Genomic DNA, 56,231 nt, shown 5'->3' on the forward strand with positions numbered 1-56,231 from the left:
TTGACGCTTGAGTGTGGCGGCAATCTGGGCGGGCGACCAGCCTTGCTCCAGCAGCATGCGTACCTGGGCCCACAGGGCGGTGCAGGGATGGAGCTTGCGCTGCGGCCGTGCCAGCCKGCGCTGCCTGCGGCTGCGCACGCCCGCACGGTGCGCGTCGTAGCCTCCAGCGATCCGGGGACGRCCCATCACTGCCATGGTGCAGGGCGGCTGGTAGCCGTTGCGCTTCAACTCTCGCGTGATGGTGCTGGGCGCTCGATTCAATTGCTGGGCGATCGATCTTGCGCTGGCGTGCTCCAGCTTCATCGCCATGATCGTCTCTCGATCCTGCTCGCTCAGCTGTCGGTAGGTCTTGCTCATGAAGTGTCTTCAGTCCGGTTGGATTCAGGTGTTGCACTTCACTATAGAAACCGCCGTGACTTTCTTTCGGCGAGACGAAAGAAAGTKACTCGCCMGCCGGGGCGAAATCCCGGCCCCGGGAAGCAACCACCCAGTCCCCGCCAGCACCGCCCCGGCAGCGCAAGGAAGCCTCGACAAGCCCAGCCCGAACGGCCGGAGATACACAAGAAGTCCTGCGCAACGCGCAAGAAAAGTATCCACCCGCCTGGAACAAATCCCCCCCCCCCCGATAAACCACCTCACCGCAGCCAAAACCCCGCCCGGCCTTGCCACGTCACCACCAAATCACCCCTTCCTCCCCCTCCCAAAACAACCCCCTCCACCCCTCCACATACCGCGAATCCCCCGTCCCGAACGGATCCCCACCCCCCGCCTTCCGCAACACCACCAGATCCCCCCCCGCCGTTCCCACCACCACCTGGCGCCCGTCCGGGGACAAGGCCACCCCCCTCACCGGGCAGGTCCCCACCGGGTGCCGCCACAGCACCCGCCCCGCCGCGTCCCGCCCCCAGAGCACCCCCGACGCATCCCCTTCCACCACCAGCCCGTCGATCCACGCCGCCGTGCCCGGCGCTTCGGCAGAGCCTGAAGGCCGAGCCACGCCCCCCTCCAGGTCTGGGTCCAGGTCCAGGTTCAGGCCCTCGCCCCCTTCAACGCCGAGCGGCTCGCAGAGCAATGCCCCGCGCTCCAGGCGAAACCACGGCGCGGCGCGTCCGCCCACCCGCGCGACCACGCTGCCGTCCGGCAGCCACCCTACAGGCCCCACCGCGAGCCCGTCCGCCCGCGAGCGATCGGCATGGCAGGCGAGCGCAAAGGCGAATCGCCGGTGGAAGCGCACGGCCGTGGGCGCGTCATGCCTGCGGCTGATTTCACGGGCAAGCTGCAGCACGCGGGGCGCGTGAAGCGCCCGCGGGTCGGGCGCTGGAGGGAAAAGGGCGGTGGGAGCGCCGGGCGCTTGCGCCTCGGTACTGCGGCGTTGCGCTGCGGCGCGTGCTCGGCCGGCGGTCTGCCAGGCGTGTGACAACGCCATCCAGACCGGAGGCAGCACCGCTTCATCGGCGGCGTGGGCGGGATGGGCGGCCGCAGCATCGAGCCACTGGAAGGCGTCTGCTGTGTGCTCGCTCGGCGGGCAAGCCGACACGAGGGCATGCTCCGCCGCGTCGAGCCAACGCATCAGGCGTTCGATGTGGTCGACCGCCTCGGGGGGCAGGGGCTCGCGGGTGTCGCTCAGGCGTTGCGCGTAGCTGATCTCCACACCGGCCTCGCCGTGGCCGAGCGGGTCGCGCTGTACCTCGATCTGATAGCAGGCCAGGGCGGCGCCGTCGCCGTCGCCGTCGCCGTCGTCTTCATCGCCGGAGGGATGGGCGCCCCTCGCAGCCACCGGCCGGCATGCCGGGTCGGCATCCTCGGATAGCCCGTCAGCCGGCACCCGTGGCCCCGTCAGCCGCAGGGCCGCACCCGTGGCGCCGGAGGTCTTCCGGCCGCCGCCTGCATCGCCCGGGGGCCGCGTACTGATGGACCGCCACACCTGCCAGCCGCCGATTCGCGGAGCCCATGGCGAGCCCGGCGCGGCCGGCATGAAGGCGGGCAGCAAGGTCAGCGCTTCGATGCGCTCGGGCGTGCAGCAGGCCAGCAATTGCCGGCGCAAGGGGTAGCGTGCGCGGCGCTCGGCAGCGCCCTTGCGCCAATACTCGACCACGCCCTGCCAGGCGCCAAGGCACGCCGCGATGGCTTCTGGCGGGCCCTCGTCAGCGGCTGCGTCGAACGCTTGCCAGGCTCCGTCGGCGGGGTCGGCACCAGGCTGGTGGCGCCGGTAGAGCTGGGTGAAGCCGACGGGCGGCGGCGTCCGCCGGCGCAGCCAGCAGCCGACCCGTGCGGCGGCGGCTTGCAGCAGGCTGGTGTGCACGGGCGGCAGTGCGTCGGCGATCCAGAAGTCCCATTGCTGCCAGACGGTCAGAAACAGCCCGTCGTGATAGGTGTCGCCGTCCTCGTCCACATGCGCGCGGGTCAGCAGGAAGTCGGTGTCGCCGAACCAGCCGGGGGCGGTCTGGCGGCTTTTGTCCGGCAGCGCGGCGCGCAGCAGCTGGCGAAGGCCCTGTGCAGTCGGCAGCGCGCCGACGTCATGGGGCGCAGCCTCTGCGGGGGGCGGCTGATCAGCGGCAGTGGTGGGTATCGGTGACATCGGTGGCCGACTGTGCCACGGGCCCGGTGCCGCCGCCAGACGCGAGAACGGGGCCCTGAGGCCCCGCATGGTTGGTCGTTGGGCGCGGCGGATCGCCGGTCAGCTGTTCTGGCGGGTGTTCAGGTCTTCCGTGTAGTCGTGTTCCACGGCATGCCCGTCCTGGGAGACTTCCGGGTCGGGTACCGGCTGCTCGCCCGAACCCTGGCCCTGCATCTGGATTCCCCCGGGATTCTGGCTCTGGCTCTGGCTCTGCCCTTGGCTTTGGCTTTGGCCTGCGTGGTGCTGCGCGTCCTGCGGCGCGTCGCCGGCCTGATCACCGTGTGCGCCCTGCAGTTGCTGCCGCTGTGCGTCTTCCGCCGTGTCGGCGTCGCCGTCCGCCGCCTCCGGGGCGACGGCGGGCCGGCCGTCCACGAGGATCTTGCCTTCCCGCGCATAGCGCTCGAACTGGTCGCGCGGCATGGCGGCCAAGCCGGCGGCGTCGTTGTCAGCCTTCCAGCTGAGGGTGACGCTGTCGGGTGCGTGCGTCAGCTCCACCGGGCCCTCCGGAATGGGCACGGGCATGCCGTCGCCTTCGCGGTAGGTGACTTCACCCTGGATGGTGGCGTGCTGCGTTCCATGTTCTTGGGTCATCTGCGTCCTCCTCGTGAGATGGGCGCCAGCGGCGCGGATTGGAGGCTCGATTACACAGGTGCCGTGTGAACGGAGGGTGTCGGACAATGCCCGCTTTTGCAGTGCAACACCCACGCGAAAACCCCAGTAGCGCCCGCCGGTCCAATGCTCTGCGCTATCAAAGAGATAGCTTTGCGTTGGCCTTGCCGGCCGCGTTGGCCAGCCGGCTGTCGTGCCAGCAGGCGGCAGCGTTGGCCAGCCCGATGGCCAGGCCAACGCCGCAGGTCGCCGTCCAGCCGCCAGCCTGCCAGGCCAGCGAGCCGGCGGCCGAGCCCGCCGCCGCGCCGGTGAAGTAGCCCGTCATGTACACCGCGTTCAGACGGGAGCGGGCCTGCGGTGCCAGCGCGTAGATCACGTTCTGGTTGCTGATGTGCACCCCCTGCAGCGCCAGGTCGATGAGCAGCATGCCGGCCAGGAACCAGGCGATGCTGGCGCTTCCCCACCAGAGCGGCAGCCAGCTGGCAAGCACCAGCAGCACCGAGGCGCGGGTGGTCCACTGCTCGTAGCCCTGGTCGGCCATGCGGCCCGCCACGTTGGCCATCAGTGCCCCGGCCACCCCCGCCAGGCCCACCAGCCCGATCTGCGCGTCGCTCAGGCGGTGGGCCGGCCCGCCCAGCATAAGCGCCATGGTGGAGAACAGCACGCTTACGGACGCGAACGAGAGCCCGCCCAGCAGCGCGCGGCTGCGCAGCCGCGGGTGGCGGGCCGCCAGCGTGCCGAGCGACCGCAGCACCTGCCAGTAGCCCGGGGCATCGGCGGGCCGCGGCAGCGGCGGCAGCGCGCGCCAGAGCGCCAGCGCCACCAGCAGCATGGCCACCCCCGCCGCGCGATACACGAGGTTCCAGCCGCCCAGCCCCGACAGCAGCCCGGCCACGCTGCGCGCCGCGAGGATGCCGATCAGCAGCCCGCTCATCACCATGCCCACTGCGCGGCCGCTGCGGCCCGGCGCGGCCAACGCCGCCGCCAGCGGCACCAGCACCTGCGCCGCGACCGAAAACAGGCCGGTCATCACCGTTCCCACGGCCAGCATGGCGAAGCTGCTGGCGAAACCGCTCAGAAAGAGCCCGGTCGCTGCCAGGACCATCAGCACGGTGATGAGCTGGCGGCGTTCCAGCTTGTCGCCCAGCGGCACGAGCAGCAGCAGCCCGCAGGCATACGACACCTGGGCCAGCGTGACGCTGAGCGCGGCGGTGGCCTCGGTCACGCCCAGATGGCTGGCAATGGAGTGCAGCAGGGGCTGGTTGTAGTAGTTGGCACCGGCGCACAGGCCGCAGGCCAGCGCCATCAACAGCAGCACCGGCGTGGTGAGCGGCGACGTGGCGGCGGACGGGTGCTGGCTACGGTCGGCCGCAGGAGCGGGCGTGACCTGGCTCATGCCGTGGCCTGCGAGGCGATGCCAGGGCTGGGCAGCCGGGCGGAGCCGGAGGGCAATGCGTCGTCCGCGCGAAGGTAGGCGGTGGCGTCGATCTCGAACAGCATCCCGTCGATGGCCAGGCGCGGCACCGGGATCAGCGTGCAGGCGGGTGTGGGTGCGTCGCCCCACATCGCCATCAGCGCGCGGCTGAAGACGGCGAGCCGCGCTTCGCTGTGCTCCACCACCAGCACGGTGAGGCGGGCCACGTCGGCCGGGCTGGCGCCGGCCGCTGCCAGCGCCAGGCGCAGGTTGCCCAGCGCCTGCCGCATCTGTGCATCGAAGCCTGCTGGCAGCCGGCCATCGGCGTCTTCGCCGCCCTGGCCGGCGATGTGCACCACACGGGCCGGTTGCGGCACGACGGCGAGGTGCGAATAGCCGAAGCGCTGCGGGTCATAAAGCCCGGCGGGGTTGTGGAAGCGGGGCAGGGGAGCGGAAGAAGTCGAAGACCGAGCGGAGGAAGAAGGCATGGATCGCGGCAGTGGTGGATGGATGCGTTTAGTATCGAACCTCAATTCAACTTGAGGTCAAGAGCGAGGCCAGGCTTTGCCATTCGCCATTCGCCATTCGCCATTCGCCACTCGACCACCGCGCCATGCCACGCTCCTTGCATTCCGACGACGGCTCCGATCCGGGGGGCGACACGTCCGCCGCCGAATGGACGGTGGGTGAAGTGGCCCGGCGCAGCGGCGTGGCGGTGTCCGCACTGCATTTCTATGAATCCAAGGGCTTGCTCGACAGCGTGCGGACGGCGGGCAACCAGCGGCGCTATCCGCGTTCGGTGCTGCGACGGGTGGCGGTGATCAAGGTCGCCCAGCGCATGGGCGTGCCGCTGGCCGAGATCGCTGCCGCGCTGCAGGCGCTGCCGGCGGGGCGCACGCCCACGGCGGCCGACTGGCGCCGCCTGTCCGCGCGCTGGAAGGACCAGCTGGACGAACGCATCCGCGTGCTGACGCAGCTGCGCGACCAGCTGGGCGGCTGCATCGGCTGCGGCTGCCTGTCGCTCAAGGAATGCCCGCTGCGCAATGCGCGCGACGTGCTGGGCCAGGCCGGTCCCGGGCCGCATTTCGCGCCGGGCGAATCCGCCCCAGGGTCCGGACGGCGGGTGCAGCCCGTCCAGCCCGGCCAGAGCGCCGCGCCCGAACCGCTGGAGCGACCGGAGTGGATCTGGCCGGCGCCGCGGCGGGGCGGCGGCGGGCGGAAGGGTTGATGGTTTCGAGTGATTAAGGCCTGCAGCGCCCGTCGAATAAGCGTTTGTTGCTATTGAAATAATAGTATCCGGCCCGCTGGTAGCTCAGTCCTTGGCGCTGGGCGGCGCGTCGTCGCCCTTGCCCTGAATGACCGTTTGCAGCAGCGGAATGGCCCAGAAGATCAGCAGCGCCAGGCCGGTGGCCAGCAGCGCCGTGAACTCCAGGCCCAGCCCGGCCGCCACGCCGATGGCCGCCGTGAGCCAGATGCCGGCCGCCGTCGTCAGGCCCTTGACCTGGCTTTCCGCGTCGCCCTTGAGGATGGTGCCGGCGCCCAGGAAACCCACGCCCGCGATGATGCCCTGCAGCACCCGGCTGTTGTCCGCCGGGTCGATGCCTGCCTGCTGCGCGGCCAGCACGAACATCGCCGCACCCATCGACACCAGCATGTGCGTCCGCACGCCCGCCGCCTTGCCCTTGTGTTCGCGCTCCAGGCCGAGCAGGCCGCCCAGCAGCGCGGCAATCGACAGGCGCAGCACGATGCGGATGAACTGCTCGGCGTCCGGCACGTCGGAAAACTCCGCCGCCACGGTGTCGCGGAAGGTGTCCCAGGTGCCGCTCATGCCAGGCCTTCGCATTGCGGCACGAACCAGAGCGCCTGGGGCGGGGCAGGGGCGCGGGCGGCGGCAGTGGGCTGAAAGAGCGTGTTGTAGGTCATCGGGGGCAGGGTAAGGCGTGGAATCGGCGTGGCGCACGGACCGGTCAGGCGCGTGCCGCAGCCCGCACGCTAGCTGCTTTTCGTCTCGCGCGGCGTAGGTGCCGTCTCACAGGGCTGGGGCTCACCCTCGGCAAGCCGCCAGCCGCCGCACTGCCACAGCGACCGCCAGCCCGCGAGGTCCTGCAGGCCCTCTGCCGGGGGCGCTGCAGCGGCGACGGCAGCCTGCGAATCGCCCAGCGCCGGCAAGCCGCTGTGCAGCGCCAGCACCTCGCCGCTGACGGGGTGGGGCACCTGCAGGCGCCACGCATGCAGCCAGAGCCGCTGCCCTCCCAGCCGGTCTGCCCACCAGCGGTTGAGCGGGCCCTTGCCGTGCGTGGCGTCGCCGATGATGGGATGGGCGATGTGTTTGAGATGGCGGCGTATCTGATGCCTGCGGCCGGTCTGCGGCATGGCGTGCACCAGCGAGGCCCGGGTGGTGGCGAAACGCGGGTCGGCGGCCTCCGGCCATTCGAGCCGCGCCAGGCACCGCAGCGCGGTGCGGGCGTCCTGCACCGGCGCATCGGGCGGGGCATCGTCCGGGCGCAGGGCGTGATCCACCAGCGCTGCCGGGGGCGCCCAGCCTCGCACCAGCGCCAGGTAGTCCTTGCGCACGGCATGGTGCTCGAACGCCTGCGACAGCGACCGCGCCGCTGCCGGGTGCAGCGCCATGACCAGCACGCCGCAGGTGCCCTTGTCGAGCCGATGGACCGGGTAGACGTGCTGGCCGAGCTGGTTTCGCAGGGTCTGCATCACGAAGCGGGTCTCGCCCGCGTCCAGCCCGGTGCGGTGCACCAGCCAGCCGGCGGGCTTGTACACGGCCACGAGGTGTTCGTCGCGCCAGAGGATGTGCAGGGCAGACATGCGAAACGAAGCGAAGCTAAGCAGGGGCAGGGGCAGGGGCAGGGGCAGGGGCAGGGACAGGGGCAGGGACAGGGGCAGGGCGAGCTGGCGGGGGTGGAGGAAGGAAACCGGGGCGCCGATTGTCTGTCATGCCGTGTTCATGCACCGGACACGGCCGCGTCACACCCGCGCGGCACATTGCAGGCACTGGCGGTGCACGCCGACCTGACGCGAGGAACGCGGCAGCCGGCGCACCCCAGCCGCCGCCCGCCAGACCGCCGGGCGGGCCGGGAAATCAACGGGTGACCGAGCGGTCGATTTGGACTGAATGCCTGCATTCCTAATTCAGGAGAGCCCGATGAACGAACTGCCGACGCCCACCATGGCCCTGAATCCCGCCACCCTGCCCAGGGGGTCACTTCACCGCCCAGGCAGCACGGCGGGCGTGGGCGGGGCTGCGCCAGCGCGCGGTGCTGTGGCGGTCGAATGGGCGCGGCATGCCGACGAAGTGCGGGAAGCACAGCGCCTGAGATTCGCCGTCTTCGCCGGGGAGATGGGGGCGCGTTTGAACACCCCGCTGGCCGGGCACGACGTGGACCTGTTCGATGACTATTGTGAGCATCTGCTGGTTCGCGATGCAGACACACGGCAGGTGATTGGCACCTACCGCGTGCTGACGCCGGCCCAGGCCAAGCGCGTGGGCGGCACCTACAGCGACACCGAGTTCGACCTGACCCGCCTGCGCAGCCTGCGCTCGCGCATGGTGGAGCTGGGCCGCAGCTGCGTCCACCCGGACCACCGCCATGGCGGCGTGATCCTCGCCCTCTGGGGCGCCCTGGCGGACTTCATGGTGCGCAACCAGCTCGACACCATGATCGGCTGCGCCAGCATTCCCATGCTGCACGGCGGCGTGGTCAGTGGCGACGCGGCCGCCAGCATCTGGCAGCAGCTGCGCCAGACCCATATGGCGCCCATCGACTACCACGTGCTGCCGCGTCTCGCGCTGCCGGTGGAGCAGCTCGACGGGACGCTGGCCATCGAGCCGCCTGCACTGATCAAGGGCTACCTGCGGCTGGGCGCCCGCGTGCTCGGCGCGCCCGCCTGGGACCCGGACTTCAACACCGCAGACCTGCCGATGCTGATGCGCCTGGCCGACCTGCCGGTGAAGTATCGCAAGCACTTTCTGGGGGCTTGAGCGACCAGCGCGCGCAGCGCCTGCACCGCACCCATGGCCCATCGCCCATCGCTTGCAGATCGCGTGGCACCGCGTGCACGCCTCGGGCGGTCTGCGTCGACCGGCGCTGGCGGCTCCTGGCCCCTGGCTCCTGCCGGCGCCGGCCGGGCAGGGGCCCATCCGCCGCGCCGGAACCCCGGCCGGCGCCACCGCAGCGCGTGCTCCGATTCAGGCGCCTGGCCGGGTCTCCCCCCAGCCGGATTGCCTGCATGACGGTTGCATGTCGATGTCATGAATTTGTAACCTGGCCGTCTCATACTGGCGTTCGTCCGTGTTTCCCTCATCGCTGCCCATGCCGCCTTTCTCTCCAGCCAGCTTGCCCCCGCCTTCCCGTGCGGCCGCGCAGAGCGAGCCAGGCGGATGCCCGGCCACGCCGGCTGCTGCCGCGCCTGCCATGCCAGAGGCGCTGCCTCCGCCGCCCGTCGAGCAAGCCTCGCCCGCAGCCGCGCCCCTGCCGCCCCTGCCGCCCCTGCCGCCTCTGACCCTGCTGGACCGCGACCACTCCATCCTGGCCTTCAACGAACGCGTCTTCGACTGGGCCGCCCGCACCGACGTGCCCCTGCTCGAACGCCTGCGCTACCTCTGCATCGTGTCGTCCAACCTGGACGAGTTCTTCGAGGTGCGCGCCGCTGCGCATCTGACGGCTGCGCAGGCCGGCGAAACCAAAGGTCCGTACAGCACGGAATCGTTCGAGACCCTGGCCGCCCACGCGCATGCGCTGGTCGAGCGGCAGTACGCGCTTTACAACGATTCGCTGGTGCCGGCTTTCTCCAAGGCAGGCATCTGCCTCGTCTCGCATGGCGAGCGCAGCAGCGCGCAGCGGCGCTGGGTGCGCGACTACTTCATGCGCGATGTGCGTCCCTTGCTGATCCCCGTGGGGCTGGACCCGGCGCACCCCTTCCCGCAGGTGGCCAACAAGTCGCTCAACTTCATCGTGCGCCTGCGCGGCGACGATGCCTTCGGCCGCGAGAACGAGATCGCCATCGTCAAGGTGCCGCGCATCCTGCCGCGCGTGCTCCGTCTGCCGGCGGAGGTCGCGCCCAGGGGCATGCAGTTCGTCAGCCTGTCGAGCATCGTGCGCACGCACCTGGCGGACCTGTTTCCCGGGCGCGAGGTGTCCGAGTTCTCCCAGTTCCGCGTGACCCGCCATTCCGACCTTGCCGTGGACGAGGACGACGTGCGCAACCTGCGCACCGCGCTGCGCCAGGGCCTGCAGCATCGGCACTACGGCCAGGCGGTGCGGCTCGAGGTTTCGGCGGGCTGCTCCCGCTTCCTGGCCGACTTCCTGCAGTCGCAGTTCGGCCTGCCGGCTGCAGCGCTCTACCGCGTGCATGGGCCGGTGAACCTGGTGCGACTCTCGCAACTGGTCGATCTGGTCAATGTGCCGGCGCTCATGTTCCCGCCGTGGCGCGCGGCCTGGCCGGCGCAGCTGCCGCCCGGAACGCCGATCCTGGCGCAGATGAAGAAGCGCGACGTGCTGATCCACCAGCCCTTCGAGAGCTTCGACGGCGTGCTCGCGTTCCTGCGGGAGGCGGTGCACGACCCGGACGTGCTGGTCATCAAGCAGACCATCTACCGCACGGGCGCCGATTCGGAAATGATGGACCTGCTGCGCGAGGCCGTGCGGCGCGGCAAGGAAGTGATGGTGGTGGTGGAGCTGAAGGCGCGTTTCGACGAGGAGGCCAACATCAACTGGGCCGAGGCGCTGGAATCCATCGGCGCACAGGTGGTGTATGGCGTGGTGGGCCTGAAGACCCATGCCAAGATGCTGCTGGTGACGCGCCGCGAGGGCCGCCACCTGCGGCGCTATGGACACCTGTCCACCGGCAACTACAACCGCCGCACCGCCCGGCTCTACACCGACCTCAGCTATCTCACGGCGGACGAGCACGTCACCGCCGACATGGATGCGGTGTTCGACCACCTGGCCAGCCAGAACCCGCTGCCGCGCCTGAAGCGCCTGGTGATGGCGCCGTTCCATCTGCAGCGGGCCATGCTCGACTGCATCGAAGCGGTGGCCGCGGCTGCGGAGCGCGGCGAGGACGCCCGCATCGTCGCGAAGATGAATGCGCTGACCGACGAGGCCCTGATCCACGCGCTGGTGCGGGCCGGCCAGTGCGGGGCGCGCATCGACCTGATCGTGCGCGGCGCCTGCATGCTGCCGGCGCAGGTGCCGGGCGTGACGGACAACATCCGCGTGCGCTCGGTGATCGGCCGGTTTCTGGAGCACACGCGGGTGTTCTACTTCCGCAGCGGCGCCAAGGAATCGCTCTACCTCTCCAGCGCCGATTGGATGAACCGCAACATGCTGCGCCGCGTGGAGCTGGCCTGGCCGGTGACCGATGGGCGCCTGCGCCAGCGCATCATCGACGAATGCCTGGTGGCCTACCTGCATGACGACCGCGATGCCTGGACGCTGCAATCCAACGGCCAGTACCAGCGCGCGCCGCGGCCCCTGGAGGGGCTGGGCGCCCAGCTGGCTCTGAGCCAGCGCTATGGCAGCGCACACCATCCCCATGCCCATGCGGCCGGTGCCAGCGGCGCGAAGCGGCCGGCTGGCAGGAAGGGAGGCTGATGGACCTGATCCTGTGGCGCCATGCCGAGGCCGAAGAGGCCGGGGAGGGCGCGGACGACCTGGAGCGTGCGCTGACCGGCCGAGGCGAGAAGCAGGCCACCCGCATGGCGGCCTGGCTGGACAGGCAGCTGCCCGAAGGGCTGCGCGTGCTGGCCAGTCCCGCCAAGCGAACCGATCAGACGGCGCGGGCGCTGGGCCGCAAGTTCAAGCTGCGGGCCGAGTTGCTGCCTGGTGGATCGCCTGCCGATCTGCTGGAACTGGTGCAGTGGCCGCGCCAGCGGGGCGCCGTGCTGGTCGTCGGCCATCAGCCCATGCTGGGCCAGACGGTGGCGCAACTGCTGGGCCTGCAGGCCGGCGACTGCGCCATTCGCAAAGGAGCGGTGTGGTGGCTGCGGCACCGCCAGCGCCCGGAAGGCGAAGAGACGGTGCTCATGGCCGTGCAGTCGCCCGAGTTCCTCTAGTACCGCCCGCGTCCGGCGGGCCTGCGGATAACTACTTGCGCGCCGGCTTGGCGCGCTTGGCCGCGGCCGCCGGGGCCGTCGCCACCGCTGCGGGTGCTGCAGACGCCTCTGCCTTCGGGCGGCCCGTCTTGATGGACGGCACGGCCTGCAGCGCCCTGAGCAGCGCATCGTCGGACAGCGTGGCGAGCAGCTTCAGGCCAGCACGCAGCAACTCGCTCTTCTTGGTAGTCTGGGCGAGCTGGCCCGAGCGCTGCTTGAGCGATTCAATGACGGCGTACTCTTCCTTCGGGATGGTGAAGCTGTCGCGCACCAGCTTGGGCTTCTTGGCTTTCGCGGCCTTCTCTTCGGCTGCCGATGGCTTGGCGGCAGCGGGCGCCGCTGCGGGGGGCGTGGCTGCAGCCTGGCGCTTGGCGCGCTTGCCGGCAGCTGCCTTCTTGCCGGGCGCGGGTTGCGGGGTGTGCGGGGCCGGCGCGGCTTGGGGCTCCTTCACCGTCTTATCGGCCTTGGCTGCCTTGGCTGCCTTCGCGGGCGCGGAAGCGGTCCTGGCGGCGGCGCCGGCAGCGGGGGCCGGGTGGGCCGTTGCGGTGGCGGCCGCAGGCTCGGCTGCGGCAGGCTGTGCAGCGACGGAATCGGCGGCGGAAGGGGTGGCCGAGGCGCGGGTGGCAGACATTCAGAACTCCAGTTGAAACGATATAAACAGTTTATATCGTTTTATTGAAGATTCCAAGGTGCGGGACGGGCCATGAATGATGGGCTCCCCGGCGTCCGGGCGTTCCCGTCAGGGCAGCTCCGCCACGAACTCCCACGGTGTCTTCTGCCAGGCGATGGTTTCGTCGCGCAGCAGGTGCGCGGACTGGGGGTAGCTGCCGGCCCAGCCGGGCCGCGCGCGCACGATGCAGCGGTGGCCCTGCAATTGCAGCGCAATGCCTTCCACGTCGGGGTCGCGCCGGGCGTGGCACAGCGCCACTGCCACGCGAAAGCACATCAGCTGGAGCGCGAGCACCGGGTCGTTGATGTCTGCCTCGAGCTTGCGCACCTTGCCGCGGTGGCCCATCACCAGCAGGCCCAGGCGGTGCAGCTCGGGCAGCGAGAAGCCGGCCGCATCGGTGTGTTCGAGGATGTATGCGCCATGGCGGTGGTAATCGTTGTGCGAGATGCGGCTGCCCACTTCATGCAGCCGTGCCGCCCAGTCCAGCTTCAGGGCAGCCCGCTCGGAGCCGGAGGGCGCCGCGGCGGCGAACAGGGCGCAGGCGACCCGCGCGACGCGTTCGGCGTGCGGCACGTCCACCGCGAAGCGCTGCATCAGCCCACGCACCGTGGAAGAGCGCAGGTCGGTGGCCGGTTGCTCGCGGTCGAGCAGGTCGTAGAGCGCTCCCTGCCGCAGGGCCCCTTGCGCGACATGCATCTGGTCGATGCCCAGCAAGTCGAACACGGCGCGCAGCACGCTGATGCCACCGCCGATGACGGCGCGGCGGTCTTCCTTGAGACCCTCCAGCCGCACCCGGTCTGCGCTGCGGGCCTGCAGCAACTGCGCCAGCAGCCAGTCTAGGCCCTCGCGCGTGATGAGCCCCGGTGTGCCACCGGCAGCGGAGGTCAGGATCTCGCCGACCGCGCCGGCCGTGCCCGACGAGCCGTAGGCCACGTCCCAGGTATCGCGGCGGTAGGTGCCCAGCGCTTCGTCGAGCACCGCCTTGGCGGCGATCTCGGCCAGCATGAAGGCCTGCGGCGTGAACTGGCCTTCCGGAAAGTAGCGTGTGGACCAGGCGACGCTGCCCACGCGGAAGGAGGCCACGGCCGAGGGCGTGAACTGCTGGCCCAGGATCATCTCGGTCGAGCGCCCGCCGATGTCCACCACCAGCCTCCGTTCGTCCGACTGGGGCAGCAGGTGCGCGACGCCCTGGTAGATCAGCCGTGCCTCTTCGGGGCCGGACACCACGTCGATCGGGTGGCCGAGGATCTCGTTGCCGCGCTGGATGAACACGTCGCGGTTCTTCGCCTCGCGCAGCGTCTGCGTGGCCACCACGCGCACCTGGCTGGGGGCGAAGCCGGCCAGGCGCTCGGCAAAACGCGCCAGGCAGTCCCAGCCGCGCTGCATGGCCGCCGGCGTCAGGTTGCGGTCTTCGTCCAGGCCGCTGCCCTGGCGCACGGTTTCCTTGAGGTATTCGATCCGGTGGATATGGCCGTGCTCGAAGCGGCCGATTTCGAGGCGAAAGCTGTTGGATCCCAAATCCACAGCGGCGAGCAGTGTTCCGTCTTGCATGGGTGTGCGCGGGGCGCGGGTTCTTCTGTCGGTCCAGCATAGCACCAGCGGCGCGGCCCGCCTGCCCGCTGCGCTGGGCAGGCGCAGGGGTGGGCGGCCCGACGGCCGGGCGGGGCGCAGCTTGCTCATGCGAATGGGCGTGGCCGCCGTTTTCTTCGCCGGATTTACCGGGAGCGCTGCGGCATCAGGAGTGCGGCCCCTTCGTAGGGGGCGGGGGGTGCGGGCAGAGCGAGGGCGGAGCGGTGGGTGCGGCGGCGGAACATGGTGTTTCCCCAAGGTGGATGGATGACGCCGGTTCATTCCGGCCCCCGCAGATTACGCAGCGCGTGCGACAGCTGCGTGACGATTTCATGTCAGAGGCCCGGCGGCGCTCCCCGTGACAGGGGCTTTTGCTTGTCATGTCGGTGTCACAAAGCCCACCTAGAGTCACGGCATCGATTGTTCCAACCCCAAGAGGTCTCTCCATGAAACTGTCTGCAATCCGTGTCCTGGTGTCTGCCGTGGTGGCTGCCGGTGCTTTCTCCAGCGCCTGGGCCCAGCAGGAAGCCACCGGTGCCGGTGCCAGCTTCCCGGCGCCGCTCTATTCCAAGTGGGCTGCCGACTACAACAAGGCGACGGGCGTGAAGATCAACTACCAGTCCGTCGGCTCCGGCGCCGGCCTGCGCCAGATCGAAGCGAAGACGGTGGACTTCGGTGCTTCCGACGCGCCCCTCAAGGACGAAGACCTGGCCAAGAAGGGCTTGGTACAGTTCCCCACCGTGATCGGTGGCGTCGTGCCGGTGGTCAACATCAAGGGCATCGAGCCCGGCCAGCTCAAGCTGAGCGGCCAGGTGCTGGGCGACATCTACCTGGGCAAGATCACCAAGTGGAACGACCCCGCCATCGCCGCGCTGAACGCCGGCGTGAACCTGCCTGACGCCGCGATCGCCCCGGTGCGCCGCGCCGACGGCTCGGGTACCAGCTTCATCTTCACCAACTACCTCAGCAAGGTGAACGCCGAGTGGAAGTCGAAGGTCGGCGAAGGCACGGCCGTGAACTGGCCCACGGGCGCGGGCGGCAAGGGCAACGAAGGCGTGGCCGCTTTCGTGGGCCGCCTGCCCAACTCCATCGGTTACGTCGAGTACGCCTACGTCAAGCAGAACAAGATGACCTATGTGCAGCTGCAGAACGCCGACGGCGCGTACGTCTCGCCCGACGACGACGCCTTCAAGGCGGCCGCAGCCGGCGCCGAGTGGGCCAAGAGCTTCTATCAGATCCTGACGAACCAGCCCGGCAAGGCCGCGTGGCCGATCACCGGTGCCACCTTCATCCTGATGCAAAAGAGCCAGGAGAAGCCGGTCCAGGCCACCACGTCGCTGAAGTTCTTCGAATGGGCTTACCAGTCCGGCGACAAGACCGCCGCCGATCTGGACTACGTGCCCATGCCCGACAGCGTGAAGACCGTGATCATGAAGTCCTGGGGCGAGATCAAGGACACTTCCGGCAAGGCGATTTCCCTGAAGTAATGCTGCAAAGGCCCGCTGCTCGCGGGCCTCTGTTCGCCCACCACAACACAAGGCCAAAGACGTGTCCACTACGTTGCCGGTTCCCAGCACGAGCGCCCGCGAGGGCGCGTCGAGCATTCCACGAACCAATCCTCCTTCCCGCTCGCCTCTCATCTCGGGAGTGCTCGCCGACCGCATCTTCGGCGTGCTGGCGCGCGGCGCGGCGCTGCTGACGCTGGCCTTGCTGCTGGGCATCCTGGCCTCCCTGCTCGTGGGTGCCTGGCCTTCTATCGAGAAATACGGCCTCAGCTTCCTGGCCAGCAGCGTCTGGGACCCGGTTCAGGACGAGTACGGCGGCCTGGTGATGATCTACGGCACCATCGCCACGTCGATCATCGCGCTGGTGATCGCCGTGCCGGTGAGCTTCGGCATCGCGCTCTTCCTCACCGAGCTGTCGCCTGCCTGGCTGAAGCGCCCGCTGGGCACGGCCATCGAGCTGCTGGCGGCGGTGCCGTCCATCGTCTATGGCATGTGGGGCCTGATGGTGTTCGGCCCCATCCTCGCCACCTATGTGCAGCAACCGCTGCAATCGCTTTTCTCCGGCGTGCCCTTCCTGGGCGCGTTCGTCTCCGGCCCACCCGTCGGCATCGGCATCCTGGCGGCCGGCATCATCCTGGCCATCATGATCATCCCGTTCATCGCGGCGGTGATGCGTGACGTGTTCGAAGTGACGCCCGCGCTGCTCAAGGAATCGGCCTACGGGCTCGGCTCCACCACCTGGGAAGTCGTCTGGAAGGTCGTGCTGCCCTACACCAAGACCGGCGTGCTGGGCGGCGTGATGCTCGGCCTGGGCCGCGCCCTGGGTGAAACCATGGCCGTCACCTTCGTGATCGGCAACATGAACCAGCTCAATTCGCTGTCCATCTTCGAGGCGGCCAACAGCATCACCTCGGCGCTGGCCAACGAGTTCGCCGAAGCGGGCGAAGGCCTGCACCAGGCGTCGCTGATCTATCTCGGCCTGGTGCTGTTCTTCATCACCTTCGTGGTGCTGGCCCTGTCCAAGGTGCTGCTGTCGCGGCTGAAGAAGAGCGAAGGAGCCCGTTCATGAACACCACCACTTCCACCTCGCAGCAACTCATCTCCGCAGCCGAACTGGCGCAGGTGCGCCAGGCGCGCTACAACGGGCGCAAGCGCGTGAACCAGATCGCGCTGACGCTCTCGCTGCTGGCGATGGCCTTCGGCGTCTTCTGGCTGGTCTGGATCCTGTGGGAAACCGTGCGCCTGGGCATCGGCGGCCTCAGCATCGCGCTGTTCACCGACATGACGCCGCCGCCCAACGAGGCCGGCGGTATTTCCAACGCCATCTTCGGCTCGGCGGTCATGGTGCTGCTGGCGACCTTCGTCGGCACGCCCATCGGCATCATGGCCGGCGTGTACCTGGCGGAATACGACGCGCGCGGCTGGCTCGCATCGACTACGCGGTTCGTCAACGACATCCTGTTGTCGGCCCCCAGCATCGTGATCGGCCTGTTCGTCTACACCGTGGTGGTGGCCCGCTTCAAGAGCTTCTCCGGCTACGCCGGGGTGATCGCCCTGGCGCTGATCGTGATTCCGGTGGTCATCCGCACCACCGAGAACATGCTGGTGCTGGTGCCGGCCAGCCTGCGCGAGGCGGCCTACGCCCTGGGCACGCCCAAGTGGAAGGTGATCGTGATGGTCACGCTGCGCGCGGCCCGTGCCGGCGTCATCACCGGCGTGCTGCTGGCCGTGGCCCGCATCGCCGGCGAAACCGCGCCGCTGCTGTTCACGGCGCTCAACAATCAGTTCTGGAACGCAGACCTCTCCAAGCCCATGGCCAGCCTGCCGGTCACGATCTTCAAGTTCGCCATGAGCCCCTACGAAAACTGGCAGCAGCTGGCCTGGGCCGGCGTGTTCCTCATCACCGTGGCGGTGCTCGGTCTGAACATCCTGGCGCGCGTGCTGACGCGCCAGAAATGACCGTCGCCACCCCATCGACCTCTTTCAGGTAATACGACATGCCTCTCATCAAGAACGCCGCGCCTGCCGCCCCCAAGATCACGGTGCGCGACCTGAACTTCTACTACGGCAAGTTCCACGCCCTCAAGGGCATCAACCTCGACATTCCCGAGAACAAGGTCACGGCCTTCATCGGCCCGTCGGGCTGCGGCAAGTCGACGCTGCTGCGCACCTTCAACCGCATGTTCGAGCTGTACCCCGAGCAGCGCGCCGAAGGCCAGATCGTGCTGGACGGCGAGAACCTGCTGACCAGCAAGCAGGACGTGGCGCTGATCCGCGCCAAGGTCGGCATGGTGTTCCAGAAGCCCACGCCGTTTCCCATGTCCATCTACGACAACATCGCGTTCGGCGTGAAGCTGTTCGAGAGCCTGAACGCCACCGACATGGACGACCGCGTGGAATGGGCGCTGCGCAAGGCGGCGCTCTGGAACGAGGTCAAGGACAAGCTGAACCAGAGCGGCTCGGGCCTCTCCGGCGGCCAGCAGCAGCGGCTGTGCATCGCCCGCGGCATCGCCATCAAGCCCGAAGTGCTGCTGCTAGACGAGCCCTGCTCGGCGCTGGACCCGATCTCCACCGCCAAGGTGGAAGAGCTGATCGCCGAGCTGAAGAACGACTACACGGTGGTCATCGTGACCCACAACATGCAGCAGGCCGCGCGCTGCAGCGACTACACCGCCTACATGTACCTGGGCGATCTGGTCGAATTCGGCGAGACCGAGCAGATGTTCTTCAAGCCGCAGCGCAAGGAAACCGAGGACTACATCACCGGCCGATTCGGTTGATTCGGCGGGTGTGCGCGGCCCAGCCGCCGCGCCGCGCTTTCGCTCCCATCCACACCCCGGCCCCACAGCGCCGGCAGGAGGCAATGCCATGACAGAAAAACATCTCTCGTCCCAGTTCGACAGCGAACTCAACAACATCTCCGCCCGGGTGATGGAACTCGGCGGCCTGGTCGAGTCGCAGATCCGCCAGGCCGTCTACGCGCTTTCGCAGTTCAGCGTGGAAGCGGCCTCGCAGGTCGAATCGATCGAGCTGCGCGTGAACATGATGGAAGTCGAAATCGACCATGAGCTCTCGTCCATCATCGCCCGCCGCCAGCCCACCGCGCGCGACCTGCGCCTCTTGATCGCGTTCTCCAAGGCCACGGCCAACCTGGAGCGCATGGGCGACGAGGCGACCAAGATGGCGCGCATGGTCAAGTCCATCATCGAGAGCGGGGCCGCGCGCTCGCTGCCCTCGTCGGACCTGCGTGTCGCGGCCGACCTGGCCTCGGGCCTGCTGCGCAAGGCGCTGGATGCGTTCGCGCGCCTGGACACCAAGGCGGCGGTCGCCATCCTGAAGGAAGACGACCTGATCGACCAGGAGTTCGACGGCTTCGTGCGCAAGCTCATCACCTACATGATGGAAGACCCGCGCACCATCTCCGCCAGCCTGGACCTGCTGTTCCTGGCCAAGGCGATCGAGCGGATCGGCGATCATTCGAAGAATGTGGCCGAGCTGATCATTTATCTCGTCAAGGGCAAGGATGTGCGGCACACCACCATGGACGAGATCGAATCGGCCTTGCTGTGAAAGGCAGGTGCATCGCATGAAGAAACTTCCCCGCGTGCTGATCGTCGAGGACGAGTCGGCCATTGCCGAACTGATCGCCGTCAACCTGCGCCACAACGGCTTCGCGCCGATCTGGGCGGAAGACGGCGAGTCGGCGCAACGCGAGCTGGACGCCGTGCTGCCCGATGTCATCTTGCTTGACTGGATGCTGCCCGGCCAGAGCGGCTTGCAGCTGGCGCGCAAGTGGCGTGCCGACAGCCGCACCAAGCCCATCCCGATCCTGATGCTCACCGCCCGAGGCGACGAGCCCGACAAGGTGGCGGGCCTCGATGCCGGTGCCGACGACTACATCACCAAGCCCTTTTCCACGCAGGAGCTGCTGGCGCGCATCCGCGCCGTGCTGCGCCGCCGCGCGCCCGAACAGGCCGGCGAGAGCGTCACCATCGCCGAGCTGGTGCTGGACGCCGCCACCTACCGCGTGAGCTACCAGGGCCAGCAGATCAAGGTCGGCCCGACCGAGTTCAAGCTGCTGCACTACCTCATGACCCACTCCGAACGTGTGCACAGCCGTGCGCAGCTGCTCGACAAGGTGTGGGGCGACCATGTGTTCATCGAGGAGCGCACGGTGGACGTGCATGTCAAGCGCCTGCGCGAAGCCTTGGGGGCGGCCGGCGTGATGGTGGAAACCGTGCGCGGCGCCGGCTACCGGCTGACGGCGCAGCCCCAGCGGCTGATGCAGGCGTGAATTCCGGCGCATCGCATCCGGCGTACGGCGTGGCTGCGGCCACGCGGCCGGGCGCTGCAAGCATCCCTGTGGGCTCCTGAGGAGTGATACCGCACCTCACGGCCCTGTCCTGGCCCGTCCGTCTGTGCCTGCACATCCATGCTTTCGCGAATCTTCTATTTCCTGATGTTCCAGGCGGCCGGCGCCGCGCTGGGCTGGTGGCGGGGCGGCCCGTGGGCCGCCGTTTTCGGGGCTGGCGTCGCGTCCTGGGCCTGGTTCGTGTGGGACTGGTGGCGCAGCGCGCGCGTGCTGGCCTGGCTGCGGGAGGGCGACATCGCCCGCGCGCCGCGGCTGCGCGGCAGCTGGGGCGAGGTGGCCGACCGCGCCCGCCGCCTGCTGCGCCAGCGCGACCAGCAGATCGAAAGCGCCGAGCGCCGCATCGCCGAGATTCTGGAAGCGCTGCAGGCATCGCCCAACGGCGTGGTGCTGCTGGACGCACAGGGCCACATCGAATGGTGCAACCAGACGGCCGCCAACCACCTGGGCTTCGACGCCGAGCGCGACCTCATGCAGACCATCGGCAACCTGGTGCGCGACCCCGACTTCACGGCCTACTTCGGCGGGCAGGACTTTGCCCAGAGCGTGGTGCTGCAGGGCCGCGACAGCACGGCGTCGCGGCCGGTACGCATCTCGGTGCAGGTGCACCCCTATGGCGACGGGCGCCGGCTGCTGCTGTCGCGCGACGTGACCGCGCTGGAACAGGCCGAGGCCATGCGGCGCGACTTCGTCGCCAACGTGTCGCACGAGATCCGCACGCCGCTCACGGTGTTGATGGGCTTCGTCGAGACCCTGCAGACCCTGCGGCTGGCGGAAGAAGAGCGCGAGCGCTATCTGGGCATGATGGCTCAGCAGGCCGCCCGCATGCAGAGCGTGGTGCAGGACCTGCTCACCCTCTCGCGGCTGGAAGGCAGCCCGCTGCCCAGCCTGCACGACTGGACACCGGTCGAAACCCTGCTGCGCCGCTGCGAGGACGAAGGCCGGGCGCTTTCGGCCATGCTGGGCCATGCGCAGCAGCGCGAGCACGTGTTCGTGTTCCCGGATGCGCAGGAACTGCGCGCGGCGGGGCAGGTCGCCGGCTCGGCGGTCGAATTGCAGAGCGCGTTGTCGAATCTGGTGAACAACGCGGTGCGCTACACGCCGCTGGGTGGCCGCATCGAGGTGAGGTGGGAGCGGCTGGAAGATGGCCGGGCGCGCTTTTCGGTGCGCGACACGGGTCCGGGCATCGAGGCGGTGCACATACCTCGCCTGACCGAGCGCTTCTACCGGGTGGACCGCAGCCGCTCGCGCGAGACCGGCGGCACCGGCCTGGGCCTAGCCATCGTCAAGCACGTGGTGCAGCGGCACGGCGCCACGCTGCACATCACCAGCACGCTGGGGCAGGGCTCGGTGTTCTCCGTCACCTTCCCGGCCCAGCGGCTGCTGCCCCAGCAGCCGCTGTCGGTACGGGCCGACGCCACGCCCCGGCTGGCTGCCTGATCAGGCGGGGCGTTCGGACGCCGCGCGCCGGAGCACCCGTGCCAGCATGGCGGTGAAGACCATCGCCGTGATGGCCAGCGCCGCCGCGCTGGCGGCCCAGAACGGTGCGGGCGATGCTTGAGGCGGCCAGCGGCCCACGCCGTGGTAGGCCAACACATAGCCGCCCGCGAGCCCGGCGCCCCAGAGCAGCACGCAGTACACCACCAGCGGAGCAATGGTCACGCGGTAGCTGCGCAGGACGAAGATGCAGACGGTCTGCAGGGCGTCTGCCGCGTGGTAGCCCGCCACCCAGGGCAGCAGGCTTGCCGCGGCCAGCACCACCTGGGCGTCGCGAGAGTACCAGGCGGCGATAGGCTCTTTTGCTATTAATAATATAGCTGAAAGCCCAATGCCTATGAGCGCTGCGAGCCGAAAACCCATCCAGACCAGCGCGCGGGCGCGGTCCTCGTCGCCTGCGCCGCGCCAGAAGCTGACCCGGGCGCTGGTGGCGATGGCGAGCGACAGCGGCACCATGTAGAGCACGGCCGCCAGGTTGGAGGCGATCTGGTGCGATGCCGAAGCCAGCGTGCCCTGGCGCGCGACGAACAGCGCCACCAGCGTGAACGAGGTCACTTCCACCAGGATGGAGAGGCCCGCCGGCACGCCCAGTCGCACGAAGCGCGCAAGCTGGCCCCAGTCGGGCCGTTCCAGCCGGCGCCAGAGCGCCAGCGGCGCGTACATGGTGCGGGAGCGCAGCATCCAAGCCGCCACCGCCAGCAGGCTGTAGTTGACCAGCAAGGTCGCCCAGGCGCAGCCCGTCGCGCCCTGTGCCGGGATGCCGAAGCTGCCGAACGCCAGCCCGATCGACAGCGGAATCTTCAGCGCCAGTGAACCCAGCTGGAGCCAGGTGACGAACTGGGGATGGCCGAGCGACTGGTTCAGCGTGCTGTAGATGCGAAACAGCAGCGAGGCCGGCAGCGCGAACGCGAGGATGCGCAGGTACTGCTCCACCACGCCGCGCAAGGCTTCGGGCACCTGCGTCCAGCGCAGCAGCGCACCGGGGAACAGCAGCACCGCCATGCCCACGGCCGTCAGCGCCAGGCAGAGGTACAGAGATTGCCGCACGCTGGCGCCCATGGCCGCTTGCGCCTGGGCGCCGCGCTGCTCGGCCCACACCGGCAGCAGGGCCTGCAGCACGCCCATCAGCGATACATAGACGCTGATGAATACCGCCGAGCCGATGGACAGCGCCGCCAGCGCGGCTTCGGAATGCCGGCCGGCGACGATGGTGTCGGTGACGCCGAAAGCCATGACGGCCAGCTGGCCCGCCAGCACGGTGCCGGCGTGGCGCAGCACCGTGGCGCGCTCGCTCATCAGCGCTGCGGCGGCGTGCGGCGAAGCACGACCACCCGGTCGTTCCTGTCGGTCGGCCGCATGATGTTGGCGACCGGTGTCCACTCGCGCCGTGGCAGCACCGAGGCGTAGGGCGGGCTGGCGGCGGCGTCCGCCACCAGCCAGTTGCAGCCGGCGCTTTGCTGGCTGCTGGCCAGGTCCAGCTCGCCGTGATAGATCAGCGCCGCGATTTGCGAGCGTCCCAGACCGTAGGTCGCCACGCAGCCGGGCGCATCCCCCATCACCGCCCGCACGGCCTGCATCTGCAACCGGTAGCTGCGGCCATGGTCCAGCAGCGGCAGCCACAGGGTCATCAGCAGCAGCCAGCCCAGCGTGGCACCGCTGGCCGGTAGCACCAGGCTTTTCCAGAGCGGCGCGCGGTTGCGTGCCGCGCGCCACCACACCAGGGCGCACCAGGCCAGCGTGGCCGCAAGGGCGGCCGCGAACTGCACGGCCGAGAACGATGCGACGAAGTCGGGCGCCAGGCGGGCGATGTTGCGGGCCGGCTTGGCCGGCACGCCGGTTTGCACCGCCAGCCAGATCACCCAGATCGCGATGGCCGAAGCGCTGAAGAACAGCAGCGTGAACCAGTCGATGAGCGCGGAGATGCTGCGCCGCAGGGTCGGCAAGGCGAAGGCGGCCAGCGCCGCCATGGCGGGCAGGGCCAGCATCAGCGCGCGGTCGGCGGGGCGGGTGGTGAGCGTGGCGCCCACCGACACCGCGACGAACCAGAGCGGCAGCAGCAGATGGCGGTGGCGCTCCTGGCTCACGATCTGCCGGCGCCAGCGCCAGACGGTCCAGATCGCCAGGGGCCAGGCCGGCCAGGAAAACCACAGCAGCAGACGGGCCAGGCTGTCCCACTCCTTGGCGCCCTCAGAGTCGACGATGCGCCAGCGCCAGAGGTCGAGCCGCCAGGCCAGCCAGGCCGACAGCAGCGTCAGCGCCAGCAGGGCGGCCGCCCAGGGCCAGCGGCGGCGCGGCGTGGCCGCGGCCGTGGTGCCGACCAGCAGGGCGCCGCCGGCCCCCAGCAGGGCGGCCATGGCGGGTGCGCCGCTCAGCACCAGTCCGCCCAGCCCTGCCGTGGCGGCGATGAGCGGGCCGGTGGTGCGCACGGGGAGCGCGGCGGCGGCATGGAAGAGCAGCGCGGTGCAGGTCAGCTGCGTGACGTAGCTGGTGGTTTCGTGCGACAGCTGGGCCAGGCCCAGGCAGGCGATCAACGCCAGCAGGCCGGCGTCTGCCAGGGTGCGGGCATAGTCGGCCGGGTTGGCTTCGCCGCCGAAGGCGAACGCGACCGGCTGCGCGCCCGGGCTGCGCGCCAGGTGGTAGACGCTGTACCAGGTGGCGGCCAGCGTGACGGCCAGCAGGGCCATGAACGGCAGGCGGGCGGCCATCTCGGGCGCCAGCCAGCCGGACGTCCACTGGATCGCCCAGGCGCCCAGCCAGTAGGGCAGCAGGCCATCGGTATCGGGCGGCAGGCCTGCCATCAGCGGAGCGCCCCACGGGGTGTGGCCCAGAGCCAGTTCGCGCATGTAGCCGAAGGCCGTGATGTCCGCGCTCTTCCACGGGTCGCGGCCGACGAATCCAGGCACCACATAGGCGAGGCACAGCAGCAGCAAGGCCCAGCGCGGCAGGGCGCGCACGGCGCTCTGGGGCACGATGGCGGGGGTCGGTTGGATCACGCGGCGGTCAGGTCAAAGCGAAGGGGAAAGGCGTCGGCCCGGGGAGCCTGGCGCACCGGAAGACATCGGCCGGGCGCCATGAAAAAAGGCAGCACGGCGAACCGGGCTGCCTTCTCTGGGCCGTGGGGTGGCGCGGTGCCGGGCATGGTGCCACAGCACAGGCCGCCCGTGGCGGCCAGGGCTTTACTTCGCTGCCGTGGTGGTCTTGCCGAAACGGTTGCGGAAGCGCTCGACGCGGCCACCCATGTTGTCCACCGACTTTTGCGTGCCGGTGTAGAAGGGGTGCGACTCGGAGGACGTATCCAGCTTGAACAGCGGGTATTCCTTGCCTTCGAAGGTTTCGGTTTCCTTCGTGTTGACGCACGAACGGGTCACGAACTTGAAGCCGTTGGACAGGTCCGAGAACAACACTTCGCGGTAGTTGGGGTGAATGCCTTCTTTCATGATCTTCCTTCTGATGCAAGTGCGGGAGCCGCGCCGGCCAGTCCGGCGTACTTTCCGCAAGAAAAAGCCCGCCATTATGGCATGGCGGGCTGCGGTGTGGTTTTTTTCGAGAGAGCCCGGGCCGGCGCTCAGCCGCCCCGACGCATCATGTCGAAGAAGTCCACGTTGGTCTTGGTGGCCTTCATGTTCTTGATCATCAGCTCCATCGACTCGATCTCGTCCATGTTGTACATGAACTGGCGCAGGATGCGGGTCTTCTGCAGGATCTCGGGCGGCAGCAGCAGCTCTTCGCGGCGGGTGCCGCTCTTGTTGAGCTCGATGGCGGGGAACACGCGCTTTTCGTAGAGGCGGCGGCTCAGGTGCACTTCGCAGTTGCCGGTGCCCTTGAACTCTTCGAAGATCACTTCGTCCATGCGGCTGCCGGTGTCGACCAGCGCGGTGGCGATGATGGTCAGCGAGCCGCCTTCCTCGACCTTGCGGGCTGCGCCGAAGAAGCGCTTGGGGCGCTGCAGCGCAGCAGCGTCCACGCCGCCCGACAGCACCTTGCCGGAAGAGGGCACGACGTTGTTGTAGGCGCGGGCCAGGCGGGTGATGGAGTCCAGCAGGATCACCACGTCCTTCTTCAGTTCGACCAGGCGCTTGGCGCGCTCGATCACCATCTCGGCCACATGCACGTGGCGGGCGGCGGGCTCGTCGAAGGTGGAGGCGATGATTTCGCCCTTCACCGAGCGCTGCATCTCGGTCACTTCTTCAGGGCGCTCGTCCACCAGCAGCACCATCAGGTGCACGTCGGGGTTGTTGGCCGTGATGGCGTGCGCGATGTGCTGCATCATCACCGTCTTGCCGCTCTTGGGCGGGGCCACCACCAGGGCGCGCTGGCCGCGGCCGATGGGCGAGACGATGTCGATGATGCGGCCGGTGATGTTCTCTTCGCCCTTGATGTCGCGTTCCAGCTTCATCTGTTCCTTGGGGAACAGCGGCGTCAGGTTCTCGAACATCACCTTGTGCTTGTTCTGCTCCGGCGGGCCGTCGTTGACCTTGTCGAGCTTGGTGAGCGCGAAATAACGCTCGCCGTCCTTAGGCGTGCGCACTTCGCCTTCGATCATGTCGCCGGTGTGCAGGTTGAAGCGGCGCACCTGGCTGGGCGAGATGTAGATGTCGTCCGTACTGGCCGTGTAGCTGGTGTCGGGGCTGCGCAGAAAGCCGAACCCGTCGGGCAGGATCTCCAGCACGCCATCGGCGAACACCTGCTCGCCCGCCTTCGCCCGCTTCTTGATGATGGCGAACATCAATTCCTGCTTGCGCATGCGGCCGGTGTTTTCGATCTCAAGCTCTTCGGCCTGCTTGAGGACTTCAGACACGTGCAGTGCCTTGAGTTCGTTTAAGTGCATGGGGAGACTCCTTGGCGGAGTGGATGTGAATCAGAGCAGAGGGGGAGGGGGCTTTGAGCGCCGTGGGGGCCGTCGTGCGAGCCTGGCGAGCCTGGGATCTGGAACCGGCAGCCTATGCGTGCAGGCCGGTGATCGCTGGAGATTATGACAGGAAAAAAATCAGAGGGACCCGCATGGATCGTTGTCTGGCGGCCTCGGTCATCAGAGGGGCGGGCGGCGAGCGCGGCCGGCTGGCGGATGGGACGGAGGCTGGAGGGTGAGGTGATCTGGCAGGCCGGCCGCGCGGATCGCGGGTCGGCCCCCTGCCAGCGGGCCGATCAGCCCAGGTTCTGGTCGATGAAGGCGGCCAGCTGGGCCTTGCTCAGCGCGCCGACCTTCTGGGCGGCCAGCTCGCCGTTCTTGAACAGCATGAGCGTGGGGATGCCGCGGATGCCGAACTTGGCGGGGATCTCGCGGTTCTCGTCCACGTTCATCTTGGCGATGGTCAGCTTGCCCTGGTAGGTGCCGGCCAGCTCGTCCAGGATGGGAGCGATCATCTTGCAGGGGCCGCACCACTCGGCCCAGTAGTCCACCAGCACCGCGTTGCCCGACTTGAGCACGTCGGCTTCAAAACTGGCGTCGGAGATGTGTTTGATGAGTTCGCTTGCCATGGCGGATTTCCTTGATTTGTGCAGGTGGGTGGGCAGGGACGTATAAAGTCTGGTCATTGTGACAGAAACCGATTCCCTGCATCGCGTGACGGCAAGCGGCTCCCCCGCTATGACTGTCATAGCGAAAAACCATGCGTCGGACCGCGCCTGGCGGGCCGTGCTGGAGCGTGTGCATGCGCATGCGGCAGACCGCGGCGCGCACTTGGCGGCCTGCGTGGTGCTGGTGCCCTATGCCCAGCTGATGGCCGAAGGCCGCCGCCAATGGGCGAGCCACTTTCCCGACGGTTTTGCGCCCCGCTTCGAAACCACCCGCAACTGGTCGCGCCAGCTGGGCGCGCCCCAGCCGCAGGGCGCCGACTTCACGGGCGAGGTGGCCCGGGATTCGGTGAACGCGCGTGACCTGCTGGAGCGCGCCGGCCTGGCCGACTACCGCGACGTGCTGGCCGGCCCGCTGCTGGAGATGGCCGCGCAGCTGTGCGGCGTGGTGGCCGCCGTGCCGCCCACCGCGCGGGAAGACTGGGCAACGGCCGCCCGGGCCTTGCTGCCGGCCGGCGGCGACGGCAGTGCGGCGCTGCGGCTGGAGTCCGCTGCCGCCCGGGTCGCGCTGGAATGGGTGCTGGCCTCGCCGCATTCCGGCGACGTGCTGTTCGAGCCGGCCGTGCGCGAAAGCACCGAAGCGCTGGTGGTGCTGGAGGGCTACCAGCCCGACGCGCTGGCGCAGTCGCTGCTGACGCATTGGAGCGATCGGGCGCTGTGCATCAGCCTGCCTGCCGCGCTGCAGGCCGGTGCCCCGTCCCGTGAGGACGCCCGGCCCGCCATGCTGCACCCGGCCCTCGACGCGGAAGACGAAGCGCAGCGCGCCGCCGCCTGCGTGCTGCGCCACCTGGACAGCGGACGCGTGCCCGTCGCGCTGGCGCCGACCGACCGCGCGCTCACCCGCCGCATCAGCGCGCTGCTGGATGGTGCGGGTGTCGCCGTGCATGACGAGAACGGCTGGACGCTGTCCACCACGCGGTCGGCCGCGCACGTGATGTCGGCGTTGCGCGCTTGCGCCTGGGATGCCGGCGCCGACCAGGTGCTGGACTGGCTCAAGCAGCTGCCCGCCGTGTCCCCCGCTGCGCTGCGCACGCTGGAGAAATGGTTGCGCCGTGCCGGCCCGCGCCGCTGGAGTGCTGCCCGCGCCATCGAATCCGCACGCGATCCGGCCCTGGAGGGCGCCGCCGCGCTGGTGGGCCAGGCCCAGTCCTGGCGCGAACCCATGCAGGCGGCGCGCCCGCTCCCCGCCTGGCTGGCAGCCCTGCGCGGACTGCTGCAGGACTGCGGCCTGTGGGCGGGCCTGCAGGCGGATGCCGCGGGCAGCCGCGTGATCGCGGAACTGCGGCTGGACGAGGGGCTGGACGCCGACCTGCAGGCGCTTTCGGGCGCAGGCCGCCGCATGGGCCTCGTCGATTTCACCCGCTGGGTCAACGAGGTGCTGGAAGCGGGCCGCTATCGGCCCGACTACCTGGCACAGGCGCCGGTGGTCGTGATGCCCTTGCCGCAACTGCTGGCGCGCCCCTTCTGCGCGTTGGTACTGCCCGGCTGCGACGAAAAACGCCTGCAGGCCGCGCCGGAGCCGCCCGGCGAGTGGACGCAGGCGCAGCGCGAGGGCCTGGGGCTGCCACTGCGTTCCGCGCTCGAAGCCGCGCAGCGCGCCGCATGGCAGGGCGCGCTGCGTACACCCTTCGTCGACATCCTCTGGCGCACCGGCGACGAAGGCGGCGAGCCGCTGCTGGCCAGCCCGCTGGTGCTGGCGCTGCAACTCGATGGCCTTGCGGCCGACGGCAGCGACTGCCGCCAGAGCCGCTCCGTGCCCGTGGCGCCGGTGCCCCGCCCGCTGCCGACGGGTGAACGCCTGCCGGTGTCTCAGCTGTCTTCCACCGCCTATTCCGACCTGCGGCACTGCCCCTATCGCTTCTTCGCGCTTCGCCAATTGCAGCTGCAGGAGTCGGACGAGCTGGGTGCGGAAGTCGACAAGCGCGACTTCGGCAACTGGCTGCATGCCGTGCTGCAGCACTTCCACGAGGCCCTGCACCAAGACCCGGCTGCCGGCCCGGAGGCGCGCCGCGCGCTGATGGACGCGGCGGCCGAGCACACCACCCAGGCCCAGCGGCTGGACGACGCGGGCGACTTCCTGCCGTTCGCGTCCGGCTGGCCGGCGCTGCGCGACGGGTACCTGGAATGGCTTGCCGGCCACGAAGCGCAGGGCGCCAGCTTTCGCCGCGCCGAGGTGGCCGCGTCGCAGCCGCTCGGGCCCCTGCAGCTGGTGGGCAAGCTCGACCGCATCGACGCCGTCCATCCCGCGGGCGGTGGCGAGCCGGCCACGCTGGTGATCGACTACAAGACCGAGAACGACACCGTCACCCGGCGCCGGGTGAACGCGGGTGCCGAAGACACGCAACTGGCCTTCTACGCCGCGCTGCTGGGCGACGACACGCTGCGGGCCGCCTACGTCAACGTAGGCGAGCGGGGCGAAACGCGCACCCACGAACAGGAAGACGTGGTCGCACTGCGCGACCAGCTGGTGGAGGGCATCCTGCACGACTTCTCGCGCATCGCCGCAGGTGCGCCAATGCCGGCGCTGGGCGAGGGAGCCGTGTGCGAGTGGTGCGCGGCGCGGGGCCTTTGCCGCAAGGATTTCTGGGCATGAGAGGACCCCTCCTTGAGGCGCTCCCTGCATGCCCCGGTCCCTTGGTTTGCGCCGGGAAGGGAGGCGACGTCAGCGCGGCGGGCCGGCCCTTGCGCGGCGTCTGCCGGCCTGAGCTGCGCCGGTTTGAGGCATCGCCCGCTTCGGCGATTGGCGCAGTGATGAAGACCCATGAGGGAGGTGCGCGTGCAAGCCGCCTATGAACACAACGGCCGCCCCGTGTCGCGGGAGGCCTTCTACGCCATCGCCTGCGATCCGCAGCGCAGCGTCGCGGTGGAAGCCTGCGCAGGCGCGGGCAAGACCTGGATGCTGGTGTCCCGCATGCTGCGGGCCTTGCTGGACGGCTGCGCGCCGCACGAGATCCTGGCCATCACCTTCACCAAGAAAGCGGCGGGCGAGATGCGCCAGCGGCTGCAGGAATGGCTGGAGGAATTCGCCGACGCGCCGCTGGAGCGCCTGCAAGGCGAGCTGATCGCCCGCGGAATCAGTCCGCAGCGCGCACGGGAGCAGCGCGAGCCGCTCCAGAAGCTCTACCGGCAGATGCTGGACGCCGGCCGGCCGGTGCAGATCCGCACCTTCCACAGCTGGTTCGCCGCGCTGCTGGGCACGGCGCCGCTGGCGGTGCTGCAGGCGCGGGGGCTGCCGGCGCATTTCGAGCTGCTGGAAGACGACGCGCAAGCCGTGGGCGAGGTGTGGCGTCCGTTCCTGCAGGCCGTGGCCAAAGACCCGGGCCTGCGCGCCGACTACGCGACCGCCGTCGCCTGCCATGGCCGGTCGCAGACGCACAAGGCGCTGGTGAGCGCCTTGTCCAAGCGCGTGGAGTTCACCCTGGCGGACGAAGCCGGCGTGGTCGATGCGTCGGTGCCGCCCTTCGGCGCGCTGGACGACGCGCTGGCCGACCTGCCCACCCCCGCGCACGCGCTCGAAGGCGAGGCTGTGCAGGCGCGCTGGCTGGGCTGGGCGCGGGCGCTCGGCGCAGAGGCGAACAAGACGCCGCAGAAGGCGGCCGATGCGGTCATCGATGCCTGGGCCTGTGCCGATCCGGACCAGCGGCTGGACCGCCTGCGGCGCGCCTTCTTCGTTGCCAAGGAAGACCGCCTCAGCAAGAACCTGGAGAAGTTTCCCGCCGCGCAGGAGGCCGAACCCGAACTGCAGCGCCTGCTGCAGGCACGCCGCCAGCACGAAGCCTGGCTGCACCAGCAGCGCATGGCGCGGCTGACACGCAGCCTGATCGACGCCTTCGGCGCGCTCAAGCGCGAGCGCGGCTGGGTAGACATGAACGACGTGGAGCGCACCGCGCTGGTGATGCTGTCCGACGACGTGCTGAGCGGCTGGGTGCAGGAGCGCCTGGACACGCGGGTGCGGCATCTGCTGGTCGACGAGTTCCAGGACACCAATCCGCTGCAGTGGCAATCGCTGCATGCCTGGCTGTCGGGCTATGCCGGCTCCGGCGGCGGCCAGCACGCGCCCAGCGTGTTCATCGTGGGCGATCCCAAGCAGAGCATCTACCGATTCCGCCGGGCGGAGCCGCAGGTGTTCCTGGCCGCCCAAGCCTTCGTGCGCGAAGGGCTGGGCGGCGACCTGCTGAGCTGCGACCACACGCGCCGCAACGCTCAGGGCGTGATCGCGGGGGTCAACACCGCCATGCAGGCCGCGCAGGCAGCGGGCGAGTACGCCAATTTCCGCGACCACACGACCGAATCGCAGGACCCGGGCACGCTGCTGCGCCTGCCGCCGGTCACGTCCGAAGACGGCGCCGGCGATGCGGCAGGCGCAGCGGGCCCTGACCCGCTGGCCTGGCGCGACAGCCTGACCCAGCCCCGCCACGAGCCCGAGGAAACCCTGCGCATGCGCGAATGCGCCCAGGCGGCCCGCTGGGTGGCCGCCCGCATTGCCGCCGGCGTGCCGCCGCGCGAGATCATGGTGCTGGCCCGCAAGCGCGACCGGCTGACCGCGCTGCAGGACGCGCTGCGCGATCTGCATGTGCCCTGCGTGCAGCCCGAGAAGGCCGACCTGGGCGAGGCGCCCGAGGTGCAGGACGTGGTGGCGCTGCTGGATGTGCTGGTGTCGCCCGGGCACGATCTGTCCCTGGCCCGCGCGCTGCGCTCGCCGCTCTTTGGCCTGCCCGACGCGGCGCTGGTGGAACTGGCCGTGCTGCGCCGCCAGCCCGAGCACGCCGCCAGCAGCTGGTTCGATTTGCTACAAAAAACAGAGCTGCTGCCCCTTGATTTGCAAGCGCTCGGGCCTGTTTTGGCCCAATATCGCCGCTGGGTGGACGGCCTGCCGCCGCACGACGCGCTGCATGCCATCTATGCCGCGGGCGACGTGCTGGCGCGCTTTGCCGCCGCCGCGCCGCCCACGCAGCGCGCGGGGGTGCTGGCCAACCTGCGGGCGCTGCAGGCAGCGTCGCTGCAGCTGGAAGGCGGCCGCTATCTGACGCCCTATGCCTTCGTGCGTGCCATGAAGCGCCCGGGGATGCGGGCACCCGGCCGGGCCGACCCGCAGGCCGTGCGGCTGCTGACCATCCACGGCGCCAAGGGGCTGGAAGCGCACACCGTGCTGCTGCTCGACACCGACGCCCGCCCCCAGAAGGCCGAGACCATGGGCGCGCTGGTGGACTGGCCGGGGCAGGACGCCGTGCCGCGTCGCTTCGTCTTCATGGCCAGCGAGTCGAGTCCGCCGCCCAGTGCGCAGGACGTGCTGGCGGCCGAACTGGCCGAGCGCCAGCGCGAGGAGCTCAACACCCTCTACGTGGCCATGACGCGCGCCAAGCACTGCCTGGCGCTCTCATGCGTGCAGTCGTCCACCGCGCTGCCGGGCAGTTGGTGGAACCGGCTTGCGCCACTGCTCACCGACGTGGAGGACTCCGTTGCGCCGTCCGTGGATGCACCGCTGGAGCGTGCAGACGGCGCGCAGGCGGTGGCTGAGAACAAGGCCGGCACAGGCGCGGCGGACTGCGTCACGCTGGCCGAATTGCCGAAGGTCACCCTAGCCGTCTCCGCCCGACCCGAACTGGCGGCGCACCAGCGCGCCCTGGCCGAGGCTTCCACGCTGGTCAGCCGCCAGGGCGAAGCCATGCACCAGCTGCTGGAGCAGGCGGGGGTCGCCGGCCAGCCGCTGGAGGTGCTGCGCGGCACGGGCTGGGGCCCGGCACGCATCGGCCAGCTGACGCGCGACTTCGATCTCACCGCCGAGGCGGCGAGCGCCGCGGCCGCGATGGCGCGGCGGATTCTGGCGGGGGAGGGCGCCTGGGCATGGGACGCTGCGCAGATCGACCGCGCGGTGAACGAAGCCCCGCTGGTGTACCAAGGGCAGAGCCTGCGCCTCGATCGGCTGGTGCGGCGCCGCGCCACGGCACAATCGCCAGCCCGCTGGTGGGTGCTCGACTACAAGAGCGCCGCCCAGCCAGAACATCGACCGCAGCTGATGGCGCAGTTGCGCCTCTACCGCACAGCGGTGCAAGCCCAGGTCGGTGACGAGCCCGTGTCCGCCGCCTTCCTGTCCGGCGACGGGCGGCTGGTGGAGGTGGACGGGCCATCGGTCATCGCCGCGCAGGCATCCGCTGGAGGCGCTGTGGCCCCGCAGCCGACACCGCACACCGGAGGGGCGCCGACACGCAGCTCTGCGGCTTTGGACGAGGATGTGCCTCGGCCGCCGCCGCCGCCGCCGCAAGACGCGTCAGGGCAGCAGTCGCTGTTTTGAGCCGGGCCCCTCTCGGGCAATCGCGCCGGCAGGGCGATCCACCTGAGGGCCTGCATTTTTTGTCTGCTGACCGATCCATTTTTTGTCTTTCCCTTTCCAGAAATCCTTGGCCATGAGCGCTTTCGAAACTTCCTCCGCATCCCTGGCGCCTGCTGCCCAGCCCATCGTCTGCGACGTCGCCGTGGTCGGCGGCGGGCCGGCCGGCCTGATGGCGGCAGAGGCCCTGGCCCGCGCGGGCCATGCCGTGCACGTGTTCGACGGCATGCCCTCGGTGGGGCGCAAGTTCCTGCTGGCCGGCAAGGGTGGGCTGAACCTGACCCACTCCGAATCGTTCGAGCCGTTTGTCGGCCGCTACGGCGAGCGGGCGGCCGCGCTGTTGCCGATGCTGCAGCGTTTCGGGCCCCAGCAGGTCTGCGAATGGGCCGCCGGGCTGGGCGTGGAAACTTTCGTCGGCAGCTCGGGGCGGGTCTTCCCGTCCGACATGAAGGCCGCGCCGCTGCTGCGCGCCTGGCTGCAGCGGCTGCGCGGGCAGGGCGTGCAGTTCCACATGCGGCATCGCTGGGTCGGGTGGGCCGAGGCAGAGGCTGAGCCGGCACCCGGGATCGCAGCCCCGGGCCTGCGCTTGGCCACGCCTGCGGGCGAGCTGCGGGTGCAGGCCCGCGCGGTGGTGCTGGCGCTGGGCGGCGCCAGCTGGGCGCGGCTGGGCTCCGACGGCGCCTGGGTGCCGTTGCTGGAACAGCGCGGCGTGGCGGTCGCTCCGCTGCGGCCTGCGAACTGCGGGTTCGAAGTTCCGCGCCTGGCCGAGCCCGGCGGCGGCCCGGTCGGCGAAACCCGCCGCGACTTCTTCCGCGAACTGCTGGGCCGCCAGCCGCAGCCCGCCACGGGATGGACTCCGTTCTTTACGGAGCGCTTCGCGGGCCAGCCCTTCAAGTCCGTCGCCATCGCCTTCACCGACAGCCAGGGCCGGCACTTCGAGCGGCGCGGGGAGTTCGTGGCCACCGCCACCGGCGTGGAAGGCAGCCTGATCTACGCCGCGTCGCACCTGCTGCGCGACGAGATCGAAGCACACGGGCACGCCACCTTCACGCTCGACCTGCTGCCGGACCACGCGCCCGAGCGGGTGCTGGTCGAGGTGCGCCACCCGCGCGGCTCGCGCAGCCTGGGCAGCCACCTGAAGAGCCGGCTGGGCCTGGACGGCATCAAGAGCGCCATCCTGTACGAGCAGCTGGGCAAGGAGGGCGTGAACGACCCGGTGGCGCTGGCCCGCGCCATCAAGGCCCTGCCCATCACCGTGGTGGCGACCCGCCCGCTGGACGAGGCCATCAGCACGGCGGGTGGGGTGCCGTTCGAGGCGCTGGATGGCGGGCTGATGCTGACTTCCCTGCCCGGCGTGTTCTGCGCCGGCGAAATGCTGGATTGGGAAGCGCCCACCGGGGGCTATCTGCTCACCGCCTGCTGGGCGAGCGGACAGGCGGCGGGCGAAGGCGCGGCGCAGTGGCTGGGACGATGAACCCTCCCGGCCGCTGAGGCCGGGTCGTCCGTCAGCCGGTGCCGGGCAGCCCGGCTGGGCTGGCGCGGCTGACTGAGGAGCGGGGTGTGTCAGGTTTCGCCGGTTGAACCGGGCCGCGTTGCGCAAACCCGCTGGCAGAAACCTGAAAAGAAGAAGTTGACGAGCCTTACCCCCGGCACTGACTCTGCAGTTAGGGCTGCTTGGTTCCCCACCTGACCCGTTTGGCTGCTTCACCATGCGGGGAGGCCCGTCAACGCCGATTGTAGCGACTGTGAGGCCGCCCCGCCGCAAAGGCCACACGAAACGCAGTGAACCGTGGACGGAGGCCGGCAGCCCCGGTGATTCCGGTCGGGGCGTCAGGCGCGACACCCCGCGGTGGCCACCGCTGCGATCCGGGCACGTCGGGCGGTCTCTGGTCCGTGAAGCACGCTCGCCCAGCCTGCAAGCAAGGGTTGGCGCCGGGAGGCCGCCGGGGGTGCTCCCGACCCCCGTAGAATCCCATGGATGTCTTACCTCGTGCTCGCCCGCAAATACCGCCCCAGGAACTTTTCCGAAATGGTGGGGCAGGAGCACGTGGTGCAGGCGTTGACCAATGCGCTGACCCAGCAGCGGCTGCACCACGCCTACCTGTTCACCGGCACGCGGGGCGTGGGCAAGACCACCGTGTCGCGCATCCTGGCCAAGTCGCTCAACTGCCAGGGCCCGGATGGCCAGGGCGGCATCACCGCCACCCCCTGTGGCGTGTGCCAGGCGTGCCGCGACATCGACAGCGGCCGCTTCGTCGATTACACCGAGCTGGACGCCGCCTCCAACCGGGGCGTGGACGAGGTGCAGGGCCTGCTGGAGCAAGCCGTCTACAAGCCGGTGCAGGGCCGCTTCAAGGTCTTCATGATCGACGAAGTGCACATGCTCACCAACACCGCCTTCAACGCCATGCTGAAGACGCTGGAGGAGCCGCCCGAATACCTCAAGTTCGTGCTCGCCACGACCGACCCGCAGAAAGTGCCGGTGACGGTGCTGAGCCGCTGCCTGCAGTTCAACCTGCGGCCCATGGCGCCGGAGACGGTGCTCGATCACCTGACCCGCGTGCTGGGCCAGGAAAACGTGCCCGCCGAGCCTTCCGCGCTGCGGCTGCTGGCGCGCGCGGCGCGCGGCTCCATGCGCGACGCCCTCAGCCTGACCGACCAGGCCATCGCCTTCGGCAGTGGCCAGCTGCAGGAAGCCGGCGTGCGCCAGATGCTGGGCAGCGTGGACCGCAGCTACGTCTTCCGGCTGATCGGTGCGCTGGCCCAGGGCGATGGGCGGACGGTGGTGGAAACCTCCGATGCCCTTCGGCTCAACGGCCTTTCGGCCGCCTCCACCCTGGAGGAGATGAGCGCCGTGCTGCAGCGCATGGCGGTGCTGCAGGCGGTGCCGCAGCGCGCGGGCGACGCTGACGAAAGCGACCCCGAGGCGGCGGAGATCGCGCGGCTGGCGGCCAGCATGCCGGCAGACGAAACCCAGTTGCTCTACAGCATCTGCCTGCACGGCCGCGCCGAGCTGGGCCTGGCCCCGGACGAGTACGCCGCGCTGACCATGGCCTTGCTGCGGTTGCTGGCCTTCAAGCCCGCCGCAGGCGACCTCGCCACCGCAGCCTCCGCAGGCACCGCGGAAAAAAAAACTCTGACGCCGGCTGAAACGGCCCCGCCGGCGTCGACTGGCGGGCCGCAAGCAGCCCCGGAGCGGCCTTCGACCGCTGCGGCGCCTGGGGGCTGGACCGCGGAAGACGGCCCCCGGGCCGCCACGGGCGCGACCGCTTCCCCCGAGCCGCAGCCCGGGTCGTCCCACGCCGAGGGTCTTGCCGCAGACGCGGATGTCGCCGTGCTCCCGGATCGGGATGTGCCATCTACGGTCGCGCCGACGCCTGCGCACCACGTTGCAGAAACGGTAGCCGAACCTCTGGCCCAGCCTGCCCCGGCGGCCGCCACGGCGCCGCCACACAGTGCCCCGCTGCAGCAATCGGTGCATTCATCGGTACAGCAATCGGTGCAGTTGCCGGTGCGGTCGCCGGAAGACTTCCGCCAACCTCGCGCGCCGGCCCCGGACGAACCAGGGCAGGCCGCGCCTGAATTCGTCGCCATCCCGGTGCGCAACGTGCCCGAGCCCGGCATGCGCCTGCAAGCTTCGGCCGCCGCCACCGGGCGGGCCGCTGCGGCACGCTACACGCGCACGGACGAGGGCGACGTCTGGCATGCGACGGTGCAGCAGCTCTGCGCGGCCGAGGCCATCACCGCGCTGGTGCGCGAGCTGGCGCTGCAGTCGCAATTGGTGGCGCGTGACGCGGGCCATTGGCTTTTGCGGGTGGAGCGGGAGTCGCTGAACCAGCCGACCGCGCGCGAGCGCCTGCGCAGCGCCCTCGAAACCCATGGCCATGCGAGCCAGATCAGCGTGGAGCTGGGTGTGGTGATCGACAGCCCCGCGCGGCGCAACGCCCATGCTGCGGCCGAGCGGCAGCGCGTGGCGCAGGAAATCGTCGAGAACGACCCCTACGTGCAATCATTGATCCGCGACTTCGGCGCGAAAATCGTGCCCGGCAGCGTGAAGCCCGCTTGAGCGGCGGGCGCTGCGCCGCAAGAAGGGTGGCGCGCTGCGTGCCTCGTGCGACGCCGCCGCCTCCAGCCCGCGCCGCGCCGCGCCCCGTTCCTGCTTTCTCTTTCCATCTTTCTCTCTTTCCTCTTCAACACAACGCAAAGGATTCCGCCATGTTCAACAAGGGACAACTCGCCGGCCTCATGAAGCAGGCCCAGGCCATGCAGGACAACCTGAAGAAAGCCCAGGACGAACTCGCCCACATCGAGGTGGAAGGCGAATCGGGTGCCGGCCTCGTGAAGGTCCTGATGACCTGCAAGCACGACGTCAAGCGCGTGACCATCGACCCGAGCCTGCTGGCGGAAGACAAGGACATGCTGGAAGACCTGGTGGCAGCTGCCTTCAACGCGGCCGTGCGCCGCGCGGAAGAGACGTCGCAGGAGAAGATGGGCAAGCTGACGGCGGGGATGCCAGGCCTCCCCGGCGGCATGAAATTCCCTTTTTGAGGGCGTGGGCTACTGCGCGGGCCATCTGCGTCGTTGGGCGGTGCTCGGAATCCTCACGTACTTCCAGTACGTTCCGGTTCCTGTGCTCCGTCCGCCTAGCAGCTGATCCCGCCCGCTACGCCCGATGCGCCGCTGTTCAGTCGGCGGTGCCCGCTGCCGTTTGCTGTCCCTCGCTCCAGGAATCCCATGTCCGATACCAGTTCTCTTGATGCCCTGATCCAGGCGCTGCGGCGGCTGCCGGGGGTCGGCGTGAAGTCCGCGCAGCGCATGGCTTTCCATCTGTTGCAGCATGACCGGTCGGGGGCGGCCGTGCTGTCGCGGGCGCTGCACGAGGCGACGCAGTCGGTGCGGCACTGCGAGCGCTGCCACACCTTCACCGAGGCGGCGATCTGCGAGGTCTGCCAGGACCCGGAGCGCGACGCCACGCGGCTGGCGGTGGTGGAAACGCCGGCCGACCAGGCGGCGCTGGAGCGCACTGGCGCGTTCAAGGGCCTTTACTTCGTGCTGATGGGGCGGCTTTCGCCGCTCGACGGCGTGGGGCCGGGCGACATCGGCTTCAAGCAACTGCTAGAGCGGGCGGCCGATGGGGTGGTGCAGGAGGTCATTCTGGCCACCAGCTTCACGGCCGAGGGCGAGGCCACGGCCCATGCCATCAGCGAGACGCTCAAGAGCCGCGGCGTGCACGTCACCCGGCTGGCGCGCGGGGTGCCCGTGGGCAGCGAGCTGGAATATGTCGATTTGGGCACGATCGCGCATGCGCTGGTCGATCGGCGGTGAACGTTCCGCCTGGAATGTCCGGCCAGCGGGGCGCATGGCCGCCCTCGCAAAGTCACAACGATGGGTGATTTGCTATTAAAATAATAGCATAAGGCCCTGGTATATCAAGCGCTGGCGGCTCAAAACACTCTTGAAAGCTTCCGGACACCATGAACACGACTCTGCATGCAGCCCGCTTCACGGCCGCCTACTGGTGCGTGCTCATCGCCGCGCTGCTGCCGGTGCTGTGCGCGGTGCTGGCCAAGCGCGGCAGTTTCCGCCGCGCCGACAACGGCAATCCGCGGGCCTGGCTGGAGCGGCAGACGGGCTGGCGTGCCCGGGCCAACGCCGCGCAGGCCAACAGCTTCGAGTCGCTGCCCTTCTTCATCGGGGCCGTCGTCATCGCCCACCAGCTGGCGGCGCCGCAGACGGGGCTGGACATGCTGGCCCTCGGCTATGTGCTGCTGCGGGTGGCCTACATCGCGATGTATGTGGGCGACATGGCCACGGCGCGCAGCATCGTCTGGACGGCAGGGCTGTTGGTGAACATCGCCATTCTGTTCGTCGGCTATCGCTGATGGGCGCTCCCGCCGCGCGGCCGGCCGCGCCGCCCTCCGGAAAAACCCCGGTAAGTACTCACCCGGCAAGACGCAACCGGCCGGCTTGATGCACACTGGCGGCCACCATGCTGCAGTGCAGCATCGAACCGTTTTTCTCCTTCGACACGTTCATGTCCACACCGTCCGTCACCCGGCGCCAATGGGGCGCACAAGCCGCGCTGGCTACGGCCGCTGCGTGCTGGGGTGTGCCCGGGGCGCTGCGGGCGCAGCCACTGGCGGGTGATCCGGCGCGGGTGCGCATCGCGGTGGGCGGGTGCCGGACGCTCTACTACCTGCCGCTCGTCATCGCCGACGCGATGGGGTTTTTCAAGAGCGAAGGCCTGGCGGTTTCGCTGGTGGACCAGGCGGGCGGTGCCCTGGCGCTGCAGGCCCTGCGCGCCGGCGACGCCGACGTCTGCTGCGCCGCATACGAACACGGCCTGCGATGGGCTGCGGCTCCCGGCAGCACCGCGCCCCAGGCCTTGCGCAGCCTGGCGGTGCTGGGGCGAGCCCCGCAACTGGCGCTGGGCGCCTCCACGCGGACCTGGCCCGTGCGCAGCGTGGCGCGGTTCAAGGGCATGCGGGTCGGCGTGTCCTCTGCCGGCTCATCGACCGAATTCCTGGCGAGCCTCTGGCTGGCGCAGGCGGGCGCTTCGCTGGACGAGGTGCGCTTCGTCGGCGTGGGCTCGGGGCTGGGCGCGGTGGCGGCGCTGCGCCAGGGCGCAGTCCATGCGCTCTGCCATGCCGACCCATTGATGACCATGCTGGAGCAGCGGGGCGACATCCGCCTGCTGGCCGACACGCGGTCGCTGAAAGGGTCGGCCGAACTTTTCGCGGGCACGATGCCGGCCGCCTGCCTGCTGGTGCCGGCGGCTTTCGCCGAGCAGCGCCCCGCCCAGGCCCAGGCACTGGTCAACGGCCTGGTGCATGCACTGAAGTGGCTGCAGACGGCATCGCCTGCCGACTTGGCGCGTGCCGTGCCGGCCGACCACATGATGGGCGATCGCAGCGCCTATCTGGCCGCTTTCCAGCGCAACCGCGAGACGCTGTCGCCCGATGGCCTCATGCCGGCGGATGGCCCCGCCACCGCGTTGCGCGCGCTGGCGCGCCTCTGGCCCGAACTGGACGCAGGCCGCGTGGGCCTGGCCTCCACCTTCACCGACGCCTACGTGCGCAAGGCGAAGCTCAAGTTCAACCTGTAGTGGGTTTTCATCAGATTGGCCGGGGTCGGGGCCCGGTCGCAACCCGGGGGCAGGAGTTTCCGGTGAGCCCATCTGAGCAGACGGACGGCAAAGCGCTTCCGGCGTGGAACGCCAGGTCGATGGCTCGGTCGCCAGGTCGGTCGGTCACTCGGTCGCTGCGCTCGCTCACTGCGCCACCGTCCGACAGCCACGGCAGGGGCCGGCGCGCTAGAGTCGCCGTGCCGCGGCAGCGGTTCCGCACGCCGCTCCCGTTCCTGTTCCTGTTCCTTGCAAGGAAACCGTCATGTCGCTCAACCTCAGCATCGGCCCGCTCGTCGCACTCATCGCCGGCATCCTGATTCTCGTGATGCCCCGGCTGCTGAACATCATCGTGGCGCTCTACCTGATCGTCATCGGCATCCTGGGCCTGATCGGCATGGGCAACCTGCATTTCTGACCGGCACCTACCACCTTGCCGCCCCATGCGGGCGGGGCGAGGGGTGGGGTGGGTGGGGCGTCTGGCACTCGCTGACCGGCGCGCCGGGAGCGCAGGGCGGCAGGCCGCTCAGCGCTTCTTGACCTTCGAGGGCGTGCCGCCCTTGCGGGCCACTGCGGCCTGCTTGGTCGTGCGCGGCGCGACCTGCTGCTTGGACGCCGTAGAGGTATTGCGCACACTGGCTGCCGGCACCCGCGCAGTGGAGGTGGCTGCGAGGCGCACCGGCAGGTACATCACCACGGCCTGGCCGGCCTTGAACGAGGCGTTCGCCTTCACGTCGTTCCAGTCGGCCACGTTGTCGGCGGTGACCTTGTAGCGGCGGGCGATGCTGGCCACCGTTTCGCGCTTGCCGGCGCGCACGGTGGTGCGGCGGGTGACGATTTCCGGGGTGAAGGCGACCTGGCCGTTGTCGGCCAGCTGGCTCGACACGTCCTGCCGCGTGGTGGTCGCGCGCGGCACCATCAGCGCGGAGCCGGCCTTGATCATCATGCGCGGCGGAATGCCGTTCACGCTGCGCAGGTCGGCCTCGGCCATGCCCACCCGCTGCGCAGCGGCGGCCACCGTCAGGTTGGTGGGGGCGGTCCATACCGTCCAGCTGGCGTACTGGCCTTCGGAATGGGCTTCGAAATTCTTGCGGAAGACCTGGGCGTTGTCCCAGGGCAGCAGGATCTGCGGCATGCCGGCCGCCAGGATCACAGGCTTGTGCAGCGAAGGGTTGAGCGCGCGGAAGTCGGACTCGCGGATGCCGGCGAGGCTTGCCACCAGCGACACGTCCATGTCGCGCGTGATGTCCACCACCTGGAAGAAGGGGTGGTTTTCGATCAGCGGCAATTCGGTGTTGAAGGCCTGCGGCCGGGCGACGATGTTCTTCACCGCCTGCAGCTTGGGCACGTACATGCGCGTCTCGGCCGGCATGGTGAGGTCGGTGTAGCCGGTGGGCAGGCCGAGCTTCTCATTGCGGGCGATGGCACGGCCGACGTTGCCCTGGCCCCAGTTGTAGGCGGCCAGCGCCAGGTGCCAGTCGCCGAACATGCCGTAGAGCTTCTGCAGGTAGTCGAGCGCGGCACGGGTCGAGGCCAGCACGTCGCGCCGGTCGTCGCGGAAGGCGTTCTGCTTCAGGTCGAAGTCGCTGCCGGTCGCGGGCATGAACTGCCACATGCCGACTGCCTTGACGCTGGAAACCGCCTGCGGATTGAAGGCGCTTTCGATGTAGGGCAGCAAGGCCAGCTCGGTCGGCATGCCGCGCCGCTCCAGTTCCTCGACGATGTGAAAGAGGTATTTGCTGGAGCGCTCGGTCATGCGCTGCATGTAGTCGGGCCGGGTGGCATACCACTGCTCGCGGTCGGTCACCAGGTCGCCCTGCAGGTCCGGCATGGCGAAGCCGCGCCGGATGCGGTCCCACAGGTCGGACGGTGCGTAGAGCGACATCACCTCGCCGCTGCCGGCCTGGGCGGCCGTGATGGGGCGCAGCGGGCCGGAGGGGATCTGCGACGACGTCGGCAGTCCGCTTTCCGTGTTGGTGGACGAGGACGACAGTCCGCCGGGCGCGCCCGTGGTGGCGCAGCCGGTCAGCCATACCAGGCTGGCGACGGCCAGAATCTTCAGCATCTTCATCGGAAATCGTTCTTCCATTGACGCAGCGCCGCCAGCACCTGGACGGCATCTGCAGGATTGACGCGAGCGTCGAAGGCCTGGGCGGCCTGGGCCACGGCGGACTCGCGGGTGCGCAGAAAAGGGTTGATGTTGCGTTCCGTCGCCATGCGCGAAGGCAGCGTGGGCAGCCCCCGGGCGCGCAGCGACTCGCATTCGGACAGGTGATGGAGCAGGGCCTGGTTGCCAGGTTCCACCGCATAGGCAAAACGCAGGTTCGAAAGTGTGTACTCGTGCGCGCAGCACACCCGGGTGTCGCCGGGCAGGGCGGCCAGCGTGTCGAGCGATGCCTGCATCTGCGCGGGCGTGCCCTCGAAGAGCCGGCCGCAGCCGCCGGAAAACAGCGTGTCGCCGCAGAAGACGGCAGGTGTGCCGCCCAGGCGCGCGCCGTCCGGCTGGGTGCCGTCCAGGGCCGCGTGCTGCGCTGCGGGCGAGGCCGCATCCAGGTCGGCGCAGTAGTAGGCGATGTGGCCGCTGGTGTGGCCGGGCACGTCGAAGACCTCGAACCGCAGGCCCAGGGCCGTGACCCCGTCGCCCTGGGACAGCCGCGTGACGGGTTCGGGAATGGTTTCATGCGCCGGCCCGTAGACGAGGGCGCCGGTCGCCTCCCGCAAGGCCGCCACTCCGCCGACATGATCGGCATGGTGGTGCGTGACTAGAATCGCGTGCAATCGCAGCCCGGTGCGGCCCAGTGCCTCGAACACCGGGGCGGCATCACCGGGATCCACCACGACGGCGTCCACCGCGTCGTGCAGCATCCAGATGTAGTTGTCGGCAAAGGCGGGCAGCGGCAGCAAGTTCATGAGCGACGAAATTATAGGTTTGCACCGTTGGTTCGACTCACCCCCCGGCCGTTACCTGCTGGCCTGGGAGCAGCAACAGTACGACGAACTGGTGGCTGACATCTTCGGCTATCACGCCGTCCAACTGGGCATGTCGGGCTTGCAGGGCCTGCGCGCCAACCGCATGCCGCACCGCTGGCTGGCCCTGGGGCTGGAGGAATCGCGCCTGCCGCCGGAGCCTGGCGCGCCGGTGCCGGCACCGGACCTGCTGGCCTATCCGGTGGCCCTGCCGTTCGACGCGGCCAGCATCGATCTGGTGCTTTTGCCCCACGCGCTCGAGCTGAGCGTGGACCCCCATGCGGCCCTGCGCGAGGTCGAACGGGTGCTGGTGCCCGAAGGCCGGGTGGTCATCAGTGGCCTGAATCCGTGGAGCCTCTGGGGGCTGCGCCAGCGCCGGGCCCGGCTCTACCAGCGCTTCCACGCGGGCGGCGAACTGTATTTGCCCGATGTGGGCGAATTCATCGCGCCGGGCCGCATGCGCGACTGGCTGCGGCTGCTGAATTTCGAGGTCGACTCCCTGAGCTTCGGCTGCTACCGGCCTGCGGTCGGCCAGACGCGCTGGCTGGACCGTTTCGACTGGATGGACGGTTTGGGTGCGCGCTGGTGGCCGATACTCGGGGCCGCCTACACCGTCGTCGCGGTCAAGCGCGTGCACGGCATGCGGTTGATGGCGCCGCCCTGGCGCGCGTCGCCGCAGCCGGCTGCGGCCACCGTGCCGGTGGCCCAGCGGCGGCGTCGCTGACGGCGTGGGGTGGGTGGAGTCGTGGTGGTTCCCCGCTGGGGTGAACTTTCGTTGGGTTGGGTTGGCAAGCGCAAGGGAGCGAGTTTTTGAATCAGGTCGTGATCTATACCGATGGGGCATGCAAGGGCAACCCCGGGCCCGGGGGCTGGGGCGTGGTGCTGCGCTCGGGCGCACTCGAAAAGGAACTGTTCGGCGGAGAGCTCGACACGACCAACAACCGCATGGAGCTGCTGGCCGTGATCGAGGCGCTGGCGGCGCTCAAGCGGCCGTGTGCGGTGACGCTGTTTCTCGACAGCCAGTACGTGCGCAAGGGCATCACCGAATGGGTGCAGGGCTGGAAGAAGAAAGGCTGGCGCACCGCAGCCGGCCAGCCCGTCAAGAATGTGGAACTGTGGAAGCGCCTGGACGACCTGGTCGCCACGTCCGGTCACGTGATCGACTGGCGCTGGGTCAAGGGCCATGCCGGCGATCCGGGCAACGAACGCGCCGATGCGCTGGCGAACAAGGGCGTGGACAAAGCCCTCGGACGCGGCTGAACGAGGGGACGGCCGTTCCGCATCCACGCTGACGGGAACGGCGGCCTGCCGATCTGCCCGGGTGCTCTCAGGCTGCGGCCGTGATCTCCTGCACGGCCTCGTGGATGCTCTGCGCGTCCTGCGGCCGCACCAGCCGCGCCATCTCCTTGCCGTCCCGCAGGAACACCAGCGTGGGCCAGAGCTTCACGCCGAAGCTGCGTCCCAGGCGCTGGCCCGGACCGTCCTCGACCTTCACGTGGTCGACCTCGCCGCGGTCTTCCAGCGCCTGCTGGATGAGCGGCTGCGCGCGCTGGCAGTAGCCGCACCAGGGCGTGCCGAATTCGACGACGGTGGCTCCGCTGCTGCGGTCCACGTCTTCCCGGGTGGGCGGCTGCACGAGGTGCCGGTCGGCAAAGGGCATGGGTGTCTCCTGGGTGTCGGGTGAAGGGGGCGGCGTGGCGGCAGGTGGACGCCTTCTCGCGCGTGGCCCCGTTCTAAGGCAGGCGCGCAGCCCGGCCTGTCAGACCACGCCTTCAAACATCATCACATCCACCGTGTCGCCGGCTGCCACATGGCCATGGCCATGGTGCAGCACGATGAGGCCGTTGGCCTGCACCATGGAGCTGAGCACGCCCGACCCCTGGTTGCCGGTGGTGCGTACCTGCAGCGTGCCATCGGGCGCGGTGGAAACCCAGCCGCGCTGGTATTCGGTGCGGCCGGCTTTCTTGCGCAGGGGCTCGGTGCTGACCGCGCGCAGCAGCGGCGGCGGAGCTTCGCTGCAACCCATCATGCGCAGCAGGGCTGGCCGCACGAAGGCGAAGAAGGTCACCATCACCGCCACCGGGTTGCCGGGCAGGCCGAACAGCACGGCGCCATCGTGCTGCTCGTTGCTATCAATATGATAGCTTGATGTCTCGGTGGAATCTGCGCTCGGGGGCGATTTGGCTTGCAGTGTGCTCCGCCCAGCGATGCGCCCCACCGCCATGGGCCGGCCGGGCCGCATGGCGATGCGCCAGAAGGCCACGTCGCCCAGCTGCTTCATCATGGCGCGGGTGTGGTCGGCCTCGCCGACGCTGACGCCGCCGCTGGTGATGACGGCATCGGCCTGCGCCGCCGCCCGGCGGAAGGCCGCTTCCAGCTGCGCGGGCTCATCGGGCACCACGCCCAGGTCGATCACCTCCACGCCCAGCCGCGTCAGCAGGCCGAAGACCGTGTAGCGGTTGCTGTCGTAGACGGCGCCCTCGCGCGGCTGCTCGCCCAGGCTCAGGATTTCGTCGCCGGTGGAGAAATAGGCCACCCGCAGCCGGCGCACGACGCGCACCGTCGGCAGGCCGAGGCTGGCGACCAGGCCCAGGGCGGCCGGGGCCAGGCGCGTGCCGCGTTCCAGCGCCACGCCGCCCTGCGAAAGGTCTTCGCCCATCAACCGGCGGTTGTCGCCCCGGCGCAGCACGTCGGCGGCGATGTGCACCCGGTCGCCGTCGGTGGTCGTGAATTCCTGCGGCACCACCGTGTCGAGTCCTGCAGGCATCACGGCGCCCGTCATGATCTTCACGCAGTCGCCGGACTGCAGCGTGCCCGACCACGCTGCGCCGGCCAGTGCGGTGCCCACGCAACGCAGGCTCAGGGCCTGGCCCGCGCGCAGTTGCGCACCATCGAAGGCATAGCCGTCCATGGCCGAGTTGTCGTGCGGAGGCACGCTGACGGGCGAGACGATGTCCTGCGCCAGCACGCGGCCCAGCGCGTCGAAGATGCCGACCGTTTCGCTGCCGGTGACCGGCTGCACCAGCCGCTCGAGGAACTGCTGCACGCCGGCAGCGCTCAGCGCCTGCGGGTCGTAGCCCTGCAGTTCAGCGGCGATCTCGGCGATGGTGCGGGGCGGGCAGGGGGCTTGGGCGCGGTCGTTCATGCGGCGGCCTCCAGCGCATGCAGCTCGGCTGACGTGTTGGCGTTGCGAAAGGCCCGGCGGTCGTCCGCGGGATGGTCGAACGCCACGGTGACGCAGGCGTGCTGATCCGTCCAGCGGTCGATCTTGCGGCCGCCGGCCTGCGTAAACTGCACCAGGCTTTCCAGCAGCGACACGCGCAGCAGGCAGAAGACCGGCTGCGTGCGGATGGCCACGGCGCCGGTGGCCTCGTCGGGCTCGGGCGCGGCGGCCATGGCGATGTCGGCGCCGGCGGCGTCCGCCGCGGTGGCCAGGCGGGCCGCCAGATCGTGCGGGAAGAGCGGGGTGTCGCAGGGCACGGTGAGCAGCCAGCCGGTCTCGCAGCGTTCCAGTCCGGTCAGGAACCCTGCCAGCGGGCCGGCGTAATCGGCCAGGCCATCCGGCCAGACCGGCGCGCCGAAGGCTTCATAGGCAGCCAGGTTGCGGTTGGCATTCACCATGGTGTGGCCGACCTGCAGCTGCAGGCGGATCAACGCGTTCAGCGCCAGGGGCATGCCTTTGAAGTTCTGCAGGCCCTTGTCCACGCCGCCCATGCGGCTGCCACGTCCGCCGGCGAGGACCAGGCCGGTGATGTCTTGGGGATCGATCATGGAGGAGGGAGAGTTGGGGGATGAGGCGCAACACGCCAGAGGATAGCGGCGGCGGGAGAGCAGGGATTCTGACGGCGAATATGGTGCGGTGGAGCGAGGCCGTCCAGCCGCCGCGTTGGCTTTGCGCTCGCCAAGGCCCTTGCCTTTCCCCTTCCGGCGCCTTGTCCGGCGTTCGACAGGTGCACCCGGAGTGCAGCCCCGATGCGGCGGGTGCGGCGGGTGCATCGCCACCCGGCGCTCATCCGCCGATGTAGCTCATCTCCACGCGCCGTCTGCCGCTGCCGCTGCCGGGGGCCTCCGCATCCGGCGGCAGGCTGCTGCGCAGTTCCGAATAGCGGTCGGCGCGCTGCTGCCAGATGGGGGCGATGGCGGCGGCCAGCGCCTCGTCGCTGGCGCCGCTGCGCAGCAGGGCGCGCAGGTCCCAGCCCTGGCTGGCGAACAGGCACAGATAGAGCTTGCCTTCCGTCGAGAGCCGCGCGCGGTTGCAGTCCTGGCAGAAGGCCTGCGTCACGCTGCTGATGGCGCCGATCTCTCCGAGCGCCGGGTCGTGCTGCCCGTGGGCGTCCGCGTAGCCCCAGCGCTCGGCGGTTTCGCCCAGCGCGGTGGCGCCCAGGGGCACGAGCGGAAGCTGTTCCCGCAACCGGGCGATCAATTCGGCGGAGGGCAGCACTTCGTCCATGCGCCAGCCGTTGGTGGCGCCGACGTCCATGTATTCGATGAAGCGCAGCGTGACACCGGTGCCGCGGAAATGCCGGGCCATGGGCAGCACTTCATGGTCGTTGGTGCCGCGCTTGACCACCATGTTGACCTTGATGCGGTCGAAACCGGCCGCCTGCGCCGCGTCGATGCCCGCCAGCACGTCGCGAACGGGGAAGTCCACGTCGTTCATGCGGCGAAATACGGTGTCGTCCAGGCTGTCGAGGCTGATGGTGACGCGGTCGAGCCCGGCAGCCTTCAGTGCAGCGGCCTTGCGGGCCAGCAGCGATCCATTGGTGGTGAGTGTGAGGTCGGGCGCGCGGCCTTCCGGAGTGCGCAACAGCGCCAGTTGCTCCACAAGGCGCTCCAGGTGCTTGCGCAGCAGCGGCTCGCCGCCGGTCAGCCGGATCTTGCCGACGCCGTGCGCGACGAACTGGCGGGCCAGCCGCGTGATCTCCTCGAAGCTCAGCAGCGACGACTGCGGCAGGTAAGCGTAGTCCTTGTCGAACACTTCCTTGGGCATGCAGTAGCTGCAGCGGAAGTTGCAGCGGTCGGTCACGCTGATGCGCAGGTCACGCAGCGGCCGGCCCAACGCATCGGACAGCCAGCCCGTGGGCAATCCCACCGCGCCGGAGGGCACGGCGGGCGTGAGCGCCGCGAGGCGCTGGTCCACGAGAGGAATCACACGTTCAGCCATGCGCGGATTTTGCCGCAAGGGGCCCGTAGGGGTATCGCGCAGGGATGATCCTGGGCGCGGGGCGCAATCCTGCCCGGGGTTCTCGGTTCTGGTGTCTGGCGCGGGAAGGGCGCTCAGCAGCGGTTCCACGGATCAGCGCCCGACATGGAATCCAGTCGGACCGCAGTGGACATGGTTATTGCAAATAATTATCATTTGAAAACCTGACTACGCAAGAGCGCTTCCCGCGTTCCCACGCAAAGGGCCTCAGCAAGGAGTGTTGCGATGGTCATCCATGGGAACGAACGGGCAGGGGCCGCCGAACCGGCAGCGGGGTCGCGCCTGCATCCGTCAGGCATTGCGGCGGGTGGGTCGGTGCATCGACAGCGCTGCCGCGCCAGGCGACCTCGCGTACGGCCAGGGCAGGGCAGGCGCCGGGAGACCGCGATCAGTCCGCCACGGCCGAGTCCCGCGATTCGCGCGTTCCACGCTGCCCTCGCCGCTCCCAGCGCCCGTTCCATCCCTTCCCGGAAAGTTGATCGCATGCCCCATACGCTGCCCGCTCTGCCTTACGCCTACGACGCGCTCGAACCCCACATCGACGCACAGACAATGGAGATCCACCACACCAAACACCATCAGGCCTACATCAACAACCTGAACGCAGCGCTGGAAGGCAGCCCGCAGGCCGACCTGCCCGTCGAACGGCTCGTCGCCCAGCTGGACGGGCTGCCCGAAGGCGTGCGAAATGCCGTGCGCAACAACGGCGGCGGGCACGCCAACCACAGCCTGTTCTGGACGGTGATGTCTCCCAGGGGCGGCGGAGCGCCGACAGGCGAACTGGCCGCCGCCATCGACGCGGACCTGGGCGGCCTCGATGCGTTCAAGGACGCCTTCACCAAGGCGGCGCTGACGCGCTTCGGCAGCGGCTGGGCGTGGCTCACGGTGACGCCCCAGGGCCGGCTGGCGGTGGAGAGCTCGGGCAACCAGGACAGCCCGCTGATGCGCGGCATTGCTTCCGGCAACACGCCGGTGCTGGGGCTGGATGTGTGGGAACACGCCTACTACCTCAAGTACCAAAACCGACGGCCCGAATACATCGCCGCGTTCTATAACGTAGTGGATTGGCCGGAGGTCGCCCGCCGCCATGCAGAGGCGCTCGCCGCGGTCGGCGGACGAACCTCCGCCTGACGGCCGCCAGCCGCTACGCCACCCGAATCGCCATCCCACCCTGCGCCCCGGAGCCTTGCATCCATGAACATCGACGAAGCGACCGTGCACCGCGCCCCCTGGGGGCCGCGCAAATGGCTGGGCGCCAGCATTGCGCTGCTCGGGCTGGTGGCGATCGCGCTGCAGTTCGCCGACTACCTGGAGGCGAACGAGCGGGTGGCGCAGGCCTGGCGGGGCGGCATGGTGGCGGCGCTGGCCACGGCGCTCGGCACGGTGCCGGTGATGTTTTCGCAGCGGCTGTCGGAAAAAGTGCAGGACACGCTGTTCGGCTTCGGTGCCGGTGTGATGCTGGCGGCCAGTTCGTTTTCGCTCATCATCCCCGGCCTGGCGGCCGCGCGCGAAGCCGGTGCCGGAGCGTGGCAGGCCGGCGGCATCATCGGCACGGCCATCCTGCTGGGCGCGCTGGCGCTGCTGCTCATGGAACGAATCCTGCCGCACGAACATTTCATCAAGGGCGTGGAGGGCGCGCAGACCTCGCGCACGCTGCGCCGCACGTGGCTGTTCGTGTTCGCGATCGCGCTGCACAACCTCCCGGAAGGGCTGGCGATCGGTGTCGCCTACGCAGGCTCCGATGCGGTGGGCGCCGGCACCCTGACCGCCGGGATCGCCATCCAGGATGTCCCCGAGGGCCTGGTGGTGGCCGTGGCGCTGCTCGCTGCCGGCTACCGCCGCCCGCTGGCAGTGGGGCTGGGCATGGCGTCCGGATTGGTCGAGCCGCTGGGTGCCGTGCTGGGCGCGGTGGTGGTCAGCGCCTCGGCCACCCTCTTGCCCTGGGGGCTGGGGTTCGCTGCGGGCGCCATGCTCTTCGTCATCAGCCACGAGATCATTCCGGAATCGCATCGCAAGGGCCACGAGGCCTGGGCGACCGGCGGCCTGATGATCGGCTTCGTCATCATGATGCTGCTGGACACGGCGCTGGGCTGATCCGACCCTGACCTGCTGCCTGGCGGTTTCCGGGCCGGGCTTTCGCCGGCCGCCGGAGCGTCATGGGTGGCAAGCGCTTGATGAGCGGGCTTCTGTTGCTCTCGTAATGATAGCGATTGGTTTGCGCGGGGCAGGAGGGCCACGGCGGTGTGCCCCCGCCATGCGGCACCTCAGCCGAACGCTCTCAACCCGGGAAGGTCGAGCACCTCCAGCGTCCCCCGGTGCACCCGCACGAGGCCCAGCGCCTGCAGCTGCTGCAGGATGCGGTTGGTGGTCTGGCGCGACAGCGCGAGCATCAGCGCCAGATCCTGCTGGGACAGCGCGAGGGCCCGGCGCGTGCCGCCGCCGCCGTGGCCCTGTCCGTACCCCTCCGCCATCAGCACCAGGCGGCGCGCCACGCGTTGCGGCGCGGGCAGCAGCGCCAGTTCCTCGATGGCGACGAAGGCCACCCGCAGCTTGTCGGTCAGCAGCAGGGCCAGGGCGCGCCAATGCGCTGGGTGCGCGCTCAGCCAGTCGAGCAGGGGGTCCTGCGGCACCTGCAGCAGCGTGCAGGGCAGGGCGGCATGGGCGTCGTGCGTGCGCGGGGCGCGGTCGAACACGGCGATTTCGCCGAACCAGGAGGGAGGCTCCAGCCGGGTGAGCAGGGCGGAGCGTGCGCCTTCGCTGGGGCCGCCCACGCCGGAGATTTTGACCGCCCCGCGCACCACCGCGTAAAGCCCGCAGGGCGCCGCGCCGCGCAGGAACAGCGCCTCGCCCGGCACCAGCGTGCGCAGCTGGGCCATCTGCACCAGCGCCTGGGCGAAATCCGGCGGCAGCGCCGCGAACCACCGGCCAGAGGCCAGCGTGGGCAGGTGGGCAGCGGCAGTGGGCATGCTGGGAGGCAGCGGCGTATGTGTCGGCCAGCCGACAGACGGGCGCGGCAGGTCGGCACGATTATGGGAAGCGACGGGCCGCGGCAGCACAGGGCAAGCCCCGATGCGTGCCGCCCGGCCGCTCTGGCAGCCGCGCCCGGGCAGCTGCCGCCCGCGACGCCATCCCAAGGAGACACCATGAAGACGCTGAACGACCATCTGGCGCAATACGCGGCCTACCACCGCGACCCGCGCAACATCCAGACCCATTTCATCGGCGTGCCGATGATCATGCTGGGGGTGACCGTGCTGTTGTCGCGCCCCGAGTGGAGCTGGGGCGGTGGCGTGCCGATGTCGCCCGCGGTGCTGGCGGCGCTCGCCAGCTGCGCCTTCTATGCCCGGCTGGACCTGCGCTATGCCAGCGTCATGGCCGTGGTGCTGGCGGCGATGGTGGCGGTGGGGCACTGGCTGGCCGGCCAGTCCACCGCGCTGTGGCTGGGTGCGGGGGTGGGCCTCTTTGCCGTGGGCTGGGTGATCCAGTTCGTCGGCCATTTCTACGAAGGCCGCAAGCCCGCGTTCGTGGACGACTTGGTGGGCCTGCTGATCGGGCCGCTCTTCGTGGTGGCGGAGCTGGGCTTTGCCCTGGGCCTGCGCCGCAGCGTGCAGGACGCGGTGCACGAACGGTCCGGCCCGGTGCGGCTGCGCGTCGGCACGCAGCGTGGCTGACTGGCTTACTGGCTTACTGGCTGAGTGGCTGGCTGGCGAGCGGGCGGGGCGGTCGGTGCGGTGGCGGCCGCTCGGGTGGATGCCGTCGCACCCTCGGGTTTGCCGGCTGGCTGGCCCCGCAGTGCAGCCGCACAATCGTTGGCACCATGTCCCACATCCGCTTCGCCCCCACCGTCCTGCGCGGCAGTGCTGCTGCCGTCTGCGCTCTCACTCTGGCGCTGACCGCCTGCACCAGCACTCGCTCCGCCCACCCCTCGGCCACGGCCGACCCGCTGCCTTCCGCAGCAGAGGCCGCACCGGCCGGCACGGCATGCCCGGCCGAGGTGCCTGCCTCCACGACCTGCTGGGCCGGGCGCGATTCGGCCGGCGCCTTCTATCTCATCGCCGTGCCCAAGGACTGGGCCGGAACGCTGGTGCTGCACGCGCACGGCGGGCCTGAGCTGGGCGCGCCGAAGGCCGAACGCACGGCGGAAGACCTGGGCCGCTGGGCGATCATGGTGCGCGCGGGCTACGCCTGGGCGGGCTCCACGTATCGCCAGGGCGGCGTGGCGGTGCGCGCCGCCGCGGAAGACACCGAGCGCCTGCGCCGCATCTTCGACCAGTACGTCGGCAAGCCCCGCCGGACGGTGCTGCACGGCCAGTCGTGGGGGGCGGGCGTGGCCGCGCGCGGCGCGGAGATGTTCACCGCGCAGACCCTCGGCCGCCAGCCCTACGACGCCGTGCTGCTGACGAGCGGCGTGCTGGGCGGCGGCACGCGTTCCTACGACGTGCGCACCGACCTGCGCGCCGTCTACCAGTACCTCTGCCACAACCATCCCCGGCCGACGGAGCCGGCCTACGGCGTGAACCTGGGCCTGCCGGCCGGCGCGCACATGACGCGGGCCGACCTCAAGGCCCGGGTGGACGAATGCCTGGGGCTGGACCGCCCGGCCGCGCAGCGCAGCGCGGAGCAGCAGAGCCGGGTGACCACCCTGGAGCGCGTGCTGCGCATTCCGGCCAGCTCCATCCTGTCGCACATGAACTGGGCCACCTTCCACTTCCAGGAAATCAGCAGCCAGCGCACGGGCGGCGCCAGCCCGTTCGGCAACTTGGGGGCGGTGTATGCCGGCTCGCCCGATGACGCGGCGCTGAACGCGGGCGTGCCACGCCTGGCGGCCGACCCGGCCGCTTACCGGCAGTTCGCGGCCGATACCGATCCGACGGGCCACATTCCCGTGCCGGTGCTGAGCGTGAAGTGGATCGGCGATCCCACCGCCTTCGTCGAGCTGGACACCCAGTTCCGCACCACCATGGAGGCCGCCGGCAGCGGCAGCCGCCTGGTGCAGACCTTTACCCGGCAGGGTACGCACAGCTACATCAGCGACCCGACCTATCCGGCGCTGATGTCCGCGCTGCTCGCCTGGGTCGAGCAGGGCGACAAGCCCACGCCCGAGCGCGTGGCCGCGCGCTGCCGCGAGGCCGAAGCGCCATACGGCGCCGGCTGCAGCTTCGAGCCGGGCTACCGGCCCGCGCCGCTGGCCGCGCGCGTGGCCGAACGCACCAGGCCCTGACGGAACGCCCGCAGCCGCTGACGCTGCGCCGCATGCCGCATGCCGCGTGCCGCGTGCGGCGTGCGGCGTGCGGCGTGCGGCGTGCGGCGTGGCCTAGAATCGCCGCGACCCGGCCACGGCCGTTCGAGCCCCGTTTTCTCTCTCATTCCTTTTGCGAGACCGCATGTCCCTGAACAACGTCACCCCTGGCAAGAAACTGCCTGAAACCTTCAACGTCGTCATCGAGATCCCGATGGAATCGGATCCCATCAAGTACGAAGTGGACAAGGAAAGCGGCGCCATCTTCGTGGACCGTTTCCTGACGACGCCGATGTACTACCCGACCAACTACGGCTACGTCCCGCAGACCCTGTCGGGTGACGGCGACCCGGTGGACGTGCTGGTGATGACCCCGTACCGCCTGCCGCCCGGTGTGGTCGTGCCCTGCCGTGCCCTTGGCATTCTGAAGATGGAAGACGAAGCCGGCGTGGACGGCAAGGTGCTGGCCGTGCCCACGGTGAAGATCCTCAAGGCCTATCAGCACATCCAGTCGCTGGACGATGTCGAGCCCCTCAAGCTCAAGGCCATCAGCCACTTCTTCGAGCACTACAAGGATCTGGAAGAGGGCAAGTGGGTCAAGGTGCTGGGCTGGGACGGCATCGAAGCCGCCCACAAGGAAATCACCGACGGCGCTGCCGCCTACCAGAAGACGCTGGGCTGATCCCTCCGGGCCCTGGCCTCCGGTGCGCTCGGGCCCGCGGGCCGGGCGCGTGAAACCCGCTGGTGCAGCCAGCGGGTTTTTTCATGGGCGTCCGCAAAACCAGCATTCCGCCTACAGGTTTGTGACCAGCTGTAACCGAAGCGCTGCTATGCTGCCCGATTGGCTCGCGCCTGGCGCGGGCCCGTCACCGCTTTCCAAGGACCGTCCGCCCATGTCTTCGCTGCCCTCATCCTCCACCTCCCACGCTGCCGGTTCCCACGCAGGCGGCGCCCACGCCCCCGGCGAATTCCTGACCTTCCGGCTGGGCCAGGAAGAGTACGGCATCGACATCCTGCGCGTGCAGGAAATCCGGTCGTACGAGCAGCCGACCCGCATGGCCCATGCGCCCGAATTCATCAAGGGCGTGATCGACCTGCGCGGCGTGATCGTGCCCATCGTGGATCTGCGCCTGAAGTTGCGGTGTCCGACGGCCGACTACACCGACTTCACCGTCGTCATCATCCTCAACGTGGGTGGCACGGTGATAGGCGCGGTGGTGGACGCGGTGGCCGACGTGGTCGCGCTGGCCGAGGGCGACATCAAGCCCGCGCCGCAGTTCGAGAGCCAGATCGACACCGCCTTCGTGCGCGGCATCGCGACGGTGGGCGAGCGCATGCTGATCGTGGTGGACATCGAGTCGCTGCTGAGCAGCGCCGAAATGGGGCTGGTGCGCTCGGCGGCAGCGGCCTGAAACTGAGCCGGAGTCGCCGGCGGCCTGCGCGTCAACCGGGCGGCTGGCGGAACGGGCTGCGCGACTGCAGGTGGTCCAGATACTGCGCAACGCCCTGTCCCTCGCGCTCCAGGAACCGGTCCACCGCTTCGGCGAAAGCCGGATGCGCCAGCCAGTGCGCGCTGGTGGCCTGCACCGGCAGCAGGGCCCGCGCCATCTTGTGCTCGCCCTGCGCCCCGCCTTCGAAACGCTGCACGCCGTGGGCGATGCACCAGGCGATCGGCTGGTAGTAGCAGGCCTCGAAGTGCAGACAGTCCACCCGCTCGATCGCGCCCCAGTACCGCCCGAAGGCCACTTCAGAGTGTTTTGTGCCGCTGGCGCTTGATCCGCCTGGTCCTATAGCTATCAAACTTGTAGCAATCGGCTCGCCTGCGCGCTCGGCGATGAAGAGCACCCACGACTCGGGCATGTCCCGCTCCATGCGATGGAAGAAATCGCGCGACAGATAGGGCGGGTTGCCGTGTTCCAGGTAGGTGCGCTCGTAGCAACGGTAGAAGAAATCCCAGTCGCTGGCGGTGATGCCGCTGCCCCGCAGCGCCCGGAACGCGACGCCCGCCTCGGCCACGCGCCGGCGTTCCTGGCGGATCTTCTTGCGTTTGTCCTGCGAAAGCGATGCGAGGAAGTCCTCGAAATCGCGGAACGGCCGGCCTGGCGCCTCGGACTCGTGCGGAGCGGGGAGCGTGGGGGCCACACTCTCGCCGCCGCCGGGCCGCCCCAAGGCGGCGAGGGCCCCCTCGGGGGGCAGCGAACCACGCGAAGCGGGGAGCGTGGGGGCCTCACTCTCGCCGCCGCCGGGCCGCCCCAAGGCGGGGAGGGCCCCCTCGGGGGGCAGCGAACCACGCGAAGCGGGGAGCGTGGGGGCCACATTCTTCCAATGAAACTGCACCGTGTGCCGCAGCATCAGGCCTTGCGCGCGGGCGGCTTCCACATCCTCATCCGCTGCAAACAGCAGGTGCAGCGACGACAGCTCCGCCTCTTCGCACCA

Annotated in this window: 50 protein-coding genes and 1 other RNA gene (1 of these 51 running past the window's edge); 28 read left to right on the forward strand and 23 right to left on the reverse strand. The window is 69.7% G+C overall.

Annotation, left to right across the window (positions count from 1 at the left end):
- From ASF94_RS21135 to ASF94_RS06590, 5 genes are all read right to left on the reverse strand, one after another.
- On the reverse strand, positions 1-357 hold a 357-nt coding region (locus ASF94_RS21135; protein ID WP_156382443.1), incomplete at its 3' end, for a helix-turn-helix domain-containing protein.
- A gap of 313 nt (positions 358-670) precedes the next feature.
- Positions 671-2,578 carry a hypothetical protein gene (locus ASF94_RS06575; RefSeq protein ID WP_056663381.1) on the reverse strand — a complete coding sequence of 636 codons (1,908 nt, stop codon included), beginning with the start codon at positions 2,576-2,578 and terminating at the stop codon, positions 671-673.
- Between the two features lie 99 nt (positions 2,579-2,677).
- The gene (locus ASF94_RS21985) at positions 2,678-3,208 is read right to left on the reverse strand and encodes a hypothetical protein (protein ID WP_369818643.1); all 531 of its coding nucleotides are present in this window, start codon (positions 3,206-3,208) and stop codon (positions 2,678-2,680) included.
- A 157-nt stretch (positions 3,209-3,365) separates the two neighbouring features.
- Positions 3,366-4,622, reverse strand: a complete 1,257-nt coding sequence (locus ASF94_RS06585; RefSeq protein WP_056663384.1) for an MFS transporter — start codon at positions 4,620-4,622, stop codon at positions 3,366-3,368.
- Positions 4,619-5,128, reverse strand: a complete 510-nt coding sequence (locus tag ASF94_RS06590) for a RidA family protein (protein WP_056663387.1) — start codon at positions 5,126-5,128, stop codon at positions 4,619-4,621. Before ASF94_RS06590 ends, ASF94_RS06585 begins: the two co-directional genes overlap by 4 nt.
- A 125-nt stretch (positions 5,129-5,253) precedes the next feature.
- Here ASF94_RS06590 and soxR point away from each other — a divergent pair, with 125 nt between their 5' ends.
- Positions 5,254-5,868, forward strand: coding sequence for a redox-sensitive transcriptional activator SoxR (gene soxR, locus ASF94_RS06595; protein WP_082493027.1), 615 nt, complete (start codon positions 5,254-5,256; stop codon positions 5,866-5,868).
- 84 nt (positions 5,869-5,952) lie between these two features.
- Here the strand turns inward: soxR and ASF94_RS06600 are convergent, their stop codons facing one another.
- Both ASF94_RS06600 and ASF94_RS06605 read right to left on the reverse strand, forming a co-directional pair.
- Positions 5,953-6,468, reverse strand: coding sequence for an MgtC/SapB family protein (locus ASF94_RS06600; RefSeq protein WP_056663389.1), 516 nt, complete (start codon positions 6,466-6,468; stop codon positions 5,953-5,955).
- 164 nt (positions 6,469-6,632) lie between these two features.
- On the reverse strand, positions 6,633-7,463 hold the full coding sequence (locus ASF94_RS06605) for a pseudouridine synthase (protein ID WP_082493028.1): 831 nt from the start codon (positions 7,461-7,463) through the stop codon (positions 6,633-6,635).
- A gap of 337 nt (positions 7,464-7,800) precedes the next feature.
- Here ASF94_RS06605 and ASF94_RS06610 point away from each other — a divergent pair, with 337 nt between their 5' ends.
- The 3 genes from ASF94_RS06610 to ASF94_RS06620 all read left to right on the forward strand — a co-directional run bounded on the left by ASF94_RS06610 (position 7,801) and on the right by ASF94_RS06620 (position 11,712).
- Positions 7,801-8,637, forward strand: a complete 837-nt coding sequence (locus ASF94_RS06610; RefSeq protein WP_056663391.1) for a GNAT family N-acetyltransferase — start codon at positions 7,801-7,803, stop codon at positions 8,635-8,637.
- A gap of 433 nt (positions 8,638-9,070) precedes the next feature.
- The gene (ppk1, locus tag ASF94_RS06615) at positions 9,071-11,251 is read left to right on the forward strand and encodes a polyphosphate kinase 1 (RefSeq protein ID WP_082493030.1); all 2,181 of its coding nucleotides are present in this window, start codon (positions 9,071-9,073) and stop codon (positions 11,249-11,251) included.
- Positions 11,248-11,712, forward strand: coding sequence for a histidine phosphatase family protein (locus ASF94_RS06620; RefSeq protein WP_200933048.1), 465 nt, complete (start codon positions 11,248-11,250; stop codon positions 11,710-11,712). The genes ppk1 and ASF94_RS06620 overlap by 4 nt, the downstream gene beginning before the upstream one ends.
- Before the next feature lie 31 nt (positions 11,713-11,743).
- On the opposite strand, the gene ASF94_RS06625 is transcribed toward ASF94_RS06620, so the two are convergent.
- Positions 11,744-12,382 (reverse strand): hypothetical protein, encoded by a 639-nt coding sequence (locus ASF94_RS06625; protein ID WP_156382444.1) that lies wholly within the window; start codon positions 12,380-12,382, stop codon positions 11,744-11,746.
- A 108-nt stretch (positions 12,383-12,490) separates the two neighbouring features.
- Positions 12,491-13,972 carry a Ppx/GppA phosphatase family protein gene (locus ASF94_RS06630; RefSeq protein ID WP_056663399.1) on the reverse strand — a complete coding sequence of 494 codons (1,482 nt, stop codon included), beginning with the start codon at positions 13,970-13,972 and terminating at the stop codon, positions 12,491-12,493.
- A gap of 464 nt (positions 13,973-14,436) precedes the next feature.
- Here ASF94_RS06630 and pstS point away from each other — a divergent pair, with 464 nt between their 5' ends.
- The 7 genes from pstS to phoR all read left to right on the forward strand — a co-directional run bounded on the left by pstS (position 14,437) and on the right by phoR (position 21,304).
- Positions 14,437-15,477, forward strand: coding sequence for a phosphate ABC transporter substrate-binding protein PstS (gene pstS, locus ASF94_RS06635; RefSeq protein WP_056663401.1), 1,041 nt, complete (start codon positions 14,437-14,439; stop codon positions 15,475-15,477).
- Between the two features lie 115 nt (positions 15,478-15,592).
- On the forward strand, positions 15,593-16,564 hold the full coding sequence (gene pstC / locus ASF94_RS06640) for a phosphate ABC transporter permease PstC (protein WP_056664777.1): 972 nt from the start codon (positions 15,593-15,595) through the stop codon (positions 16,562-16,564).
- Positions 16,561-17,454, forward strand: coding sequence for a phosphate ABC transporter permease PstA (gene pstA / locus ASF94_RS06645; RefSeq protein ID WP_056663405.1), 894 nt, complete (start codon positions 16,561-16,563; stop codon positions 17,452-17,454). Before pstC ends, pstA begins: the two co-directional genes overlap by 4 nt.
- 38 nt (positions 17,455-17,492) lie before the next feature.
- Positions 17,493-18,275 carry a phosphate ABC transporter ATP-binding protein PstB gene (gene pstB / locus ASF94_RS06650; RefSeq protein ID WP_056663409.1) on the forward strand — a complete coding sequence of 261 codons (783 nt, stop codon included), beginning with the start codon at positions 17,493-17,495 and terminating at the stop codon, positions 18,273-18,275.
- An 88-nt stretch (positions 18,276-18,363) separates the two neighbouring features.
- Positions 18,364-19,065 (forward strand): phosphate signaling complex protein PhoU, encoded by a 702-nt coding sequence (phoU, locus tag ASF94_RS06655; RefSeq protein ID WP_056663411.1) that lies wholly within the window; start codon positions 18,364-18,366, stop codon positions 19,063-19,065.
- A 16-nt stretch (positions 19,066-19,081) separates the two neighbouring features.
- Positions 19,082-19,789: a phosphate regulon transcriptional regulator PhoB gene (gene phoB / locus ASF94_RS06660; RefSeq protein WP_056663420.1), complete on the forward strand. Its 708-nt coding sequence runs from the start codon at positions 19,082-19,084 to the stop codon at positions 19,787-19,789.
- Between the two features lie 138 nt (positions 19,790-19,927).
- Positions 19,928-21,304 carry a phosphate regulon sensor histidine kinase PhoR gene (gene phoR, locus ASF94_RS06665; RefSeq protein WP_056663423.1) on the forward strand — a complete coding sequence of 459 codons (1,377 nt, stop codon included), beginning with the start codon at positions 19,928-19,930 and terminating at the stop codon, positions 21,302-21,304.
- Here phoR and ASF94_RS06670 read toward each other — a convergent pair whose 3' ends face one another.
- The 5 genes from ASF94_RS06670 to trxA form a co-directional block, all read right to left on the reverse strand.
- The gene (locus tag ASF94_RS06670) at positions 21,305-22,657 is read right to left on the reverse strand and encodes an MATE family efflux transporter (RefSeq protein WP_056663426.1); all 1,353 of its coding nucleotides are present in this window, start codon (positions 22,655-22,657) and stop codon (positions 21,305-21,307) included.
- Positions 22,657-24,354, reverse strand: coding sequence for a hypothetical protein (locus tag ASF94_RS06675; protein ID WP_056663429.1), 1,698 nt, complete (start codon positions 24,352-24,354; stop codon positions 22,657-22,659). The genes ASF94_RS06670 and ASF94_RS06675 overlap by 1 nt, the downstream gene beginning before the upstream one ends.
- A 183-nt stretch (positions 24,355-24,537) precedes the next feature.
- A complete protein-coding gene (locus ASF94_RS06680; RefSeq protein ID WP_056663431.1) occupies positions 24,538-24,798 on the reverse strand; it encodes a type B 50S ribosomal protein L31 in 261 nt (86 codons plus the stop codon).
- A gap of 128 nt (positions 24,799-24,926) precedes the next feature.
- A complete protein-coding gene (gene rho / locus ASF94_RS06685) occupies positions 24,927-26,189 on the reverse strand; it encodes a transcription termination factor Rho (protein WP_056663434.1) in 1,263 nt (420 codons plus the stop codon).
- A 317-nt stretch (positions 26,190-26,506) separates the two neighbouring features.
- A complete protein-coding gene (gene trxA, locus ASF94_RS06690; RefSeq protein WP_056663437.1) occupies positions 26,507-26,839 on the reverse strand; it encodes a thioredoxin TrxA in 333 nt (110 codons plus the stop codon).
- A 109-nt stretch (positions 26,840-26,948) separates the two neighbouring features.
- Here trxA and ASF94_RS06695 point away from each other — a divergent pair, with 109 nt between their 5' ends.
- From ASF94_RS06695 to ASF94_RS06705, 3 genes are all read left to right on the forward strand, one after another.
- Positions 26,949-29,528, forward strand: coding sequence for a PD-(D/E)XK nuclease family protein (locus ASF94_RS06695; protein ID WP_056663440.1), 2,580 nt, complete (start codon positions 26,949-26,951; stop codon positions 29,526-29,528).
- A gap of 168 nt (positions 29,529-29,696) precedes the next feature.
- Positions 29,697-33,227: an exodeoxyribonuclease V subunit beta gene (locus ASF94_RS06700; RefSeq protein ID WP_056663443.1), complete on the forward strand. Its 3,531-nt coding sequence runs from the start codon at positions 29,697-29,699 to the stop codon at positions 33,225-33,227.
- Positions 33,228-33,339: 112 nt separating this feature from the next.
- Positions 33,340-34,737, forward strand: coding sequence for a TIGR03862 family flavoprotein (locus tag ASF94_RS06705; RefSeq protein ID WP_056663446.1), 1,398 nt, complete (start codon positions 33,340-33,342; stop codon positions 34,735-34,737).
- A gap of 155 nt (positions 34,738-34,892) precedes the next feature.
- Here the strand turns inward: ASF94_RS06705 and ffs are convergent.
- Positions 34,893-34,989: signal recognition particle sRNA small type (ffs, locus tag ASF94_RS20725), an RNA gene on the reverse strand.
- A gap of 252 nt (positions 34,990-35,241) precedes the next feature.
- Here ffs and dnaX point away from each other — a divergent pair.
- The 6 genes from dnaX to ASF94_RS20730 all read left to right on the forward strand — a co-directional run bounded on the left by dnaX (position 35,242) and on the right by ASF94_RS20730 (position 40,804).
- Positions 35,242-37,329, forward strand: a complete 2,088-nt coding sequence (gene dnaX, locus ASF94_RS06710) for a DNA polymerase III subunit gamma/tau (protein WP_056663450.1) — start codon at positions 35,242-35,244, stop codon at positions 37,327-37,329.
- A 149-nt stretch (positions 37,330-37,478) separates the two neighbouring features.
- A complete protein-coding gene (locus ASF94_RS06715; RefSeq protein ID WP_056663457.1) occupies positions 37,479-37,811 on the forward strand; it encodes a YbaB/EbfC family nucleoid-associated protein in 333 nt (110 codons plus the stop codon).
- Between the two features lie 186 nt (positions 37,812-37,997).
- On the forward strand, positions 37,998-38,588 hold the full coding sequence (gene recR / locus ASF94_RS06720) for a recombination mediator RecR (protein ID WP_056663460.1): 591 nt from the start codon (positions 37,998-38,000) through the stop codon (positions 38,586-38,588).
- 149 nt (positions 38,589-38,737) lie between these two features.
- Positions 38,738-39,145 carry an MAPEG family protein gene (locus tag ASF94_RS06725; protein ID WP_056663462.1) on the forward strand — a complete coding sequence of 136 codons (408 nt, stop codon included), beginning with the start codon at positions 38,738-38,740 and terminating at the stop codon, positions 39,143-39,145.
- A gap of 152 nt (positions 39,146-39,297) precedes the next feature.
- On the forward strand, positions 39,298-40,368 hold the full coding sequence (locus ASF94_RS06730) for an ABC transporter substrate-binding protein (protein ID WP_056664780.1): 1,071 nt from the start codon (positions 39,298-39,300) through the stop codon (positions 40,366-40,368).
- 283 nt (positions 40,369-40,651) lie between these two features.
- Entirely contained in the window at positions 40,652-40,804 is a 153-nt protein-coding gene (locus tag ASF94_RS20730; protein ID WP_082493032.1) for a DUF3096 domain-containing protein, read from the forward strand.
- Between the two features lie 108 nt (positions 40,805-40,912).
- Here the strand turns inward: ASF94_RS20730 and ASF94_RS06735 are convergent, their stop codons facing one another.
- Positions 40,913-42,457 carry a transglycosylase SLT domain-containing protein gene (locus tag ASF94_RS06735; protein ID WP_056663465.1) on the reverse strand — a complete coding sequence of 515 codons (1,545 nt, stop codon included), beginning with the start codon at positions 42,455-42,457 and terminating at the stop codon, positions 40,913-40,915.
- Positions 42,454-43,296: a hydroxyacylglutathione hydrolase gene (gene gloB / locus ASF94_RS06740; RefSeq protein ID WP_056663469.1), complete on the reverse strand. Its 843-nt coding sequence runs from the start codon at positions 43,294-43,296 to the stop codon at positions 42,454-42,456. The genes ASF94_RS06735 and gloB overlap by 4 nt, the downstream gene beginning before the upstream one ends.
- Between gloB and ASF94_RS06745 the strand changes: the two genes are divergently transcribed.
- Entirely contained in the window at positions 43,295-44,077 is a 783-nt protein-coding gene (locus ASF94_RS06745; protein WP_056663471.1) for a class I SAM-dependent methyltransferase, read from the forward strand. The genes gloB and ASF94_RS06745 overlap by 2 nt on opposite strands.
- Before the next feature lie 86 nt (positions 44,078-44,163).
- The gene (rnhA, locus tag ASF94_RS06750) at positions 44,164-44,613 is read left to right on the forward strand and encodes a ribonuclease HI (RefSeq protein ID WP_056663474.1); all 450 of its coding nucleotides are present in this window, start codon (positions 44,164-44,166) and stop codon (positions 44,611-44,613) included.
- A gap of 67 nt (positions 44,614-44,680) precedes the next feature.
- Here the strand turns inward: rnhA and ASF94_RS06755 are convergent, their stop codons facing one another.
- The 4 genes from ASF94_RS06755 to moaA form a co-directional block, all read right to left on the reverse strand.
- Positions 44,681-45,013, reverse strand: a complete 333-nt coding sequence (locus ASF94_RS06755; RefSeq protein WP_056663479.1) for a thioredoxin family protein — start codon at positions 45,011-45,013, stop codon at positions 44,681-44,683.
- A gap of 99 nt (positions 45,014-45,112) precedes the next feature.
- Positions 45,113-46,498 carry a molybdopterin molybdotransferase MoeA gene (locus ASF94_RS06760; RefSeq protein WP_056663481.1) on the reverse strand — a complete coding sequence of 462 codons (1,386 nt, stop codon included), beginning with the start codon at positions 46,496-46,498 and terminating at the stop codon, positions 45,113-45,115.
- Positions 46,495-47,124: a molybdenum cofactor guanylyltransferase MobA gene (gene mobA / locus ASF94_RS06765; RefSeq protein ID WP_056663484.1), complete on the reverse strand. Its 630-nt coding sequence runs from the start codon at positions 47,122-47,124 to the stop codon at positions 46,495-46,497. Before mobA ends, ASF94_RS06760 begins: the two co-directional genes overlap by 4 nt.
- A 238-nt stretch (positions 47,125-47,362) precedes the next feature.
- Entirely contained in the window at positions 47,363-48,517 is a 1,155-nt protein-coding gene (gene moaA, locus ASF94_RS06770; RefSeq protein ID WP_056663486.1) for a GTP 3',8-cyclase MoaA, read from the reverse strand.
- A gap of 522 nt (positions 48,518-49,039) precedes the next feature.
- Between moaA and ASF94_RS06775 the strand changes: the two genes are divergently transcribed.
- Together ASF94_RS06775 and ASF94_RS06780 are read left to right on the forward strand one after the other, a co-directional pair.
- Positions 49,040-49,687: a superoxide dismutase gene (locus ASF94_RS06775; RefSeq protein WP_056663489.1), complete on the forward strand. Its 648-nt coding sequence runs from the start codon at positions 49,040-49,042 to the stop codon at positions 49,685-49,687.
- 63 nt (positions 49,688-49,750) lie between these two features.
- Complete coding sequence (locus ASF94_RS06780; RefSeq protein ID WP_056663492.1) at positions 49,751-50,650, forward strand: ZIP family metal transporter; 900 nt, start codon at positions 49,751-49,753, stop codon at positions 50,648-50,650.
- Positions 50,651-50,820: 170 nt separating this feature from the next.
- Here ASF94_RS06780 and ASF94_RS06785 read toward each other — a convergent pair whose 3' ends face one another.
- The gene (locus tag ASF94_RS06785) at positions 50,821-51,522 is read right to left on the reverse strand and encodes a Crp/Fnr family transcriptional regulator (protein ID WP_056663493.1); all 702 of its coding nucleotides are present in this window, start codon (positions 51,520-51,522) and stop codon (positions 50,821-50,823) included.
- 177 nt (positions 51,523-51,699) lie between these two features.
- Here ASF94_RS06785 and ASF94_RS06790 point away from each other — a divergent pair, with 177 nt between their 5' ends.
- The 4 genes from ASF94_RS06790 to ASF94_RS06805 all read left to right on the forward strand — a co-directional run bounded on the left by ASF94_RS06790 (position 51,700) and on the right by ASF94_RS06805 (position 55,207).
- On the forward strand, positions 51,700-52,227 hold the full coding sequence (locus tag ASF94_RS06790) for a DUF962 domain-containing protein (protein ID WP_056663496.1): 528 nt from the start codon (positions 51,700-51,702) through the stop codon (positions 52,225-52,227).
- 146 nt (positions 52,228-52,373) lie between these two features.
- Positions 52,374-53,777, forward strand: a complete 1,404-nt coding sequence (locus tag ASF94_RS06795) for a hypothetical protein (RefSeq protein ID WP_056663499.1) — start codon at positions 52,374-52,376, stop codon at positions 53,775-53,777.
- 163 nt (positions 53,778-53,940) lie between these two features.
- The gene (gene ppa, locus ASF94_RS06800; protein ID WP_056663502.1) at positions 53,941-54,477 is read left to right on the forward strand and encodes an inorganic diphosphatase; all 537 of its coding nucleotides are present in this window, start codon (positions 53,941-53,943) and stop codon (positions 54,475-54,477) included.
- Positions 54,478-54,688: 211 nt separating this feature from the next.
- Positions 54,689-55,207 (forward strand): chemotaxis protein CheW, encoded by a 519-nt coding sequence (locus ASF94_RS06805; protein WP_056663504.1) that lies wholly within the window; start codon positions 54,689-54,691, stop codon positions 55,205-55,207.
- 31 nt (positions 55,208-55,238) lie between these two features.
- Here the strand turns inward: ASF94_RS06805 and ASF94_RS06810 are convergent, their stop codons facing one another.
- A protein-coding gene (locus ASF94_RS06810) for a GNAT family N-acetyltransferase (RefSeq protein ID WP_056663507.1) crosses the window boundary here: on the reverse strand, positions 55,239-56,231 show its 3' portion. It continues 408 nt past the right edge of the window; only the last 993 of its 1,401 coding nucleotides appear in the window; its start codon lies off the right edge, out of view; it ends in the stop codon at positions 55,239-55,241.

Origin of the sequence: Acidovorax sp. Leaf160 (genome assembly GCF_001424265.1) — a bacterium.
GTDB lineage: Bacteria > Pseudomonadota > Gammaproteobacteria > Burkholderiales > Burkholderiaceae_C > Paracidovorax.

Bases quoted from the DNA above. Each gene is read 5' to 3' on its own strand.
- ASF94_RS06575 (WP_056663381.1), bottom strand. From the start codon at position 2,578: ATGTCACCGATACCCACCACTGCCGCTGATCAGCCGCCCCCCGCAGAG.
- ASF94_RS21985 (WP_369818643.1), bottom strand. From the start codon at position 3,208: ATGACCCAAGAACATGGAACGCAGCACGCCACCATCCAGGGTGAAGTC.
- ASF94_RS06585 (WP_056663384.1), bottom strand. From the start codon at position 4,622: ATGAGCCAGGTCACGCCCGCTCCTGCGGCCGACCGTAGCCAGCACCCG.
- ASF94_RS06590 (WP_056663387.1), bottom strand. From the start codon at position 5,128: ATGCCTTCTTCCTCCGCTCGGTCTTCGACTTCTTCCGCTCCCCTGCCC.
- soxR (WP_082493027.1), top strand. From the start codon at position 5,254: ATGCCACGCTCCTTGCATTCCGACGACGGCTCCGATCCGGGGGGCGAC.
- ASF94_RS06600 (WP_056663389.1), bottom strand. From the start codon at position 6,468: ATGAGCGGCACCTGGGACACCTTCCGCGACACCGTGGCGGCGGAGTTT.
- ASF94_RS06605 (WP_082493028.1), bottom strand. From the start codon at position 7,463: ATGTCTGCCCTGCACATCCTCTGGCGCGACGAACACCTCGTGGCCGTG.
- ASF94_RS06610 (WP_056663391.1), top strand. From the start codon at position 7,801: ATGAACGAACTGCCGACGCCCACCATGGCCCTGAATCCCGCCACCCTG.
- ppk1 (WP_082493030.1), top strand. From the start codon at position 9,071: ATGCCAGAGGCGCTGCCTCCGCCGCCCGTCGAGCAAGCCTCGCCCGCA.
- ASF94_RS06625 (WP_156382444.1), bottom strand. From the start codon at position 12,382: ATGTCTGCCACCCGCGCCTCGGCCACCCCTTCCGCCGCCGATTCCGTC.
- ASF94_RS06630 (WP_056663399.1), bottom strand. From the start codon at position 13,972: ATGCAAGACGGAACACTGCTCGCCGCTGTGGATTTGGGATCCAACAGC.
- pstS (WP_056663401.1), top strand. From the start codon at position 14,437: ATGAAACTGTCTGCAATCCGTGTCCTGGTGTCTGCCGTGGTGGCTGCC.
- pstA (WP_056663405.1), top strand. From the start codon at position 16,561: ATGAACACCACCACTTCCACCTCGCAGCAACTCATCTCCGCAGCCGAA.
- pstB (WP_056663409.1), top strand. From the start codon at position 17,493: ATGCCTCTCATCAAGAACGCCGCGCCTGCCGCCCCCAAGATCACGGTG.
- phoU (WP_056663411.1), top strand. From the start codon at position 18,364: ATGACAGAAAAACATCTCTCGTCCCAGTTCGACAGCGAACTCAACAAC.
- phoB (WP_056663420.1), top strand. From the start codon at position 19,082: ATGAAGAAACTTCCCCGCGTGCTGATCGTCGAGGACGAGTCGGCCATT.
- phoR (WP_056663423.1), top strand. From the start codon at position 19,928: ATGCTTTCGCGAATCTTCTATTTCCTGATGTTCCAGGCGGCCGGCGCC.
- ASF94_RS06670 (WP_056663426.1), bottom strand. From the start codon at position 22,657: ATGAGCGAGCGCGCCACGGTGCTGCGCCACGCCGGCACCGTGCTGGCG.
- ASF94_RS06680 (WP_056663431.1), bottom strand. From the start codon at position 24,798: ATGAAAGAAGGCATTCACCCCAACTACCGCGAAGTGTTGTTCTCGGAC.
- rho (WP_056663434.1), bottom strand. From the start codon at position 26,189: ATGCACTTAAACGAACTCAAGGCACTGCACGTGTCTGAAGTCCTCAAG.
- trxA (WP_056663437.1), bottom strand. From the start codon at position 26,839: ATGGCAAGCGAACTCATCAAACACATCTCCGACGCCAGTTTTGAAGCC.
- ASF94_RS06695 (WP_056663440.1), top strand. From the start codon at position 26,949: ATGACTGTCATAGCGAAAAACCATGCGTCGGACCGCGCCTGGCGGGCC.
- ASF94_RS06700 (WP_056663443.1), top strand. From the start codon at position 29,697: ATGAGGGAGGTGCGCGTGCAAGCCGCCTATGAACACAACGGCCGCCCC.
- ASF94_RS06705 (WP_056663446.1), top strand. From the start codon at position 33,340: ATGAGCGCTTTCGAAACTTCCTCCGCATCCCTGGCGCCTGCTGCCCAG.
- dnaX (WP_056663450.1), top strand. From the start codon at position 35,242: ATGTCTTACCTCGTGCTCGCCCGCAAATACCGCCCCAGGAACTTTTCC.
- ASF94_RS06715 (WP_056663457.1), top strand. From the start codon at position 37,479: ATGTTCAACAAGGGACAACTCGCCGGCCTCATGAAGCAGGCCCAGGCC.
- recR (WP_056663460.1), top strand. From the start codon at position 37,998: ATGTCCGATACCAGTTCTCTTGATGCCCTGATCCAGGCGCTGCGGCGG.
- ASF94_RS06725 (WP_056663462.1), top strand. From the start codon at position 38,738: ATGAACACGACTCTGCATGCAGCCCGCTTCACGGCCGCCTACTGGTGC.
- ASF94_RS06730 (WP_056664780.1), top strand. From the start codon at position 39,298: ATGTCCACACCGTCCGTCACCCGGCGCCAATGGGGCGCACAAGCCGCG.
- ASF94_RS20730 (WP_082493032.1), top strand. From the start codon at position 40,652: ATGTCGCTCAACCTCAGCATCGGCCCGCTCGTCGCACTCATCGCCGGC.
- ASF94_RS06735 (WP_056663465.1), bottom strand. From the start codon at position 42,457: ATGAAGATGCTGAAGATTCTGGCCGTCGCCAGCCTGGTATGGCTGACC.
- ASF94_RS06745 (WP_056663471.1), top strand. From the start codon at position 43,295: ATGAGCGACGAAATTATAGGTTTGCACCGTTGGTTCGACTCACCCCCC.
- gloB (WP_056663469.1), bottom strand. From the start codon at position 43,296: ATGAACTTGCTGCCGCTGCCCGCCTTTGCCGACAACTACATCTGGATG.
- ASF94_RS06755 (WP_056663479.1), bottom strand. From the start codon at position 45,013: ATGCCCTTTGCCGACCGGCACCTCGTGCAGCCGCCCACCCGGGAAGAC.
- ASF94_RS06760 (WP_056663481.1), bottom strand. From the start codon at position 46,498: ATGAACGACCGCGCCCAAGCCCCCTGCCCGCCCCGCACCATCGCCGAG.
- mobA (WP_056663484.1), bottom strand. From the start codon at position 47,124: ATGATCGATCCCCAAGACATCACCGGCCTGGTCCTCGCCGGCGGACGT.
- moaA (WP_056663486.1), bottom strand. From the start codon at position 48,517: ATGGCTGAACGTGTGATTCCTCTCGTGGACCAGCGCCTCGCGGCGCTC.
- ASF94_RS06775 (WP_056663489.1), top strand. From the start codon at position 49,040: ATGCCCCATACGCTGCCCGCTCTGCCTTACGCCTACGACGCGCTCGAA.
- ASF94_RS06780 (WP_056663492.1), top strand. From the start codon at position 49,751: ATGAACATCGACGAAGCGACCGTGCACCGCGCCCCCTGGGGGCCGCGC.
- ASF94_RS06785 (WP_056663493.1), bottom strand. From the start codon at position 51,522: ATGCCCACTGCCGCTGCCCACCTGCCCACGCTGGCCTCTGGCCGGTGG.
- ASF94_RS06790 (WP_056663496.1), top strand. From the start codon at position 51,700: ATGAAGACGCTGAACGACCATCTGGCGCAATACGCGGCCTACCACCGC.
- ASF94_RS06795 (WP_056663499.1), top strand. From the start codon at position 52,374: ATGTCCCACATCCGCTTCGCCCCCACCGTCCTGCGCGGCAGTGCTGCT.
- ppa (WP_056663502.1), top strand. From the start codon at position 53,941: ATGTCCCTGAACAACGTCACCCCTGGCAAGAAACTGCCTGAAACCTTC.
- ASF94_RS06805 (WP_056663504.1), top strand. From the start codon at position 54,689: ATGTCTTCGCTGCCCTCATCCTCCACCTCCCACGCTGCCGGTTCCCAC.